The 55,487-nt window shown below is 67.7% G+C and carries 55 protein-coding genes and 1 riboswitch (1 of these 56 running past the window's edge); of the genes, 22 read left to right on the top strand and 33 right to left on the bottom strand.

Annotated elements, in window-relative coordinates:
- Together ACGFI6_RS22590 and ACGFI6_RS22585 are read left to right on the top strand one after the other, a co-directional pair.
- Positions 1 to 1,825, top strand: the 3' portion of a protein-coding gene (locus tag ACGFI6_RS22590; protein WP_393122516.1) for a heavy metal translocating P-type ATPase. Its footprint begins 356 nt before the window's first position; only the last 1,825 of its 2,181 coding nucleotides appear in the window; its start codon lies off the left edge, out of view; the stop codon is at positions 1,823 to 1,825.
- A 120-nt stretch (positions 1,826 to 1,945) separates the two neighbouring features.
- On the top strand, positions 1,946 to 3,103 hold the full coding sequence (locus tag ACGFI6_RS22585) for a heavy-metal-associated domain-containing protein (protein WP_393121548.1): 1,158 nt from the start codon (positions 1,946 to 1,948) through the stop codon (positions 3,101 to 3,103).
- A 274-nt stretch (positions 3,104 to 3,377) separates the two neighbouring features.
- Here ACGFI6_RS22585 and ACGFI6_RS22580 read toward each other — a convergent pair whose 3' ends face one another.
- The 6 genes from ACGFI6_RS22580 to ACGFI6_RS22555 all read right to left on the bottom strand — a co-directional run bounded on the left by ACGFI6_RS22580 (position 3,378) and on the right by ACGFI6_RS22555 (position 7,545).
- On the bottom strand, positions 3,378 to 4,259 hold the full coding sequence (locus ACGFI6_RS22580) for a metal ABC transporter permease (RefSeq protein ID WP_393121546.1): 882 nt from the start codon (positions 4,257 to 4,259) through the stop codon (positions 3,378 to 3,380).
- Complete coding sequence (locus tag ACGFI6_RS22575) at positions 4,256 to 5,059, bottom strand: metal ABC transporter ATP-binding protein (RefSeq protein WP_393121544.1); 804 nt, start codon at positions 5,057 to 5,059, stop codon at positions 4,256 to 4,258. Before ACGFI6_RS22575 ends, ACGFI6_RS22580 begins: the two co-directional genes overlap by 4 nt.
- Positions 5,056 to 5,985, bottom strand: a complete 930-nt coding sequence (locus ACGFI6_RS22570) for a metal ABC transporter solute-binding protein, Zn/Mn family (RefSeq protein WP_393121542.1) — start codon at positions 5,983 to 5,985, stop codon at positions 5,056 to 5,058. The genes ACGFI6_RS22575 and ACGFI6_RS22570 overlap by 4 nt, the downstream gene beginning before the upstream one ends.
- Positions 5,986 to 6,152: 167 nt before the next feature.
- Positions 6,153 to 6,554 (bottom strand): RNHCP domain-containing protein, encoded by a 402-nt coding sequence (locus ACGFI6_RS22565; RefSeq protein ID WP_393121541.1) that lies wholly within the window; start codon positions 6,552 to 6,554, stop codon positions 6,153 to 6,155.
- 230 nt (positions 6,555 to 6,784) lie between these two features.
- Positions 6,785 to 7,138: an arsenate reductase ArsC gene (locus tag ACGFI6_RS22560; protein WP_393121539.1), complete on the bottom strand. Its 354-nt coding sequence runs from the start codon at positions 7,136 to 7,138 to the stop codon at positions 6,785 to 6,787.
- Positions 7,139 to 7,188: 50 nt separating this feature from the next.
- A complete protein-coding gene (locus tag ACGFI6_RS22555; protein ID WP_393121537.1) occupies positions 7,189 to 7,545 on the bottom strand; it encodes a metalloregulator ArsR/SmtB family transcription factor in 357 nt (118 codons plus the stop codon).
- A 77-nt stretch (positions 7,546 to 7,622) separates the two neighbouring features.
- Here ACGFI6_RS22555 and ACGFI6_RS22550 point away from each other — a divergent pair, with 77 nt between their 5' ends.
- Positions 7,623 to 9,026 carry an FAD-dependent oxidoreductase gene (locus tag ACGFI6_RS22550; RefSeq protein ID WP_393121535.1) on the top strand — a complete coding sequence of 468 codons (1,404 nt, stop codon included), beginning with the start codon at positions 7,623 to 7,625 and terminating at the stop codon, positions 9,024 to 9,026.
- 37 nt (positions 9,027 to 9,063) lie between these two features.
- Positions 9,064 to 9,810 carry a Type 1 glutamine amidotransferase-like domain-containing protein gene (locus ACGFI6_RS22545; RefSeq protein ID WP_393121533.1) on the top strand — a complete coding sequence of 249 codons (747 nt, stop codon included), beginning with the start codon at positions 9,064 to 9,066 and terminating at the stop codon, positions 9,808 to 9,810.
- An 83-nt stretch (positions 9,811 to 9,893) separates the two neighbouring features.
- Here the strand turns inward: ACGFI6_RS22545 and ACGFI6_RS22540 are convergent, their stop codons facing one another.
- Both ACGFI6_RS22540 and ACGFI6_RS22535 read right to left on the bottom strand, forming a co-directional pair.
- Positions 9,894 to 10,574 (bottom strand): ABC transporter ATP-binding protein, encoded by a 681-nt coding sequence (locus ACGFI6_RS22540; protein WP_393121531.1) that lies wholly within the window; start codon positions 10,572 to 10,574, stop codon positions 9,894 to 9,896.
- Positions 10,571 to 11,617 carry an ABC transporter permease gene (locus tag ACGFI6_RS22535; protein WP_393121529.1) on the bottom strand — a complete coding sequence of 349 codons (1,047 nt, stop codon included), beginning with the start codon at positions 11,615 to 11,617 and terminating at the stop codon, positions 10,571 to 10,573. The genes ACGFI6_RS22540 and ACGFI6_RS22535 overlap by 4 nt, the downstream gene beginning before the upstream one ends.
- 134 nt (positions 11,618 to 11,751) lie before the next feature.
- Here ACGFI6_RS22535 and ACGFI6_RS22530 point away from each other — a divergent pair, with 134 nt between their 5' ends.
- Both ACGFI6_RS22530 and ACGFI6_RS22525 read left to right on the top strand, forming a co-directional pair.
- Complete coding sequence (locus tag ACGFI6_RS22530) at positions 11,752 to 12,930, top strand: sensor histidine kinase (protein WP_393121527.1); 1,179 nt, start codon at positions 11,752 to 11,754, stop codon at positions 12,928 to 12,930.
- Positions 12,927 to 13,556, top strand: a complete 630-nt coding sequence (locus ACGFI6_RS22525; RefSeq protein ID WP_393121525.1) for a response regulator — start codon at positions 12,927 to 12,929, stop codon at positions 13,554 to 13,556. Before ACGFI6_RS22530 ends, ACGFI6_RS22525 begins: the two co-directional genes overlap by 4 nt.
- A 19-nt stretch (positions 13,557 to 13,575) precedes the next feature.
- On the opposite strand, the gene ACGFI6_RS22520 is transcribed toward ACGFI6_RS22525, so the two are convergent.
- The gene (locus ACGFI6_RS22520) at positions 13,576 to 14,340 is read right to left on the bottom strand and encodes an SAM-dependent methyltransferase (RefSeq protein WP_393121523.1); all 765 of its coding nucleotides are present in this window, start codon (positions 14,338 to 14,340) and stop codon (positions 13,576 to 13,578) included.
- A 158-nt stretch (positions 14,341 to 14,498) separates the two neighbouring features.
- On the opposite strand from ACGFI6_RS22520, the gene ACGFI6_RS22515 reads away from it, so the two are divergent.
- Positions 14,499 to 14,726: a hypothetical protein gene (locus tag ACGFI6_RS22515; RefSeq protein ID WP_393121521.1), complete on the top strand. Its 228-nt coding sequence runs from the start codon at positions 14,499 to 14,501 to the stop codon at positions 14,724 to 14,726.
- Positions 14,727 to 14,881: 155 nt separating this feature from the next.
- Positions 14,882 to 17,317: a family 78 glycoside hydrolase catalytic domain gene (locus ACGFI6_RS22510; RefSeq protein WP_393121519.1), complete on the top strand. Its 2,436-nt coding sequence runs from the start codon at positions 14,882 to 14,884 to the stop codon at positions 17,315 to 17,317.
- An 11-nt stretch (positions 17,318 to 17,328) separates the two neighbouring features.
- On the opposite strand, the gene ACGFI6_RS22505 is transcribed toward ACGFI6_RS22510, so the two are convergent.
- Positions 17,329 to 18,342: a methyltransferase gene (locus ACGFI6_RS22505; protein WP_393121517.1), complete on the bottom strand. Its 1,014-nt coding sequence runs from the start codon at positions 18,340 to 18,342 to the stop codon at positions 17,329 to 17,331.
- Between the two features lie 120 nt (positions 18,343 to 18,462).
- Between ACGFI6_RS22505 and ACGFI6_RS22500 the strand changes: the two genes are divergently transcribed.
- Together ACGFI6_RS22500 and ACGFI6_RS22495 are read left to right on the top strand one after the other, a co-directional pair.
- Positions 18,463 to 19,323: a LysR family transcriptional regulator gene (locus tag ACGFI6_RS22500; RefSeq protein ID WP_393121515.1), complete on the top strand. Its 861-nt coding sequence runs from the start codon at positions 18,463 to 18,465 to the stop codon at positions 19,321 to 19,323.
- A 66-nt stretch (positions 19,324 to 19,389) separates the two neighbouring features.
- Positions 19,390 to 19,743: a hypothetical protein gene (locus ACGFI6_RS22495; protein ID WP_393121513.1), complete on the top strand. Its 354-nt coding sequence runs from the start codon at positions 19,390 to 19,392 to the stop codon at positions 19,741 to 19,743.
- Here ACGFI6_RS22495 and ACGFI6_RS22490 read toward each other — a convergent pair.
- Genes ACGFI6_RS22490 through ACGFI6_RS22480 form a run of 3 tightly spaced genes read right to left on the bottom strand, consistent with a single transcriptional unit; the run spans position 19,724 to position 21,769 of the window.
- The gene (locus tag ACGFI6_RS22490; protein WP_393121511.1) at positions 19,724 to 20,602 is read right to left on the bottom strand and encodes an alpha/beta fold hydrolase; all 879 of its coding nucleotides are present in this window, start codon (positions 20,600 to 20,602) and stop codon (positions 19,724 to 19,726) included. The genes ACGFI6_RS22495 and ACGFI6_RS22490 overlap by 20 nt on opposite strands.
- A 51-nt stretch (positions 20,603 to 20,653) precedes the next feature.
- Positions 20,654 to 21,172, bottom strand: a complete 519-nt coding sequence (locus tag ACGFI6_RS22485; protein ID WP_393121509.1) for a GNAT family N-acetyltransferase — start codon at positions 21,170 to 21,172, stop codon at positions 20,654 to 20,656.
- 42 nt (positions 21,173 to 21,214) lie between these two features.
- A complete protein-coding gene (locus tag ACGFI6_RS22480; RefSeq protein ID WP_393121507.1) occupies positions 21,215 to 21,769 on the bottom strand; it encodes a hypothetical protein in 555 nt (184 codons plus the stop codon).
- A gap of 120 nt (positions 21,770 to 21,889) precedes the next feature.
- Between ACGFI6_RS22480 and ACGFI6_RS22475 the strand changes: the two genes are divergently transcribed.
- Entirely contained in the window at positions 21,890 to 22,375 is a 486-nt protein-coding gene (locus ACGFI6_RS22475) for a pyridoxamine 5'-phosphate oxidase family protein (protein ID WP_393121505.1), read from the top strand.
- Between the two features lie 50 nt (positions 22,376 to 22,425).
- Here the strand turns inward: ACGFI6_RS22475 and ACGFI6_RS22470 are convergent, their stop codons facing one another.
- The 3 genes from ACGFI6_RS22470 to ACGFI6_RS22460 all read right to left on the bottom strand — a co-directional run bounded on the left by ACGFI6_RS22470 (position 22,426) and on the right by ACGFI6_RS22460 (position 24,160).
- A complete protein-coding gene (locus ACGFI6_RS22470; RefSeq protein WP_393121503.1) occupies positions 22,426 to 22,884 on the bottom strand; it encodes a 6,7-dimethyl-8-ribityllumazine synthase in 459 nt (152 codons plus the stop codon).
- A 62-nt stretch (positions 22,885 to 22,946) separates the two neighbouring features.
- Positions 22,947 to 23,122: riboswitch (FMN riboswitch) on the bottom strand.
- A 74-nt stretch (positions 23,123 to 23,196) separates the two neighbouring features.
- A complete protein-coding gene (locus ACGFI6_RS22465) occupies positions 23,197 to 23,778 on the bottom strand; it encodes a TetR/AcrR family transcriptional regulator (protein WP_393121501.1) in 582 nt (193 codons plus the stop codon).
- A gap of 70 nt (positions 23,779 to 23,848) precedes the next feature.
- Positions 23,849 to 24,160 carry an EthD family reductase gene (locus ACGFI6_RS22460; RefSeq protein WP_393121499.1) on the bottom strand — a complete coding sequence of 104 codons (312 nt, stop codon included), beginning with the start codon at positions 24,158 to 24,160 and terminating at the stop codon, positions 23,849 to 23,851.
- 121 nt (positions 24,161 to 24,281) lie between these two features.
- Between ACGFI6_RS22460 and ACGFI6_RS22455 the strand changes: the two genes are divergently transcribed.
- The gene (locus ACGFI6_RS22455; protein ID WP_393121497.1) at positions 24,282 to 24,635 is read left to right on the top strand and encodes a winged helix-turn-helix transcriptional regulator; all 354 of its coding nucleotides are present in this window, start codon (positions 24,282 to 24,284) and stop codon (positions 24,633 to 24,635) included.
- Between the two features lie 331 nt (positions 24,636 to 24,966).
- Here the strand turns inward: ACGFI6_RS22455 and ACGFI6_RS22450 are convergent, their stop codons facing one another.
- Positions 24,967 to 25,611: a hypothetical protein gene (locus ACGFI6_RS22450; protein ID WP_393121495.1), complete on the bottom strand. Its 645-nt coding sequence runs from the start codon at positions 25,609 to 25,611 to the stop codon at positions 24,967 to 24,969.
- A 221-nt stretch (positions 25,612 to 25,832) separates the two neighbouring features.
- Between ACGFI6_RS22450 and ACGFI6_RS22445 the strand changes: the two genes are divergently transcribed.
- A complete protein-coding gene (locus ACGFI6_RS22445; RefSeq protein WP_393121493.1) occupies positions 25,833 to 26,177 on the top strand; it encodes an Hsp20/alpha crystallin family protein in 345 nt (114 codons plus the stop codon).
- A gap of 364 nt (positions 26,178 to 26,541) precedes the next feature.
- On the opposite strand, the gene ACGFI6_RS22440 is transcribed toward ACGFI6_RS22445, so the two are convergent.
- A complete protein-coding gene (locus ACGFI6_RS22440) occupies positions 26,542 to 27,606 on the bottom strand; it encodes an alpha/beta fold hydrolase (RefSeq protein ID WP_393121491.1) in 1,065 nt (354 codons plus the stop codon).
- Between the two features lie 318 nt (positions 27,607 to 27,924).
- Here ACGFI6_RS22440 and ACGFI6_RS22435 point away from each other — a divergent pair, with 318 nt between their 5' ends.
- Complete coding sequence (locus ACGFI6_RS22435; RefSeq protein WP_393121489.1) at positions 27,925 to 28,779, top strand: AAA family ATPase; 855 nt, start codon at positions 27,925 to 27,927, stop codon at positions 28,777 to 28,779.
- A gap of 17 nt (positions 28,780 to 28,796) precedes the next feature.
- Here the strand turns inward: ACGFI6_RS22435 and ACGFI6_RS22430 are convergent, their stop codons facing one another.
- The 8 genes from ACGFI6_RS22430 to ACGFI6_RS22395 form a co-directional block, all read right to left on the bottom strand.
- Positions 28,797 to 29,567 carry a spermidine synthase gene (locus tag ACGFI6_RS22430; protein ID WP_393121487.1) on the bottom strand — a complete coding sequence of 257 codons (771 nt, stop codon included), beginning with the start codon at positions 29,565 to 29,567 and terminating at the stop codon, positions 28,797 to 28,799.
- Between the two features lie 150 nt (positions 29,568 to 29,717).
- On the bottom strand, positions 29,718 to 30,782 hold the full coding sequence (locus ACGFI6_RS22425; protein ID WP_393121485.1) for an alginate lyase family protein: 1,065 nt from the start codon (positions 30,780 to 30,782) through the stop codon (positions 29,718 to 29,720).
- Complete coding sequence (locus tag ACGFI6_RS22420) at positions 30,779 to 32,407, bottom strand: extracellular solute-binding protein (RefSeq protein ID WP_393121483.1); 1,629 nt, start codon at positions 32,405 to 32,407, stop codon at positions 30,779 to 30,781. The genes ACGFI6_RS22425 and ACGFI6_RS22420 overlap by 4 nt, the downstream gene beginning before the upstream one ends.
- A 37-nt stretch (positions 32,408 to 32,444) precedes the next feature.
- Positions 32,445 to 33,395, bottom strand: coding sequence for a carbohydrate ABC transporter permease (locus ACGFI6_RS22415; RefSeq protein ID WP_393121481.1), 951 nt, complete (start codon positions 33,393 to 33,395; stop codon positions 32,445 to 32,447).
- Complete coding sequence (locus tag ACGFI6_RS22410) at positions 33,392 to 34,378, bottom strand: ABC transporter permease (RefSeq protein WP_393121479.1); 987 nt, start codon at positions 34,376 to 34,378, stop codon at positions 33,392 to 33,394. Before ACGFI6_RS22410 ends, ACGFI6_RS22415 begins: the two co-directional genes overlap by 4 nt.
- A complete protein-coding gene (locus tag ACGFI6_RS22405) occupies positions 34,378 to 35,622 on the bottom strand; it encodes a polysaccharide pyruvyl transferase family protein (RefSeq protein ID WP_393121477.1) in 1,245 nt (414 codons plus the stop codon). The genes ACGFI6_RS22410 and ACGFI6_RS22405 overlap by 1 nt, the downstream gene beginning before the upstream one ends.
- A gap of 140 nt (positions 35,623 to 35,762) precedes the next feature.
- Positions 35,763 to 36,776 (bottom strand): LacI family DNA-binding transcriptional regulator, encoded by a 1,014-nt coding sequence (locus ACGFI6_RS22400; RefSeq protein WP_393121475.1) that lies wholly within the window; start codon positions 36,774 to 36,776, stop codon positions 35,763 to 35,765.
- A gap of 110 nt (positions 36,777 to 36,886) precedes the next feature.
- On the bottom strand, positions 36,887 to 40,306 hold the full coding sequence (locus tag ACGFI6_RS22395) for an alginate lyase family protein (RefSeq protein ID WP_393121473.1): 3,420 nt from the start codon (positions 40,304 to 40,306) through the stop codon (positions 36,887 to 36,889).
- Positions 40,307 to 40,504: 198 nt separating this feature from the next.
- On the opposite strand from ACGFI6_RS22395, the gene ACGFI6_RS22390 reads away from it, so the two are divergent.
- Positions 40,505 to 41,506: a LacI family DNA-binding transcriptional regulator gene (locus ACGFI6_RS22390; protein ID WP_393121471.1), complete on the top strand. Its 1,002-nt coding sequence runs from the start codon at positions 40,505 to 40,507 to the stop codon at positions 41,504 to 41,506.
- A gap of 126 nt (positions 41,507 to 41,632) precedes the next feature.
- Here ACGFI6_RS22390 and ACGFI6_RS22385 read toward each other — a convergent pair whose 3' ends face one another.
- Together ACGFI6_RS22385 and ACGFI6_RS22380 are read right to left on the bottom strand one after the other, a co-directional pair.
- Positions 41,633 to 41,767, bottom strand: a complete 135-nt coding sequence (locus tag ACGFI6_RS22385; RefSeq protein WP_393121469.1) for a hypothetical protein — start codon at positions 41,765 to 41,767, stop codon at positions 41,633 to 41,635.
- A gap of 374 nt (positions 41,768 to 42,141) precedes the next feature.
- Positions 42,142 to 42,906 carry a DeoR/GlpR family DNA-binding transcription regulator gene (locus ACGFI6_RS22380; protein WP_393121467.1) on the bottom strand — a complete coding sequence of 255 codons (765 nt, stop codon included), beginning with the start codon at positions 42,904 to 42,906 and terminating at the stop codon, positions 42,142 to 42,144.
- 162 nt (positions 42,907 to 43,068) lie between these two features.
- On the opposite strand from ACGFI6_RS22380, the gene ACGFI6_RS22375 reads away from it, so the two are divergent.
- From ACGFI6_RS22375 to ACGFI6_RS22350, 6 genes are all read left to right on the top strand, one after another.
- Positions 43,069 to 44,388, top strand: coding sequence for an ABC transporter substrate-binding protein (locus ACGFI6_RS22375; protein ID WP_393121465.1), 1,320 nt, complete (start codon positions 43,069 to 43,071; stop codon positions 44,386 to 44,388).
- Positions 44,385 to 45,320 (top strand): carbohydrate ABC transporter permease, encoded by a 936-nt coding sequence (locus tag ACGFI6_RS22370; protein WP_393121463.1) that lies wholly within the window; start codon positions 44,385 to 44,387, stop codon positions 45,318 to 45,320. Before ACGFI6_RS22375 ends, ACGFI6_RS22370 begins: the two co-directional genes overlap by 4 nt.
- Positions 45,317 to 46,153 carry a carbohydrate ABC transporter permease gene (locus ACGFI6_RS22365; protein ID WP_393121461.1) on the top strand — a complete coding sequence of 279 codons (837 nt, stop codon included), beginning with the start codon at positions 45,317 to 45,319 and terminating at the stop codon, positions 46,151 to 46,153. Before ACGFI6_RS22370 ends, ACGFI6_RS22365 begins: the two co-directional genes overlap by 4 nt.
- Positions 46,154 to 46,165: 12 nt before the next feature.
- Positions 46,166 to 47,530 (top strand): hypothetical protein, encoded by a 1,365-nt coding sequence (locus ACGFI6_RS22360; RefSeq protein ID WP_393121459.1) that lies wholly within the window; start codon positions 46,166 to 46,168, stop codon positions 47,528 to 47,530.
- Positions 47,527 to 48,627 (top strand): SIS domain-containing protein, encoded by a 1,101-nt coding sequence (locus tag ACGFI6_RS22355; RefSeq protein WP_393121456.1) that lies wholly within the window; start codon positions 47,527 to 47,529, stop codon positions 48,625 to 48,627. The genes ACGFI6_RS22360 and ACGFI6_RS22355 overlap by 4 nt, the downstream gene beginning before the upstream one ends.
- 83 nt (positions 48,628 to 48,710) lie before the next feature.
- Entirely contained in the window at positions 48,711 to 49,526 is an 816-nt protein-coding gene (locus ACGFI6_RS22350) for a DeoR/GlpR family DNA-binding transcription regulator (protein WP_393121454.1), read from the top strand.
- Here ACGFI6_RS22350 and ACGFI6_RS22345 read toward each other — a convergent pair whose 3' ends face one another.
- The 5 genes from ACGFI6_RS22345 to ACGFI6_RS22325 are packed head-to-tail and all read right to left on the bottom strand — an operon-like array spanning position 49,527 to position 54,785.
- Entirely contained in the window at positions 49,527 to 50,360 is an 834-nt protein-coding gene (locus ACGFI6_RS22345; protein ID WP_393121451.1) for a carbohydrate ABC transporter permease, read from the bottom strand.
- Entirely contained in the window at positions 50,353 to 51,306 is a 954-nt protein-coding gene (locus tag ACGFI6_RS22340; protein ID WP_393121448.1) for a carbohydrate ABC transporter permease, read from the bottom strand. The genes ACGFI6_RS22345 and ACGFI6_RS22340 overlap by 8 nt, the downstream gene beginning before the upstream one ends.
- Entirely contained in the window at positions 51,303 to 52,577 is a 1,275-nt protein-coding gene (locus ACGFI6_RS22335; RefSeq protein ID WP_393121445.1) for an ABC transporter substrate-binding protein, read from the bottom strand. The genes ACGFI6_RS22340 and ACGFI6_RS22335 overlap by 4 nt, the downstream gene beginning before the upstream one ends.
- A complete protein-coding gene (locus tag ACGFI6_RS22330) occupies positions 52,577 to 53,728 on the bottom strand; it encodes an NAD(P)/FAD-dependent oxidoreductase (protein WP_393121442.1) in 1,152 nt (383 codons plus the stop codon). The genes ACGFI6_RS22335 and ACGFI6_RS22330 overlap by 1 nt, the downstream gene beginning before the upstream one ends.
- A complete protein-coding gene (locus ACGFI6_RS22325; protein ID WP_393121439.1) occupies positions 53,721 to 54,785 on the bottom strand; it encodes an amidohydrolase family protein in 1,065 nt (354 codons plus the stop codon). The genes ACGFI6_RS22330 and ACGFI6_RS22325 overlap by 8 nt, the downstream gene beginning before the upstream one ends.
- A 325-nt stretch (positions 54,786 to 55,110) precedes the next feature.
- Between ACGFI6_RS22325 and ACGFI6_RS22320 the strand changes: the two genes are divergently transcribed.
- Positions 55,111 to 55,485: a hypothetical protein gene (locus tag ACGFI6_RS22320; RefSeq protein WP_393121436.1), complete on the top strand. Its 375-nt coding sequence runs from the start codon at positions 55,111 to 55,113 to the stop codon at positions 55,483 to 55,485.
- Positions 55,486 to 55,487 lie beyond the last annotated feature (2 nt).

Here is a 55,487-nt window from a genome sequence, read left to right as displayed (position 1 = left end):
GCCGATCGTCACCTGGGCGGCGTACCCGTTCCACCGGGCGACCGTCCGCAACCTGCGGCATCGCGCGGTCAGCATGGACACGCTCGTGTCGCTCGGCATCGCGGTCTCGTTCGGCTGGGCCGCGGTCGCGGTGGTGTGGCCCGGTAGCGCGAGTACGTCGGCCGGACTGGGTTCGATCCCGCTCGACACCGGCAGTCTGTACCTGGACGTCGCTGCCGGGATGACGGTCTTCCAGCTGGCCGGACGGTACTTCGAGACGCGGTCACGCCGGCGCGCCGCCGATGTCTTCGGCGCTCTGAGCCGGCTCGCCACGCCGATTGCCCGCGTCCTGCGGGACGGCGACGAGGTCGACGTACCGACCGGTGAAGTGGTCAAGGGCGACACGGTCGTCGTCCGCGCGGGCGAGATCATTCCGGTGGACGCGAAGGTGCTGGACGGGACGGCTGCCGTCGACACCAGTGTGGTCACGGGCGAGCCGATGCCACGGACGGTCGCCAAGGGCTCTCAGGTCGTGGGTGGCACCATCAGTACGGACGGACGGCTCGTCCTGACCGCGACCGCGGTCGGGGTCCACACCCAGCTCGCGCAGATGGCCGCGATCGCGGAGCAGGCGCAGGAACGCAAGGCCCGCATCCAGCACACGGTCGACCGGATCATCGTCTGGTTCGTACCGTCCGTGATCGCGCTGGCCCTCGCCGTCGCGGCCGGCTGGGCGCTCGCCGGCTCGTCCGTCACCCAGGCCGTCGGGACCGGGATCTCAGTACTGGTGATCGCGTGCCCGTGTGCTCTCGGACTCGCCACTCCGACCGCTCTGATGGTCGGGATCGGCCGGGGCGCGACGCTCGGCATCCTGATCAAGGGTCAGGACGCGCTCGAGGCGAGCGGGGTGATCGACACCATCGTGCTCGACAAGACCGGCACCCTGACCACCGGTGAGTTGGCGATCGACGACCTCCGGCTCACCGCGGAGCTCGACCGGGGCGCTGTCCTCACGTACGCGGTGTCCGTCGAGCACGGCTCCGAACACCCGATCGCCCGGGCGGTCGAGGGTCTCGCGACGGCAGAGGGCGTGGCTGGGCGGCCCGTCACCGACTTCGCCGTGCACCCGGGGCGCGGTGCCACCGGCCGGGTCGACGGGCATCACGTTGCTGTCGGCAACGGTGCTTTGCTGCTCGCCGAAGGAGTGCCCGATCTTGCCAGCAGCAATGACCGGCAGGCGTCGGTGGTTCACCTGGCGGTCGACGGGCGGCTGGTCGCGACGTTCGGGCTGACGGACAGTCTTCGTCCGACGGCGGCCGGGGCGATCGAGGCGCTGCACCGGGAAGGTCTGCGAACGATCCTGCTCACCGGTGACTCCGAGGCCGCCGCGCGGGTGGTCGCGCAGGAGCTCGGCATCGACGACGTACGGGCCGACGTACTGCCTGCGGACAAGGCCGCCGTCATCGCGCGGCTGCAGGCCGACGGCCATCGGGTTGCAATGGTCGGCGACGGCATCAACGACGCGGCCGCACTCGCGACTGCCGATCTCGGCCTCGCGGTGGTCACCGGCACCGACATCGCGCTGAAGTCCGCCGACATCGTGCTCGTCCGGGAGGACCTCGGTGCGGTTCCCGACGCGATCGGGCTCGCCCGGCGGACCCGCCGGACGATCCACCGGAACCTGATCTGGGCGTTCGCCTACAACCTCGCCGCCGTACCGGTCGCCGCCGCAGGGCTGCTCAACCCGCTGGTCGCTTCCGCGGCGATGTCGCTGTCGTCGTTGTTCGTCACGTACAACAGCCTCCGCCTGCGGAACTTCGGCCGCACGCCGGACCTGGAGCCCTGATCAACCATGATCAACCTGGACACGCGGCGCCGCCCACGCCGGACCGCGATTCCAGCGAGAATGGTTGGTGCCGGTGGAGCGCGGCCTCGGAGTGGTTCTCGTGTCAGCGGGAGGTACGGCGTGGGTGCACCGGACCTGGTTGCTCCGGACGTGCGACGGTACGACCGGGTTGCGGCGGCAGGCATCCTTGCGCGCGTCGCCGGGCAGTTCGACCAGGCGTCTGCCGTACGGCATTTCCCGCCCGCGTTCCACGTCGAGCCTGAACTGACACCGTTGACGCCTGCCCCCGGCAGCCACCTCACACCGGCGCAACTCAAGTACCTGACCTCGCGCCTGCAGCCGTGCGAACCGAACCAGGTCACCAGCGCGACTCACCGACTGCTATGGCAGGACACCGACGGCACCGCCAACGTCGCGCACTGCGGACCCGACGGCCCGCTCGTCGCGGTGGTCGCTCGCGAGACAGTCCTCGTACTGCGCCGCGCCCTCGCCGCCGACGCCCAAGTCCACCACCGAGCCGCCGCACTCTCCCCCGACGACCGGGCCGTGATGGCCGCGACAACGACCGACCAGGACCCCGTCGAGATCCTGAACGTCGGCTTCGAGACGACCGCCCGCGCCCTGATCCAGCACTCCTGGCTCGACACCCGTCGTACTCCCGCCGAACTCGCCCGTGAACTACGCGTCTCCGGGCTCTTCACGGTCGTCGCGAACACCTGGTTCTGGGGACTGCAGTCCGAGACGTACCGCCGAGGCATGATCCCCGTAGCCCTCGAGGACCGCCCCGACGGCAGGCTCGCCTACTCGGCCACCACCCGGATGACGCTGCGCGCTCTGAAGGACGCCGCCATCGCGCGTCCTGATCACGATGCCGGCGTCGCACACCAGTACGAACCATTGGCGTACGGCGAGATCCCGCGCTGCCTGGCCAACGTGCCCACCACCACAACCGGCGAGCGCTCCACACTGCTCGCCCCGCTCGTCGCCCTCTTCGTCGAGACGTACGTCCGCCTGCTCGACGTCGTCCGTGTCTCCGGCAATCCCGATCCTCAGGAGGAACCCAGCGTGTCCGAGGTGTTCGAAGTCCCCGACATGACCTGCTCACACTGCACGAACACGATCACCGGCGTCCTCGAGTCGCACGGCGCGACCGTCGCCGGCATCGACCTCGACTCCAAACAGGTCACCGCGGACTTCGCGTCCGCCGAGGCCCGCGAACAAGCCTTCGAAGCCATCCGCGACGAGGGCTACACAGTCGTCCCACCCGCCACCGCCTGACGCCCGCGGGGCTGCTATCTGCGACTCAGACGCAGTTGCAATTCAGTCGCAACAAGCGCAAAGTGTTGGCTGCATTTCGCGGCGACGGCGCCGCGATCGTCACCTTTCCGTCCGAGGAGAACCCGGTGACCGAGTCCACCAGCGCCACGTCGCGGCCCGCGGCGTTCCGGCGCCGGCGGCGCGGCCGCGTTCAACCTGCCGTTCTACTCGGTGCTCGTGCTCCCGATCCTCTTCGCGGCCGGCATGTGCCTGATGGACACCGTCGACGGCGTCTTCATGAACGCCGCGCACGGCTGGCCGTTCGCCAAACCGGTACGCGGCGTGTGGACAAGAGGCGGCAGGTCAGATAGATGACGAAGGAAATGCTGGTGATGTAGGGGCTGATGGGGACCGAGCTGCCGGCCGCGAGCAGGATGCCGCCGACCGCGGCGAGTACGGCGAAGACCGTACTCAGGAGCGGCACCACGATCGGCGACGACGAGACTCGGAGCGCCGCGGCGGCGGGTGTGACGAGGAGTGAGAGTACGAGGAGCGCTCCGACGATCTGGACCGAGACCGCGACCGCGAGGCCGAGCAGGATCATGAACACGATCGACAACAGCCCGACCGGAACGCCGCGGGCAGCAGCGACGTCGGCGTCCGTGCTCGCGAACAGCAAGGGCCGCCAGACCAGCACGAGCCCGACCGCGACGACGGCGGAGATGACGATCAGCGACTTGATCTGCGGATCGTCGATCGCCACGATCTGTCCGGTCAGCAGGCCGAACTTGTTCGCCGCGCGCCCGTGATACAGGCCCAGGCAGAGGATTCCGAGCCCGAGCCCGAACGGCATCAGAACCGCCGTCACCGAGTTGCGATCGCGCGCCCGGGCACCGAGTACGCCGATCAGCAGTGCTGCGATCAGCGAACCTGCGAGTGCTCCGGTGACGACGCTGACACCGAGCAGCAGCCCGGCCGCGGCGCCGGCGAAGGACAGTTCGCTGACGCCGTGCACCGCGAACGCCATGTCCCGCATCATCACGAACACACCGATCAGGCCGCCGACGATGCCGAGCACGACGCAGGCGATGATCGAGTTCTTCAGCAGCGGCAGGAGTTGCCCGTACCCGGAGAAGTTGAAGATCTCCGACCAGACGGGGCTGTCCAGGCCGATCATCGGGCGCCCGCCGTTTCTGGGTGGTGGTACGGGTCGTGGTCCGGGACGCCCGCGACCAGGATCCGGCCGTTGTGCCGGATGACCTCGACCGGCGCGTCGAAGAGCCCGCTGAGTACGTCGGTCGTCATCACCTCGTCCGGCGTGCCGATCCGGAACCGGTGGTTCGCGATGTAGAGCACCCGGTCGACCTTCTCGAGGATCGGGTTGATGTCGTGGGTGACGAACAGGACGCCGAGGTCGAGCCGCCGCCGCGCGTCGTCGACCAGGTCGCTGACCAGCCGTTGGTGCGGCAGGTCCAGCGACAGCAACGGCTCGTCACACAGCAGCAGTCGGGGCTCGGCCGCGAGCGCCTGCGCGATCCGCAGCCGCTGCTGCTCACCGCCCGACAACGACGACAGCGGGGTGGACGCGTACGCTTCCGCGCCGACCGACGACAGCAACTGGTTGACCCGCAGACGACGTCGCCGCGACGGGATCGGCACTCCCCACCGGTGCCCGTCCAGCCCCAGCGCGACCATGTCCCGCCCGCGGAGAGGTACGCCGTCGTCGGCCAGGCGTTGCTGCGGGATATACCCGATCCGCCGATCGCCGCGGCGTACGGGCGTACCGAGGAAGGTCGCAGTGCCGGACCACAACGGCGTCTGTCCGAGGATGACCTTGAGCAGGCTCGACTTGCCGGAGCCGTTGGCGCCCAGGACGGCGATCAGCTCACCGCTGCGTACCTCGAGATCGAGGCCCTCCCAGAGTGTGCGGGACCCGAAGCCGAGGGCCGCACGCTCCAGGGTCAGGACCGTGCTCATTGGCCGAGCGCGGCACCGACCGCGGCGAGGTTCGCCGACATCCAGCCGACGTAGTCCTTCCCGCTGGGGAGCGTCTCGGTCACCGGCACCACGGGGATGCCGTTCTGCTTGGCGGCGTTCAGAACCTTCTCGGTCTCCGGGCCGGCGGTCTGCGCGTTGTACGCGAGGAGCTTCACCTCGTGCTTGGTGTAGAGCTGCAGGGTCTCGTCCAGGACCTTGGCGGGTACGTCAGTGTCCTCCTCGATCGCCTCGCTGAACTCGTCCGGGGTCTTGTTCTGCAGGCCGGCCGCGTCGAGCAGGTAGAGCGGCACCGGTTCGGTGATCGCGACCGGCTGGCCGTCGTACTTCGCCTTGAGCGTCGCCTCCTGCTGCGTGAGCCCGTCGAGCTTCTGCTTCAGGTCGGTGGCGTTCCGCTGGAAGGTCGACGCGTCGGCCGGAGCAGCCTTCGCGTATGCCTGCTGGAGCTGGTCGACGACCTTCGCCACGGTCGGGAAGTCGTACCAGACGTGCTCGTTGAGCTCCGCGCCGGCAGCGGCCTTCTTACCCGAGATGGTGACCGCGTTCAGCACGGTGGCCGAGGTGTTCTTCGCGCTCTTCAGCATCCGGTCCATGAAGTCGTCGTACCCGCCGCCGTTCTCGATCACGATCGCCGCGTTCGACAGCGCCAGCTGGTTGCGCGTGTTGGCCTCGTACTCATGGGGATCGGCGTCCGGGCTGGTGATGATCGAGGTGACCTCGACCTTGTCGCCGCCGACGCTGCCGGCCAGGTCGCCCCAGACATCTGTCGACGCGACCACCTTGATCTTCGCGCCCCCTGAGGACGCCGACGACGAGGTGGGACTGGCGTCGTCGCCCGACGAGCACGCACTCACCCCCAGCACAGTGAGAGCGGCGGCAACGGGCACTGCGAACAGTCTGCGATTCACGACAGAACCAACCTTCGAGCGGAATGAAATGACAACCGTTATCATTATCGCATGAAGGCTCGAGCGCAAACCGCGAGGTCACGACAGCGCCAGGCATGGCGTCGCCGACCTCGGGACATGCGGTGGACGAGTCCGGAGCGCCGTTCTACGACGCTCCGGACTCGCTGTCATTCCGCTTTGACCTTGCGGGCGCGCGGCTTGCGCGGGCGCCCGTTCGGCTCGGCCTCAACTGCAGGCGGGGGCGCGAACGGGATGAAGGGCATCGACAGCGGAAGTGCTGCCAGCCGCATCAACTGCAGGGCGTTGTCGTCGCCGGCGGTCTTGTTGAGCCGCAGACGGCCGCAGTTGGTGCATCGGTGGATGAGGACCCAACGGCCCTCACCGCGGACCGTGACCGCGATCGGCTCCATGCCACCGGAGCAGTCCGCCTTACGATCACCGGGGACGTTGCGGTCGAGATGCCGCGACCACAGACAACTCGGGCAGTGGTTGCGATGGGTAGTGCCGGGGGCGTCGAGGGAGACCTCTACGCCGCAATGTTCACAACTGAACGAACGTGCGAAAGCCAAACCGAAGAACCTTTCAGAGCGAAACCGCAGGACAGGACAGACATAGGCACTCTCCTTTCGCTCCGCACCGGCTCCTCCGGCGCACCTCCGCCCAGCAGACCAGCACGCCCACGGCACCGTCAATCGAATAACCGGCTCCTGTGTCCGATGCGTGCGTGAGCCCGCGCGGCTTGGGGTCGGGTCATCCGCTCCTGTTGGGGGTTCTCTACTCGTATGCCAGCGGAGAACCCTCAACTGGAACGGAGATCCGCTCCAGCGACCAGCTTCTCGATCCGGGCGCGGATCTCGTCGCGTACCTGGCGGACCACCTCGATCGGCTGCCCTGCGGGATCGGTCAGCTCCCAGTCCTCGTACCGCTTACCCGGAAAGACCGGGCAGGTGTCACCGCACCCCATCGTGATCACGACATCGCTCGCGCGGACGTCCTCGGTCGCGAGCAGTTGGGGTACGGCGGCGGTGATGTCGATCCCGACCTCCCGCATCACCTCGATCGCGACCGGGTTGATCCGGTCTCCCGGCGCCGACCCCGCCGACCGTACGTCGACCCGCTCCCCCGCGATCTCCCGCAACCACCCAGCGGCCATCTGCGACCGCCCCGCATTGTGCACACAAACAAACAACACCACCGGCTTCTTCACGAGGCAGGCGTTTCGAGCAGACCGGCGATCCAGCGGAGCCGTTCGGGGACGGGCCAGTAGTAGACCCAGGTGCCGCGGCGCTCGCAGTCGACGAGGCCGGCTTCGCGGAGCACTTTCAGGTGGTGCGAAATGGTCGGGCCGCTGACCTCGAACTGGGGAGTCAGGTCGCAGACGCAGATCTCGGCGCCCGCCGACGTGATCATCGACAGCAGCCGCAGCCGGATCGGGTCCGCGAGCGCCTTGAACACGCTCGCCCCCTCGGTCGCCTGGTCGGCGTCGAGCGCGGCGGCGGAGATCGGCGCGCAGCACCCGGTCGCCGAAACCGGCGTCAGGAGCAGCTCCTGTTTAGACATGGCTCTATCTTGACCTTTGTCGAATCAGGAGGCAAGCTGGCAGCTGTTTCGATGATCTTCTAGACAGGAGTTGGATCGTGGGCGAGCACCCGGTGGTCGTGATCGGCGCAGGACCGGTCGGACTGGCAGCGGCGGCACATCTTGCGGAGCGCGGGCTGGACTTCGTTGTCCTGGAATCCGGGCCGGGGGTCGCCGCGGCGATCTCGGAGTGGCGGCATGTGAAGCTCTTCAGCCCGTGGCGGTACAACCTCGATGCTGCGGCCCGCCGACTTCTCGAGGCGAGCGGCTGGAGCGCTCCGGATCTCGACGCGCTGCCGACCGGCGGTGATTTGATCGACGCCTACCTGGAGCCGCTCACAAAGCTCCCGCAGCTCGACGGCAAGATCCAGTACGGCGCCGAGGTGGTCGCGATCACGCGTGCGGGCTTCGACCGCGTCCGTACGGCAGGCCGCGCCGACGCCCCGTTCCTGATCCGCCTCGCCGACTCCACCGAGCTCCTCGCCGCCGCGATCGTCGACGCCTCCGGCACCTGGCAAACCCCCAACGTCCTGGGCGCCTCCGGCCTCCCCGCCCACGGCGAGTCCCCCAGCGTCCCAGGCACGTCCGGCCTCCCCACCAACAATCACATCGCTCGTGCATTGCCTGACGTCCTCGGGGCGGACCGTGAGCGCTACGCGGGTCGCCGTACGGCGGTGGTCGGCGCCGGGCACTCCGCCGCGACCACGCTCCTCGACCTCGGCCGCCTCGCCGAGGAGGCGCCCGGCACCGAGATCCTCTGGGTCGTCCGCGGCACCGACCAGGCCCGTACGTACGGCGGCGGTGCAGCCGACGAGCTCCCGGCCCGCGGCGCCCTCGGCTCCCGCCTGCAGCGGCTGGTGCAGTCAGGCCGCATCGAGTTGATCAGCTCGTTCCGCATCGAGTCCGTCCGTACGACCAACGGCCGTACCGAACTCACCTCCGGCAACCGCACCGTCAGCGCCGACACCGTGGTCAACTCCACGGGTTTCCGCCCGAACCACGCGATCGCGTCCGAACTCCGCGTGGACCTCGACCCGATCCTCGGCTCCACCCGCGCCCTCGCCCCGCTCATCGACCCCAACCAGCACTCCTGCGGCACGGTCCCGCCGCACGGCGTCGACGAACTCGCCCATCCCGAGCCCGGCTACTACGCCATCGGCGCGAAGTCGTACGGCCGCGCACCGACGTTCCTGCTCGCCACCGGCTACGAACAGGCCCGTTCCGTGGTCGCCGCGCTCGCGGACGACTGGGCCGCCGCCCGCAACGTCGAGCTGAACCTGCCCCAAACCGGCGTCTGCTCCTCGAACCTGGATTCGGACCTGAGCTCGAGCAGCTGCTGCGGTCCCGCGCCGGAGCCGATCCAGCTCACCGCCGCGCCAGGCAGCCGCGACATACTCACTGTCCTTGGACAAATCCCGGCAGCCGGTGTCGAATCAGGGCAAGGACGTTCGTTGCAGAGTTGAGCGGGCGCGTGCTCGCCGGACACCAGGGAAAGGCACCATGAGACTGCTCCTCACATCCGCCGGCATCCAGAACGCAAGCGTCGAGAACGCGCTGGTCGAGCTGCTGGGCAAGCCGATCGCCGAGTCCACCGCGCTGTTCATCCCTACCGCGATCTACCCGTTCCCCGGCGGCGCCTTCGGGGCGTGGAGGGCGATGTCGGGCAAGGCGCCGTCGCGCCTGGCCGACCTCGGCTGGAAGTCGATGGGCCTGCTCGAGCTGTCGGTCCTGCCGAGCATCGAAGAGGACGCCTGGGTACCGACGGTCCGCGACGCCGACGCCCTGCTGTTCTGGGGCGGCGACCCGTTGTTCCTGTCCAACTGGATGCGCCAGTCGGGTCTGACCGAGCTGCTGCCGACACTGCGACCTGAGGCCGTCTACGTCGGCGTCAGCGCCGGCAGCATCGCGGCCGCGAGTACGTTCGTCGAGACGTACACCGAACCACCCCGCGGTACCGACGGCCCGCTCAAGACCGAGAACACCGTGTTCACCACGCCGGACGGAGACGTCGACAGGATCCTGGTCACCGGCCAGGGCGCAGGCCTCGTCGACTTCGCCGTCATCCCGCACTTCGAACACCCCGACCACCCCGACGCCTCCCTCGCCAACGCCGAGAAGTGGGCCTCCCGCATCCCAGCTCCCACCTACGCGATCGACGACCAATCCGCCATCAAAGCCGTCGACGGCACCGTAGAAGTAGTCTCCGAAGGCACCTGGAACCTCTTCCCCCCCAATGCCGAACGCTGAGCCGCCGACACCGCCCACTTGGGGAGGATTCTGTCCCGATCCGGGCGGTAAATCCTCCCCAACCTCGACTCAGCGGAGGAAATTCACACTGAGGCGGGGGTTGTTAGGCGGCCGTCCTGCATCTGTGCGGTGTGGTTGGTTAGGTGTAGGTGTTGGAGGTCGTGGGTGACCATGATGGTGGCTACGGCTTGTTCGCGGGTGATGTCGCGGAGGAGGCGTACGACGGACTCGCCGCGGTCGTGGTCGAGGGCTGAGGTTGGCTCGTCGACCAGGAGCAGGGCGGGTTGACCCATCAGCGCGCGGGCGACGCCGACGCGTTGACGTTCGCCGCCCGACAGTTCCGCTGGGCGCCTGCGTGCCTTGTCAGCCAGGCCCACGCGGTCGAGTAGCTCGTGAGCGCGAGCTTCTGCCGTACGGCGAGCTGAACCGGCGACGTGGGCGACGAGCAGGAGCTGATCGAGCGCGGTCAGCGACGCCAGCAGGTTGGCCTGCTGGAACACGAAACCGATCCGCTCGCGCCGCAAGCGATCGCGCCCGCGCTGGTCCAGCGCGGTGACATCGGTCGACTCGATCACGACCGAGCCCTGCTCCGGCATCGTCAGCGCGCCCGCTACCGCGAGCAGGCTCGACTTGCCCGAGCCGGACGGACCGGTCACGGCAACGAACTCCCCCGCCGCAACGTGCAGATCGACAGCGTCGAGCGCCACCAGCCGGCGATCACCATCCGGATAGGTCAGACGAACGTCGTTGAGCGTGAGCGTCATCGAGCTGCTCCCAAGGCAGTCAAGGGGTCGGCGGTGCTGACCCGGCGTACGGAGAAGACGGCGCCGAGCGCACCCGTCGCGATCACGGCCGCGAGCGGAACGCCGACCGTACGAACATCCAGTACGAACGGCACGCCGCGTGATGCCAACGCACCGAGACCGGCCGCGACCGCTGCCCCGACGGCAGCGCCGGCGAGCAGAACGATCCCCGCCTGCGCCAGAGCGTCGCGCAGCAGATAGCCGCGACTGGCGCCGATTGCCCGGACGACCGCGAGATCGGCACCACGCTGCATGGTCCACACCGTGAAGAAGGCGCCGACGACCAGCGCGGAGACCACCAGCAGCAGAACCCGCATCAACTGCAGCGACCCTTGCTCGGAGGAGTACCCGCCGACGCCCGCAAACGCAGCGTCACGCGCGACCGACGTTCGAACGTCAGTATCGGGCGGCCGACTGCCCGTCGACGCAACAGCCGTGATGCCGTCGGTCCGAGCGATGCGCTGCCAGGTACTCGTCGAGGTGTACACAACCGGCAGGTGGTTGAAGGAGGTCGTGGCAACGATCCCGGTCACGGTGACGCGCTGCCCACCAAGGACAACGGTGTCGCCGACGGAGTACGACTCGGACAGATCGTTGGTCAGCACGACCTCCCCCGCGGCCGGCGATCGCCCTCGTTGCAGCGTTGGATACAGCGCCGGATCCGTGCCCAGTACGGTCACCGCGGCCGAGCGATCGCCCGCCTCGAGACGTGTAGTCGCCGCACCGAGCGGGTAGGCGGCGCCGACACCGGGCGCGTCCGCCACCGCTCCGACCGTGTCGGCCGGAAGGTTGCTGGTGGCAAAGGAGATCTCCTGCCCGGACGCCGGCCGCTGGAAGGTCAGCGTGTCGACCGGCAACGCGGCAACCGCTGACACGCTCGCCGCCCCCAGCCCGGCCGTCAGCCCGGTCAGCAGCACGACCATGGCGGTCATCAACGCGATGATCGACCCCAGCAGGACGAATCGGCCACGGGCGAATCGGAGGTCACGAACTGCGATGAACATGCCTCCAGCCTCACGCACCACGCGCCCGCGCACATGGTTCGGGCGATGGGACTCCCGGCGCCGAACGACGGACCCGGAAACCCATCGAAAGTTGGGGGTCCGGCGGCCCCGCACGCGCTACCGTCGTAAGCGCCATGGATCGTCGTCCCCCGCAGCCTGCGGCCGCAACCCTCGCCTTCCTCCGCCAGGCCGAGCATGCCCTGTTCGCAGTTCTCCTGGTGATTGGTGCCGTTCGTACGCTGCGCACCGGCGCCTGGATCGCGGCCGCGCTGGTCGCAGCTTGGTACGTACTGGGCGTTGTCCTCGCCCGCCGCACTCCAGGACCACGGGTCGCCGCTGGGTGGTTCGCCGGCCTGGTCGCCGGGTGGATCGTCCTCGCCGTACTGTCCGTGGACTTCGTCTGGCTCTCGTTCGCCCTGTTCCTGCTCGCGATGCAGCTGCTTCCGCGAGCCATCGGGCCCGTGGTCGTCGCGGGGCTGACAGCGATCGCGGTCGCAACCATCGCCGTACATGACGGACGGCTGACCACCTCCGGCGTTCTCGGACCGGTGATCGGCGCCGCAGTCGCCGTGGTGATCATGTCCGTCTACCGGAACCTCAGGCAGCAGAACGAGGTCAGCACCCGTCTGCTCGCCGAACTCACCGCCGCCCAGGACCAACTCGCCACCGCGCAACGCGAGGCCGGTGTCCTCGCCGAACGGGAGCGCCTCGCCGGAGAGATCCACGACACCACCACGCAGAGCGTGTCGGCGATCATCCTGATCCTGAAGTCCGCCGTCGGCCGCTGGCCGGATGCGCCGCCCGCGGCCCGCGAGCAACTGGACGCGGCCATCGACTCCGCGCAGTCCGCGCTCGAGGACACCCGCCGGCTGATCCGTGCGCTGACTCCGGCTCCGCTTGCCGGACGGCCGCTCGCGGACGCGCTCGAGCAGCTCGTCGAGGACAGCGGCCGGTACGGTCTCGCTGCCCGCCTGACGGTGGACGGTACGCCGTACCCGATGGCGACGCCGGCCGAGGTCGCCCTGCTCCGCGCCGGGCAGGAGGCGATCGCGAACATCCGTGCGCACGCCGAAGCGGCCCAGACCGAGCTCACCCTCACGTTCCATCCCGGGGCGGTCAGCCTCGACATCGTCGACGACGGGCGCGGGTTCGACCCGGACCGGCCACGGACCGGCACCACTGGCACCGGACTCGGGCTGGCCGCGATGCGCCGCCGTCTCGAGGCGGTTGGTGGCAGCCTGGTGATCGAGACCGCACCCGGGCGCGGCACCGCGATCAGCGCCCGCATTCCGGCCGAGGAGGCGCTCGCGTGACCGGCCCGATCCGAGTACTGCTGGTCGACGACCACCCGATCGTGCGTCGTGGACTCCGCGCGGCGCTCGCAGCCGATCCGGACATCGAGGTCGTGGGAGAGGCAGCCACCGGAGCCGACGCGATCACCGAAGCCGCCGGCTCCACGCCGGACCTGGTCCTCATGGACCTGAATCTCGGACCGGGCATGAACGGCGCCGAAGCCACCCGCCGGCTGCTCGAGCTGCCCGACCCGCCGCGGGTTCTGGTCCTCACCACGTACGACAGCGACGCCGACATCCTGCCCGCGATCTCCGCGGGCGCGACCGGCTATCTCCTCAAGGACACCGACCCGGAGGAACTGCTGGCCGCTGTCCGGCTGGCGGCCGCCGGCGAGACCGTCCTCACGCCGGCGATCGCGAACCGGCTGGTGTCCCGCGTCCGCGCGCCCGAGCGCTCACTCACCGCCCGCGAGATCCAGATCCTGGAGATGGTTGCCGCCGGCCGCTCGAACCAGTCCATCGCCCGCGCGTCCTTCATCACCGAAGCAACGGTCAAGTCCCACCTGGTCCAGGTCTTCGCCAAGCTCGCTGTGGACAATCGCACCGCCGCGGTCAGCGAGGCCCGCCGCCGCGGCATCATCCCCTGACCTGCTCACAGCGTCCCGGTCAGACGGCGATCAGTTGCAGGTATCCGAGGCCGAGGACGTTGCGGTAGCCGGACAGGTACGCCGCCTGCTGGGCACGGGCACGGTCGCGTACCTCGGCGGCATCCTCGTGATCAGCTGGGTGCGCAGCCAGCCAACGTGCGTAACACGCGTTGTACCCGGACTCGAAGTCGTCCCACTCGTCTGTGGACGCTTCGTGCGCACCGACCACGGCGAACCCGGTGCGGGTCGCGACGTCGACCAGTTCGGCAAGGGTGATCATCTCGTCCTCACGCCCACCGAGCGCGGCAATCGCCGCCGGCGTTGGCGGTCGCGACCAGATCCCGTCGCCGTACACCAACCGCCCGCCACGCGTCAGCAACGCCCGCATCCGCTGTAGCGCGCGCTCGTAGTGCAGTGGTTCGTCGGGCTGATCCGGCGGCGCCCAGGCGTGCGTTGCGCCGACACAGATGATCGCGTCCGCGCGGTCCGGAAGCGCCTCCGCGGCGTCCACGTCGACCAGCGTCAACCTCGACGACAACCCCCGATCGTCCCCGCGCCGCCGGCCTTCCTTGATCGCGTCACCATCGAGGTCGATGCCGATCCCGGTACTCTCCGGAGCCGCCGTGACCACCCGTAACAACAGCTCGCTCCATCCACACCCGACATCGACAACAACGCCGTGAAGACCGTCCCCAAGGAACGCCACCAGCCGCTCCGCCCGGGCCTCCGACAACGGAGACATGAAGGTCAGATCGTCCCAGGGCGCACTCAACGCAATAGCCATCCCCTTACCCTGCCGTCCCCTGCGCCCCATCGCCATCGCGTTTCGCCGGACCGGCTTCGGTGGGTAAGCGAATCCGCACTGTCAGTTGCTTACGATTCGGATCGAATGCGGTACCTGCTGTCGCCGAGCCGCCCGATGCGGCGCATACTTGAGGTCTGATGCAGACCAATCGCGGGACGACGCGTCGTCATCTGTCCACCAGTCCCTTCGCCGCCAAGGCTTCTGACGCGATCAAGAGTTTCGAGGTCGGCGAGCGGGTGACGCACGACCGGGAAGGACTGGGCCGTGTGCATTCCGTCGAGAGTGACGGCGCGGTGATCATCGACTTCGGGGGCGGCAGACTGCTGCGGCACCTCGCACCGTTCGCCAAGCTGCACACGCTCTGACCGGCGGGCTTCGCGTCGGTCGACCGACCGTCGACAACGTTGCCGATCCCCTGGGCCTGGACGATCCCTGTCCGGTCTTCGGGTGGCAGCTGACAGCGGGCAAGAACGACGCCCGTCAGACCGCGTACCGGATCCTCGTTGCCTCCAGCGCGGACTTGCTCCGCGACGGACGTGCCGACGTCTGGGACAGTGGGCGCGTCAACACCGACGACTCCGCTGCGATCCCGTACGCCGGGCCGGCCCTGGAACCGCGCCGTAGGTACCACTGGACCGTGCAGGTCTGGGACGAGCTCGGCGTCCGCAGTGAACTGGTGCAGTCCGCCTGGTGGGAGATGGGTCTCCCGGCAACCGACACGTGGCACGGCGCGGAGTGGATCAGCCCGGATGGGCAGCTCGAGCATCCAGGGATCACCGCGCCGACGCTGCGGACCGAGTTCACCACGCCGGAGGCAGTTGTCTCGGCGCGTGCGTACGTCCACGGGCTCGGCTTCTATGAGCTTCGGCTCAACGGCAACAAGATCGACGGTCGGGTCCTGACGCCGGCGAGTACGCCGTACAACCGCCGGATTCTCTACGACACGTACGACGTCACACAGCTGATCCGCAGCGGTCACAATGCGGTGGGGCTGTGGCTGGGCAACGGTTACGGCTCGCGGTTCAGCCGGTACGGCTTTCGTTGGCTCGGACCGCTGCAGGCCGTCCTACTGCTGGAGCTCCAACTCGCGGACGGCACCGAACAGATTGTCCGGACGGACGACGCCTGGCGTTGGTACGGCGGACCGATCACCAGCAACGACCTGTACGACGGTGAGTCGTACGACGCACGCCTCGAGCAGACCGGCTGGGACACTCCCGGATTCGATGCCGACCACTGGCTCCCGGTGCGTACCGTTCCAGCACCGGACGCTGTTCCCTCCCCCGCGACCGCACCCGCGATCCGGGTCGCGCACACCATCTGCCCGATCGCACTGACCGAGCCCACGCCCGGAGTGTGGGTCTTCGATCTCGGCCAGAACATTGCCGGCTGGCCACGTCTACGGGTACGCGGCCCCGCGGGCACCACTGTCCGGATGCGTACCGCGGAAGAGCTGGACAGCGACGGCGCACTGGACGTCACGACGAACCGCGACGCGGCCGCGCTCGACAGCTACAAGCTCTCCGGCGATCCACGCGGCGAGACCTACGAGCCACGGTTCACCTACCACGGCTTCCGGTACGTCGAGGTCACCGGCCACCCCGGCCCGCCGACGCTGGATACCCTGACCGGGCGCGCGATCCACGCTGATGTCGCCGACACCGGTACGTTCACGTCGTCCGACGAGTTGCTCAACCGGATCTGGCGCAACAACCGGTGGAGCATTCTGAACAACTCCCTCAGCCTCCCCACCGACACGCCGGTCCGGGACGAGCGGACCCCGCCGGCGATGGACGTCCTGACGTACCACGAAGCGTCGATCATCGAGTTCGGGATGGACCGCTTCTACGTGAAGTACCTGCGCGATCTGCCACCCGGTACTGCGCTTCCCAGCGACGATGTCAAAGGACAGCAGCCCGACATGGCCGGCGGCCAGGTAGTACTCGCCTGGTCCCTGTACGAGCAGTACGGCAACCGGTCGATCCTGGACGAGCTGTATCCGGCGATGAAGGCGTTCGTGACCCGCAACGCGGCCGACGTACCGGGACACATCTGGCCGGAGGATCGAGCGTTCGGCGACTGGTGCCCGCCCGATCGTGGCCCGGAGTCGAACGGCGGTCTCGGAAGCGCCACCGCAGGCGAGTGCTTCAGTGAGGGCTCACTGGTGAACACGGCGCTCGCGTACCGCCAGGCTTGCGCAGTCGCACAGGCGGCCGGCGTGGTCGGGACGCCTGCTGACGTGAAGCATTACAGCGACCTCGCGGCCGCCATCCGGTCTGCGTTCAACGTCGAGTTCCTCCAGGCCGACGGCACGACGTACGGCAGCGGGCGGCAGGTGACGAGCATCCTGCCGATCGCGTTCGGGATGGTCCCGGCCGAGCGCTTGGGGGCTGTAGGCAACCAACTCGTCGAGCGCATTCTCGGCGCAGACGACGGGCATCTGGACACCGGCATCTTCGGCACCCGGTACCTGCTCGACGCCCTGGCCGTGATCGGGCGCGTCGACGTCGCGCTGACCGTGCTGGGTCAGACCACGTACCCGGGCTTCGGGTTCCAGATCGCCCACGACGCGACGACGACCTGGGAACAGTGGTCGTACCGGGCCGGCATGCAGACCCACGATCACGCCATGTTCGCCGGCATCAATGCCTCGTTCTACACGGTCCTCGCCGGGATCAAGCCGACGTCCGCCGGGTACCGCACTGTCACGATCGCTCCCCAGATCCCTGACGGTCTCAGCCACGTGGCCGCGTCGATCGACACCGTCCGCGGTCGCATCTCGTCCTCGTGGAGCCGGGCCGACGACGGTCTGATTCTCAGCGTCGACGTGCCGGTGAACGTCACGGCCACCATCGTCGTACCCGCGCCGCTGGAGACCACCGAGCCGGGCCTGCAGCCGACTGCTCCGAACACGTACACCGTCGGATCCGGCCACTGGACCTTCCGCAAGCCCTGACCCCCCGTGCGTCACGGTTTGCGGGCCAGAACCGCGCCGTTCGCGCCGGGAGCGTCGAACGAAACAGTCTGGATGTCGACGAACCCGGTGGCGAGCAGCCACTGCTCGTACTCCGCCGCGGTGTAGTTGCGACCAACTGTCTCCACGAGCATGTTCAGACTCATCAACGCTGCGGCGGGCGGACCGGTTTTCTCGTCGTTCACGAGCAACTCGCTGATCACGATCCGGCCACCGGAAGGCAGCGCGGCAAAGCACTTCCGCAAGATCGCCAGATCCTGCTCCGGCGTCCAGTCGTGCATGATCATGGACAGCAGTACGACGTCATGTCCTGGTGGCAGCTCGGAATCGGTCAGGAAATCGCCCGGCGTGACGGCGATGCGATCCTCGTGCCCTGCCGCGACGAGCTGTTTCGTGACGATGTCGCAGACCGGTGGCAGCTCGAAGACCGTCGCCCGCAGATTGGGGTAGCGGCGGCACAGCTCGATGTCGTACGCGCCGGAGCCACCGCCGACATCGAGGAGTGCCGTGGCGGCGGACAAGTCGACGTGTGCCGCCAACTCGCGCGCGGTGAGCGTCGAGAGGGAATGCATTGCCTCCCAGAACACCGCCAGGAGCTCAGGGTCCTCACTGTCGAACAGGTGCGCCTGCTCGTCAGGATTCCAGCTCGTCGGCCGATTCGTTCGTACTGCCTCGGTCAGGCGACCCCACGCCGGATAGAGCCTGCGATCGAGCATCTGCACCCAGCCGCCGAAGTGATTGTCCTTGCCAGGAACGAGGAATTCGTCGGTCAGCGCACTGTTCACGTAGCGCCCGTCCTTGCCCTCGAGCAGCCCGATGGACGCGCAGGCGGTCACCAGCAATTCAGCGGGGCGCCGGTCGACGCCGAGCAGCTCGGCCAGCCCGTCGACGGTGTGACCGTCGGTCCCGGACAGGTGGCTGAAGAGGTCCAGCTCGTACGCGGTTGCGAGCGCTTTGAACGACCAGAAGCCGATCGACAGTTGCATCAGCGGCGAGATGTTCTGCATGGGTTCTCCTGCCCCGTCATGGGAAGCTCGGACCCCTTCACCCTCTGGTGCGCAGCACTGTCGATCAACGCGAACCTGTGCAACGCTCGTGAAGTGTGAGTTAACGAAGGGATCCGCGCCATGCTCGAGCGCTACGAACTGGAGATGTTCCTGACGCTCGCCGAAGAACTGCACTTCGGCCGTACCGCCGAGCGCACCCACGTCTCCACGGCCCGCGTCAGCCAGACGATCCGCAAACTGGAACGCCGCGTCGGCGCCCCACTGTTCAACCGCACGAGCCGCCGCGTCGAGCTGACGCCTCTCGGCCGCGATCTGTACGAGGACCTGGGCCCTGCCCGCGACCAGATCGTCGCCGCCGTAGAACGAGCCATCACCTCGGCCCGCGGCATCACCGGGACTCTCCAAGCCGGCTATCTCACTGCGGCCGGAGCGCAACTCCTTCTCCAGGCCGCCGACGTCCTAAAGACCCGCCAACCCCCCGCGGGTCTCGACGTCATCGTCCGCGAAGTCCAACTCGCCGACGCCGTGCCGTGGCTCCTCGGCGGCGAGATACAAGTGCTCCTCACCTGCTTCGACACCGAACACGCCATCCTCGCCACCGGCCCCCCGCTCATCACCGAGGCCCGCATGCTCGCAGTCCCCTCCACCCATCCCCTGGCCAGCCGGCACTCCGTCTCAACAAACGACCTGACCAACCTCACCGTCCTGCACACCTCTGACCGATCTGGAGCAGGGCGATCCGTGGGCGAGTCCGGTCCGGAAGCTGCGTCGTTCCACGAGCTCCTGACCCTCGTCGGCGCCGGCCGCGGAGTCTTCCCGATCAGCGCCCACCTCAGGCGCTACTACATGCGCCCCGACGTCGCCTACATTCCGTTCCGAGACGCCCCGCCGGTCCACTGGCGCCTGATGTGGCGCACCGACAGACCCACCGCCCAAGTGGTCGCCTACGCAGCAGCCCTACAAGCCCTACTAACCACCTAGCCCCCACAATCACATCGCGCACTATGTCAGTCGCCACCTTCCTGCCTCGGCTGCTACGAATGCGCTATGGACGAAGTGCGCACGCACGTGCTCGAGACCGACCGCGGCGAAATCCTGGTCGAGGACGGCGGACGTGTCGAGGAACTGGAGCGGCACTTCACCGACCGAGCCACCGCCCGCGCGAACTGGCGACAGGACGCAGAGACGACGCTCGCGACCTGCTCAAGATCCGGCGGGTTGGCTGGAGCGCTGGGGCGACCTGGCGGAGCAGGAGACCGCAACATGCCGCCAGTGCACGGTCATCGGATCGCGCAGCTCGTGCCCGGAATCCAGGCGTACTTCCCCGACGAGGATCACACGACGATCGAGGACGACCACCGCACCGAGGCCTACAACTGGCTCATCGCCCGCCGGCGATGAGGTTGGCGAGTTGGTCGGGGAGGTTTGGGGAGTAGTAGGTGTGGCCCATGCCGGGGATGACGTGGAGGTGCGCGCCGGGGATAGCGGCCGCGAGGGCCTTGCCGTGGGCTGGGGTGAAGAGTGGGTCCTGGTCTCCATGGACGACCGTTGTCGGGGCGGTGATCGTCGACAAGGGCACGAGCAGGTCGGGGCCCATCTTCTGGCCGATCAGGCTGTGGTTGGCCGCGGCCGACGGGTCGGTTGCCCTCGCCCAGCAGCGCTCGAGTACAGCTCTGGCGGCCGGCTCGTCGAACGGGAGAACGTCGCCGTTCATCACCCTGAAAGTGACCACGTCAGCCTCCACGCCCGGCTCGGTGCCCGCGGAGTCGACGAGATGCTGCAGGAAACGCGCCGTCGGCGGCGGCAGCTCGTCCGGATCGGCGGGCTGTCCGGCCAAGGCGCGTTCCACAACCGGACCAGGATCGCGGCCCATCGGCGTGGTGGAGAGCAAGGTCAGCGAGCTCACGCGATCCGGCTGGTGGACGCCGAGCCACTGCGCGATCACACCACCCATCGACGCCCCGGCGACATGGGCGGACGGCAACTCGTACGCGTCCAGGATCGCCACAGCATCAACAGCCAGGTCGGTCAGACCGTACGGATGCTCATCGAAGTCGACGATGCTCGAACGCCCGGTGTCGCGATGGTCGAACCGAATCACTTGCAGGCCGCGATCGACCAGGCGGTCGACCATCGCATCCGGGAAGGTGTAGCCCTGGGCAGACGCGCCTGCGATCAGCAGCACCGCTGGATCATCGGGCCGTCCGGTCCGCTCGGTCCACAACCGCAGCGGACCGGAGGTCACGAACATCTCGCTCATGCCCGGCGACGCTACGCGGTCGCCCGGCACGCCGCCACGCAATAGTTCGGGTCAGCGGCTCGGGCGCTCGAAGATGAGCTCGAGGCCGTCCTCCTCGTCCCACTGTTCGCCGTTCTCGACGAAGCCGAAGCCCGCGATGGTGGCCAGCGAGGCCTGGTTGGTGGGGCTGATCGTGGCTCGCACGGTCCGTACGGAGGGCTCGGCGGCCGCGTGTTCCAGGAGCGCGGTCAGGATCGCCCTGGCGTGACCTTGCCGCCGGTACGGCGGGTCGACCGTGTAGCCGATCTCGACCATGCCGTCCGCGTCCGGCGGACCGTGGAACCCGGCGTACCCGACGACGACGTCACCGGCCACGGCGAGCTTGACGAGCCACCCGAAGGTGCTGGGATCGGCGGTCAGCTGATCGAGACGGTACTGCCAGAGCCACTTGGCCCTGTCGGAGAGGAACTCGTCGCCGAGGGCGAAGCCAAGCTCCGCCTCCGCCGCGGGACGGTCGCCGGCGAGCAACGCGCCGAGCGCCGTACCGGTCATCTCAACAAAGCGAACTGCCGAGGAGGTGCCAATTGCCATGGCACCCATCCTCAGGTCGGGCGCCTCCCCCGGACAAACGGATTAATCGCGCTGCTCGGCGTACTTCTTGAAGTTCAGCAACTGCTGACGGGCCATGACCAGATCGCCGACCGACAGCAGCGGCGCGAGAGGCCGCGGGTACTCGCCGACGACCTTCAGGACGAGGCGCGTCCCGGCGTCCCCGAGGTCGAGGAGCCGGTACGTCATGGTGGCGCCGATGATCTGTCCGGTGAGGTGCTCCTCGTGGACGAGCGCGACGATCCGACCGAGCGGCCGTCCGCCGGAGGAGCTGAACGGGTCCCCGATCTCCGGATCGTCGAGGTGCAAGAGCTCGCGCGGCGAACGGCGTCCGAGGTTGTCGATCAGGTCGTACGAGTAGGGAGCGAGCCGTACCTGGATCAACCAGGACCACACGACACTCGTCGGCGCCTCGATCGTGACAGCTCGCCAGGCCTGCACCGTGGGCTTCGGGGCGAATCGGTCGCACGCGTACGAGGCCTCGGTCTCCTCGTCGGTGACGCCCCACCGATCGCCGATCATCCGCCACCTCTTCTCGGCGCTGCACTCCTGCTCGGCGCTGCACTCCGCCACTGGCATCGTCGCACTGCCCACGCTCCGGCGCCGTGACACCCGACACACCGCGAGTATGCTTCAACCATTCTAGAGATAACACTCTAAAAAAGGAGGGCCGATGACCCCCGACCGCATCGGTAGCTCATGATCACCGAAGCCCAGTGGTCACAGGCCAGACGCGTCGTCCGCCGTACGATCCGCACCTCACTGCACTGCAGCATCGCGAGCACGAACCCGGACGGATCCCCACATGTCACACCGATCGGGTCGCTGTTGCTGACCGAGAAGGGATCCGCGCTCTACTTCGACGTACTCAACTCAAGACTCGCGGCCAACCTCGAGCGCGAACCGAGAGTCGCCATCATCGCCGTCGACAGCGGGAAACGCCTGTGGCTGCGAGCCGCACTGCGCGGCCGATTCACCGGCTCCCCTGGTATCAGGTTGATCGGCTCCGTGGGCCCGCCTCGCGAAAGCACCCCAGTGGAAACCGGCCGCTTCCAACGAGCCGTCGGACCACTCCTGCGGACCCCAGGAGGCAAAGCCCTCTGGGGCTCACTCCCCACGGTCCGCGACGTAACCGTCGAGCGCATCCAAAACCTCAACCTGGGCCCCCTGACACACGCGCTCTAACCCGAACTGCCCGGGCGGCAGCCGGGCAGGCGGCGGGCGGGCGTACTGGCTTAGGCGACCTTGGGGGCGGTGAGGGTTTCGATGATTGCTCGGGCGACTTCGCGGCCCTTGATCACGAAGTGGTCGCGGAAGAACGCGTGATGCTCGTCATGCTCGTGGAAGTGCAGCGGAGTCAGCACCGCGGAGAACGTCGGTACGCCCGTCTCCAACTGAACCCGCATGAGCGCATCCACCACCGTCGCCGCCACGAACTCATGACGATAGATCCCGCCGTCGACGACCAGCCCGCACGCCGCGATCGCGGCGTACTCCCCGGTCGAGGCGAGCTGCTTGACCTTCAACGGGATCTCGAAGGCTCCCGGGACCTTGTACACGTCGACCTGGCGGCCTTCGGTACGCAGGTCGTCGACGCAGGTTCGTACTGCCTGGTCGACGATGTCGGCATGCCAGCGCGACGCGATCACGGCGATGCGTGAGCTGTCGGTCGATGCCGTGGGGATGTGTGTCACTGTTCCTCCTGTTCACACACATGCCCAGGGGGTGCGGTGACCGGACGAGACGACCTCGCCTGTCACGTTCTCTTCATTCCGGACTGTGACCGTCGGCTCCGGAGTCGCACCGGATCTGCTGACCCTCCCCCGCCGGCTGAAACGCGTGACGAGGTCGGCGCTCGCGGGCTCGACCTGCCCGGATCGGCCGGGCCGCCATCACCGCCGGTGGGGACTTCCACCCCTCCCTGAGACGCAGCTCCGATATTAGAGGTATCTCTCCACAACTTCAACGATCATCAACAGCAGACGAGGACTTCGCGCACAGCCCGATCACGAGTCGCCGAGGATGATGGAGGTTGCCAGCCGCCGTACCAGCTCGGTCGCTGCCGCCGGTACCGATCCCGGAAGGTGCCGGCGAACGACCGCCAGCGGCAGGTCGACCATCGCGAACGCGATCTCGTCCCGCGGCCGATCCGCCGCAACGGCGATCCCGCGAACGACCTTGGCCAGCCGCCGGTCCCGGCTGCGCTCGTACGACGCCAGCGCCTCGATGTCGGCCGCCGCCCACTGATCGCGCGAGAACGCCCGATGGCCGGCATGCAGTACGGCAGCAGTCCCCGGCTGCTCGCGACACCAATCCACGATCCAAGCAGTCGACGTGACCGCGTGGGCGGGAGTGGGCGCGTCGCCGAGCTGCAGCCGGTACGCCTCGTCGAAGGTGTGCACCGCCCGCGCCCACAACGCGTGCAGCAGCGCAGGCCGATCCGGGAACCGGTGGTACACCGATCCACTCGGCGCACCCGCAGCACGCGCCACCGAGGCCATCGTCACCGCCCTCGCGCCACCCTCGGCGAAGAGCGCAACGCCCGCGTCAAGCAGTGCGTCCGCGGTATGCGTGGCCGGTCTCCCCATGCCCGCGACGATATCTCTTCGGCTTGTAGAGAGACACCTCTAGTATCTGGCCGAGCCACCTGCAGGAGCCTCAGATGGTGCCGTTCTGCATCGGACAGTCCATGACGACCACACCACCGGTGGCGTAGTTGGCGACATCGGCACTCACCTTCTGGCCGTGCGCGGACGCCCTCGACGCGGTCAGTGCGGCGGCGTCGGCGAACTCGGCCTCGAAGACCGCGAAGTACGGCGGCTCCCCCTGCGTCGCCGTCACCTCGAAGCTGTAGCGGTACGCGAGCAAGCCGGGCATCTTCGCGACCAGCGGGAGATGGGTGCTCACGTAGTACTCGCGGAAGTGGTCGGGATCGACGGGCTCGGGATACAGGACCAGCAGCTTGTGCACAACATCCTCCGTTGGTGGTGATCGACCCCCGAAGCCACCCCTGTGCGCTTCGGAAATCGAATCGATGTGGTGCACGATAGTGTGTCGGATATCGAAGCCGCAAGATGGGACGGAACGACGGATGGCGACACCCAGGCCAGGACGCGCGGTCCGAGGATCGAGCACCGGCCGGCCACTGATGGCCGCACTCGACCTATTCGGTCGTAGGTGGAACCTGCGAATCATCTGGGAGCTGCAACACGGCCCGGTCGGATTCCGCGCACTGCAGGAGCGCTGCGACAGCATGTCCTCCAGCGTCCTGCGGCAACGCCTGACCGAGCTGGTCGACGCAGGCGTCGTCGAGCAACACCCCGACACCACCTACGCCCTCACAGAGCTGGGCCACAGCGCCCGCCGCGCCCTCCGCCCCCTAATCCGCTGGTCCACCGACTGGGCCGCGACCCTCTCCACCCCCGATCCGGAAGACGCCCGCTAACACTTCTGATCTCGCACCGTCCGCACCTTCGCGGGCACGCGCGGGTCCGCAACTGGTGGTCGCTCAGCCTCCGCCTCCGGCGCACCTCGTACGACAGGACAGACGGGCACCTGTCGTACGGGGCCACCCCCGAGGCGCCGGAACATCCACTGCCGTTGGTCGTAGTCGTAATAGGTGTCAATGCCACCGACCGTCATAGCACCCCTCCCGGCTGGATCGTCGGCGATCGGTTCCCACACCCGATCGCCGTAAACAGCCTGCATGCCTGCCGACGTCAGTGGTCAGGCTTGCCGTACAGCGGTCTTGCGGGCGTGAGACGCCCTCGCCATGCTCAATGCGCCTCGGTCGCCGGGTCTGTTGCGTCGAGCGCGGGCGTGCGGCCGGCGAGGTCTGTCATGCGGATGGCATCGATGGTCCGAGTCAGATCGGTGACCTGACCGGCCAGGTCCGGGTGGGTGTCGCGGAGTTGCTCGCCGGCTGCGGTCAGCGGCTGGAGCAGGTCGGCGGCGTTGTTGCTGCCGAGCGCGTCGCGGAGGTGCGCGATAGCGGGTGCTGCTCCGGCTGTGGACGGGTTGGTGGTGTCGGTCGGCAATGCGGTGATCTGCCCGGCGAGCTGGCGCAGCGCCGCAGCGTTGTCGTGGGCCCATCCGGCGACGGCGCGGTCGCCAGATCGTCGGTCGCGGGCTGCCTGGACGCGGTCTTCGCGGGTGGTGGCGGCATCGTCGGTGGAGTGGGGCTTGAGTCGCAGGTAGCGGCGTTCGGCTGCCTGGCGGCTGGCCAGGCCGAGGCGAGGTGCGATCTCGGCCCAGGTGGCACCCCGGTCGCGTGCGGCGCCGACCAGGATCGGCTCCCACTCGTCGATGTACGAGCGGAGCCGGTGCAGGGCGGTGAGGGTAGCGAGCACTCGGCCCGCGTCGGCATCGTCCAAGGCGCCCGGGGTCCGCAGTAGCTCGAGTCCGTCGAGTCGTTCGTTCATGCGTGGAATCCGTCCGTCAGCACAATGCTGACATTGGTGCTTGTCATCGTTTCGATGACATGCTAGAACAGAAATGCGTGTTGACACCACTGGTTCACGAGACGATCAGGAGGTGCACGACGATGTTGATGCGCACAGACCCGTTCCGGGAGTTGGATCGCCTGACGCAGCAGTTCCTCGGCGCGTCTGGCGGGCAAGGGACCTGGTCAAGGCCGACCTCGATGCCAATCGATGCGTACCGCTCGGGTGACGAGTACGTGATCGCATTTGATCTCCCAGGTGTGGCGGCGGACGCAATCGAGCTCGACGTCGAGCGCAATGTACTCACGGTGAAGGCGGAGCGGCGTCCACCGGAGGTTCCTGAGGACGTCGAGATGCAGGTCGCCGAACGACCGCTCGGAGTCTTCTCACGGCAGCTGTTCCTCGGCGAGACGCTGGACACCGACAAGATCGAGGCGAGCTACAACGCCGGGGTTCTGACCTTGAAGATCCCGATCGCCGAGCAAGCCAAGCCACGACGGATCGCGGTCGCCGGCACGAACAGTCACCAGCAGATCAACGCCTGATCCGCGCACAGGATGGCGACGCGATGACGCCGTACAGCGACCACGGCGTGATCGGCTCCCGTCGAACCCGTCGCTGATACGGCGGGGCCAGCCCGGGAGCGCGGACCTCCGACAGCTCACGGCCACCTCGCGCACTGAGCGGAACACAGCTGAAAGGTGGTGGTTCACCTCATCGAATCGGCAAGCGTTGCGCACACTTCACTTCATTGACCGTAGACGCGACGTGGCGGCCCGCGACATCTCGCGGTAGCCAGCTCGCACAGCGGCGCCCGCGGGGCTGACGTCCCACCGGCGAGGCCGCCACGTCGTCCCGACCCACGTGACACCAGCCAGGACGCCGGTGAGGCCTTCGAGCAGGTTCTGCTCAGCTGACTTCCGTCATCGGGCCTGACCTGGAGCATTTCACATTCTCATCGTAGAAACTGTTGATACCGGCAACGATCTTGGTGAGGCAGTCCTCGAGCGCGAAATGCCCTGAATTCAGGCGCACGAGCTTCGCGTCGGGGAGATCGCGGAGGTACGCCTCACCGCCGGCAGCGGTGAAGAAGATGTCGCCTTGGCCCCAGAAGATCAGCGTCTTCGGTTGGTCGCGACGTAGCCGCGCCTGCCAGCTCATGTACCGCTCGGCGTTCGTGCGGTAGTCGTAGAAGAGGTCCAGTTGGACCCGACGGGCGTTCGGCCGGGCCAGGAAGTGCAGATCCACGTTCCAGTTGTCGGGGCTGATCCTGGCCGGGTCCGGGTGACCGGTCAAGTAGATCGCCTGCACCGCCTCCCGTTCGACGAAGTTGTCCAACAGCTTTTCGCTGTCGGCAGTGCGGTGCGACCAGAGGCCATGACGGATGCCGTCCCACGCATCTGTGAATCCTTGCTCGTACATATTGGCGTTCTGGATGATCTGCCACCGCAGCCAGTCCGGGTGCAGCGAGATCAGCCGATTGCCGATCGGGCCGCCGCAGCCCTGCAGGTACAGCCCCATCGGCCCGGTGAAGTCGATGGCCAGCAATGCCTCGTCGACGATCTCGGCGAGATGGTCGAAGGTGTAGTCCCACTCTCGCGGGTCCGGCATCTCGGTGTTCCCGAATCCCGGATAGTCGAACGCGACGAGGTGAAACCGGTCGGCGAGGGCCGGCATCAGGTTTCGGAACTGGTGCGACGACGACGGGAATCCACCCAGCAGCAGGAGCTTCGGCGCACCGGGCCCGCCCGCTTCGCGATAGAAGACCTCCAGCCCACCGGCGGACACCGTACGGAATCTGGTGCTGGACGCCCCATGCTCGCCTTCAAGGCGGTCCGGCGCGGGCGTCGGCGGGGCTACGACTTCCGCCGGGACGGGGACGGCCGCGCTCAGGACGGACAGTACGGCAGCACTGAGTGTGGCGACTCTCCGGCGATGGGGAGCGGCGGTCCCGGGGACGGGGCGAGTCTGCATGGCATCCTCCTGGTGCAGAGAGTTCGTCGGTGCGGGATGCCACCACTCTGCGTGTGCAGGCGGCGCCCGGGCCCCCGTGTAGCCCCGGGTCAATACCCGTGTAGTCCCGCATCAATGCCGGGTCGCCCGGCCGCCCCGCGCTCCTCCCATCGCGAAACCCCCCGACGTCCTCGGCACAGTCCGCGCTGCGGCGATGTGAGATAGCCCGGCGGTGTACGCGGCCCGATCGGGCGCATGTCGCCCGACACGACGGCGTGGGTCGTCGAGGCTGGTTGGGCAGATATCGGGAGGCTCGATGGACACGACGGGACGTGATTGGTGCCGTCGCCGGTCGGCGTCGTGACGTCACATCAGTTGCCCACCGAGCTCCGCGGCAGGCAGAGCGAGTGCGCGACGCTCGACTCCCTCGTGGACCGCGTTCGCGCCGGCACGAGCCAGGTGCTCGTGCTGCGGGGCGAGACGGGAGTCGGCAAGTCCACCCTGCTGGACTACCTGGCGAACGGGCTTGGGCAGGGTTGCCGCCTGGCGCGCGCGGCCGGTGTCGAGTCCGAGGTCGAGTTGCCCTTCTCCGGTTTGCACCAGTTGTGCGCACCGATGCTGGACCACCTCGATCGTCTGCCCGGACCGCAGCGTGATGCGCTGGCCACGCCGCACCCGATCTATCTGTACGGAGGCCGGAGCGCGCGGCGAGGGTATGGGACTCACCATCGTGGACTACTCATCGGCCGTACTCCACAACGGCTGGGGCGTTACCAGGAAGCGTTGAAAGCGGCCGAACAAGGAGCCGGCTACCCCGACCGTGCAGCAGCTGCACTCGATGCGCTGGTCCGGACCACGAGTGCCGGCGGCACCGACTGGGCGCTCGGAATCGAGGCACGATCCCGCGCGCCGGTGAGCCGGGGAGACGCGGCCGAAGCCTGCTACCTGGAGGCAGTGGAGCGGCTCGGCCGGACGCGCATGCGCGTCGAGCACGCCCGCGCTCAGCTGCTCTACGGAGAGTGGTTGCGGCGGGAGAACCGCCGTCGCGATGCGCGCCTCCACCTCAGGTCGGCGTACGACATGTTCACGCCCATTGGGGGCGGAGGCTTTCGCCCCCATGGCCTTCACAAGGTCTTCGCCAAGCTCGGCATCGGCTCTCGCCGAGAACTCTCCGGCACCCTCCTCAATGCGTGAAGCGAGCCCACCCGGTATCACACCGGGCCGCGGCGAGCCACGTAGACGGTGTTGGTTGCGTCGTGGTCCTGCAATGGGTTGGGGAACGTGACCACATGCGCGACCTGGCTGTCGAACACCTCGGACAGGACATCGCCGAACGCCGCATCGGGCGGATCGTTCGACCACAACGCGAAGACGCCACCGGGATACAGGTGCGCGGCGAGACGACGCAGTCCCTCCGGCGTGTAGAAGGCGGCATGGCTGGGATGCAGGACGTGGCGCGGTGAATGATCGATGTCGAGCAGTACGGCATGGAAGCGGCGGCCCGGTCGATCACGATCGAACCCGCCGTCACCATCGGCCAGAGCGAAGAAGTCACCGTGCACCAGTCGGCTGCGGGGATCCCCGACAATGTCATCGGCCAACGGCAGCAATGCCCGCCGATGCCAGCCGATGACCGCATCGAGGGCCTCCACAACAATCAGCGAGCCGACGCGCGCGTCCTGCAGCACCGCCCGGGTGGTGTACCCCAGCCCGAGGCCACCCACAACGACATCGAGCCCGGCTCCCGGTACATCACCGGGCACCTCACCGGGCACCTCACCGGGCACATCACCGGGCACAGCGGCAAGTCCCAGGCGCGCCAACTCCACCTCGGCAACGGTGAAGAAGCTCGACATCAAGAACTCGTCGCCGAGTTTGACCTCGTACACCTCTGCATCCAAAGCCGGATCATGGCGCCGCCGCAGGCTGATCTCGCCCAACTGCGTTTGCTGCCAGTCGAGTTCCTCGAACAGCGCGTTCACAGCCGGAGCCGTCCGTCGGGCGTCGTCAGTTCATCCATGAGCCACAGTGTGCTGGTCACACCGACGGGGCTTGTGCCCGGGTCCCCCGCGCGCGATCCACCCGGTGCACGGCGGTTGGCGTTCCCGCGCAACGCGACCGCCGGATCTGTGTCACTCCTTACCTAGGGCCATGGATGCGGTTGACGGGATTTCGGGGGCGGGTAGGTCTCGTCCTCGGAGGGTTTCTGCGAACGCTTTGAGGCCTGGGGTCTGGTAGACGGCGGCGGCTTCGTCGGCCAGCCACAGAGCAGTTCGGTCGAGATCTGAGGGCTGCCGTGGCCAGATCCATCGACGGTCGTCGTTCGCGTTGCCGGCCCAGAAGTGGAACGCGTCGCGGAGACTACCGAAGCCGGGTTCGGCGGGTGCGTTCCAGAGGTCGCGGCCTTCAGCGGCTGCGACTCGACAGCAGACGGCGAAGGCTCGTAGACAGTAGATGGTGTAGAGCAAGGAGTCGGGACGGGCCAGTTCCTTCGGGAGAGCGCCGCCGGGAGCGATGTGACGTAGCCGGATGTCGAACCGATCGAGGATCTCGGTGAGCGCGGTCCGATCATCGACGAACTGCAGATAGCGCAGTACTTGCGCGTCCCACCAAACTCCGTGGTTGTTGGTCATCAGTTCTTCCTGCCTTCCGAGTTCGCTCGACCGCATCCAGTGGGTCAACTCGGCGAACCAGTCCTTCAGGAGCGGCAGGCGTTCGGTGAATCGTCCGGCCTTCACCAGCAGGTCGACGTGATCGAGGAGATCGGTCAGGAGCGTCGCCTCGATCTGCCCGATCGCCGCACCGTCGTGCTGACCGGGCAGCGCGGCAGCGTGAGCGAAGTGGGGGCGCATCGCGGTCGCCGGGTCCAGGAACCAGCGTTCGAGACGCGCCACCGCGGCGTCGGCGTAGCGTGCCTCGCCGGTTCGGACGTGGGCTTGCACCAAGGTGTTGACGGCTGCGACCGTCTGCCGGAACCGCCGTTTGTCGTAGCGATCGCTCCACGCGTCCGGGTTCCGCCGGCCGTCGACCCTGATGTACGGCAGACCGTCGGCTGTCTTCGGATTCGGCCAGGAGTAGTTGCCGACCGAGTAGTAGTCGTGGGCAGCTCCGGCCCAGTCCGACGGCTCACGGTCGATGATGGAGTACGGCCGCCCGGCCAGGAATTCGTCGGCTCGGGCCACCAGTTGGCGGCTCACTTGGGTCCCGTCTCCGAGAAGGCCTGCTCATAATCGGCCCGGATCTTGTCGCCGCCACCGTTGCGCCACTTGGTCACGGCCGCCTTCCAGCTCGACACGGGTGCGCGTCCGGCCAGGATGCCGTTCCGCGCATCGGTCAGGTCCTTGCCCAACTGCTGCCCCTTGGCCGCATCGGTCTCGGAGTACAGGCCCTGGGTCGGATCGGGGGCGAGAATCGGCAGGGCGGCTTCCTGGTAGTCGAAGCGGGCCTGGGCGACATCACGCCGGCCCGGGTCATAGATGGCCAGGGTCGGTCCGCAGACGTATCCGAACGGCACCAGCCGCAGATTCTGGCCGCGCGAGTTCAGGATCGGATCGTTGCCCTCCAACGCGAACGTCTGCCCCTCGATTCCGAAGTTGCGCAGGAGGTACTCGGACGATCCGAACGGCGCGGCGAGCCAGTCGAGTACCCGGAGCACCTCGCGGACCCGATCCGGTTCGGCCTGGGTGACAGCGGTGAACGCCTGAGCCGCACTGCCCCGAGGATGCAGGGGCTTGCTCGCCGCGTCGTAGCCGAACATCGGAAGCGACCCGAGCTTGAAGCCCGGCACCTCGGCGCCCCACATCTCGTACTTGCTCCAGCCGGCGTACCCGCCGAAGACGATCGGGGTGGTTCCGTTGGTGAACCAGTCGTTGCGTTGATTGTTGGACGCAACCAGGCCGTCCGGATGGAAGACTCCGGCGTCGGCCAGCTCGCGGGTGTCGGCCAGCGCCTTCTCGTACTGCTCGAGTTCGATGTTGGAGGTGAACTTCCCGCCGTCCTCGATCCAGGTGCCCGGGATGCCGAGGGAAGCGGCGATCATGGTCAGGGTGCTGCCCGGATCGCCGCAGGCCCAGCGGGACTTGCGCTCGTTGGTCAGCCCCTTCAGCAGTGCCTTGAACTCTCCGATGTTCTTCGGCTGCGCGGGCAGCCCGGTACCGGCGACGAGGTCGGCGCGGATCCAGGCCACCGACGGGATCGGCACGCGGGCGATCGGCACTCCCCACAGCGCGTTGCCGTACACGGTCTTCCGCCACGAGTCGGTGGACAGACCCGCCAGGTTCGGATAGTCCTTGACGGCGTCGCCCGACAAGTATTCGGTCAAGTCGGCGAACTTCGCCTTCAGTAACGCGGGCAGCTGCTGCACCGAGCCGTAGATCGACACCACGTCGGGCAGATCTCCGCCGGCCACGGTCGTCGCGAACCGTTGAGCGTAGTCAGCCGCCGGCGCGTACGTGATGTCGAGCTTTCCGCCAAGTCGCTTGTCGACCTCCTGCCACAGCGGATTGTCGGACTTGCCGGGCGCCACCGGGTCGAAGGTGTAGGTGAGGGCGGAGATCTGGCCACCCGACAGCGGTGGCTTACCGACTGCCGCGACGGGATTCGGCGGGTACTCGAAGTACCCGCTCATGCCGAGCGGGCTTGCGCTCTTCAGCGCGGGTTCGGCGTTGCCTGCCGGGGCGAACCTCGGGAGAACATCCGCTCCGATCCGGCCAGAGGTTTCCGCCGTCGTCTTGGCGGAGCAGCCGAGAGCTGATCCGGCGGCACCGGCGACGGCTGCCGCTGACAGCCCTTTGAGCAACGTACGGCGCGAAAACGCATCCATGGTTACGGTTCCCTCCTCATGGCGGGCGTCCGGTCGATCAGCCTTTGACGGCGCCGATCAGAAGTCCCTTGCTGAAGTGCTTCTGGATGAACGGGTAGATGATCAGGATCGGGATGACGGACATGACCAGAATCGCCATCTGGATCGATGCCTGCGGAGGCAGCGACTCGGTCGACGCCGAGAGCTCGTCCGTCCCGAGCGGTGTCTGGTTCACGACGAACGTTCGCAGGACCAGCTGCAGCGGCCACTTCTCCGGCGACGGCAGGTAGAGCAGGGCTGAGAAGAACGCGTTCCAGTAGGCGACGGCGTAGAACAGGCCGACCACTGCGACGACGGCCTTCGAGAGCGGCAGGACGATGAAGGTGAGGATCCGGAGTTCGCCGGCCCCATCGATCTTCGCCGACTCCGTCAACTCGCTGGGAAGCTCGAGGAAGAAGGATCGCATCACGATCACGTTGAAAGCGTTGACCACCACCGGCAGGATCAGCGCCGCCAGGTTGTCGATCAGACCGAGCTGCTTGACGATCAGGTACATCGGGATCATGCCCGGGTTGAACAAGAGGGTGAACAGTGTCATCAGCAGGATGGGCTTGTGCAACAGCGACCCCGGCCGCGACAGGGCGTACGCGAGCATGATGGTGCAGGCCAGCGACAGGACAGTACCCACAGCGGTGACGACGACCGACACGCTGAGGGCCCGCGTCACCACTCCTCCCGACAGAACGGCCCGGTACGCCGCAAGCGACGGCTCGCTCGTGAAGAGCACAAGTCCACCGCGCGCGCTGATGTCGCGTTGCGGCGCCAGACTCGTCATCACGACGGCGACGAACGGGACGATCACCGCGAGGCAGGCGGCGGTCAGCAGTACGCCGCGCGCAGCGGTCGCCCAGCGCGGTTGCCGCCCCATCCAGGCAGGCCGCTCGTCCGGCGCCGGTCCACGGTTGCGCCGAGCCCGGCGTTCAGACGTGGTCTCCAGTAGTCCGGTCATTTCGAGTACACCCCCCGCTCCCCCATGGCGTGGGCGAGCCGGTTCGCCCCGAGGACGAGAACCACACCGACGAGGCCCTTCACCAAGCCGACAGCGGCCGAGACACCCCAGTTCCCGCCGATGATCCCGTTGTTGTAGACGTAGGTGTCGAGCACTTCGGAAGCCTGGGCGCCGACCGGACCCTGCTGCAGGAGGATCTGCTCGAAACCGACCGTGAGCGAATCACCCAGCCGCAGGATCAGCAGCAGGACGATCACGGGCCGGATCGCGGGCAGGGTGACGTGCCACAGCTGGCGCAACGGGCCGGCCCGGTCGATCGCCGCCGCCTCGTACAGATTCAGGTCGACCTTGGAGAGCGCGGCCAGGAAGATGATCGTCGACCATCCGGTGTCCTTCCAGATCACCTGCGACGTGATCAGCAGCTTGAACAGCTCCGGTACGCCGACGATGTGAAAGGATCCCAGGTCCGCAGAACGCAGCCACTCGTTCAGCATTCCACCGTTGCCGAACATCTGCTGGAACAACGCCACGACGATGACCCAGGACAGGAAGTGCGGCAGGTAGAGGATCGACTGCGTCAGCCGCTTGGCCCGTTCGTTCAGCATCGAGTTGAGGACCAGGGCCAGCGCGATCGGCACCGGGAACACGAACAGCACCTGGACCATCGTGATGATCAACGTGTTCACGAGCGCGTTCAGGAACTCCGGGTCACCGTCGAAGATGACCGAGAAGTTGCTCAGGCCAACGAAATCCGATCCACTGATGCCGAGGAACGGCTGATAGTCCTGGAAGGCGATCACGTTGCCCAGCAACGGCAGGTAGTGGAACAGAATCAGGACGATCACGCCCGGTACCGCGAGCACGAGCAGCACCCGGTCCCGGTGCCATCGGGCGGCGAGCTGCCCACGGACGCGAGACCCGCGCGCCGCAGGCGCACCGGGAGCTGTGCCGGCCCTCGGCCGTACCTCGGTCCCCGATGACATCAGCGGATCCTGCTTCCGACCGCTGCGACCGCGGTCTCGACCATCCCCCGCACGCGCTTCTGCGCGCCGTCCCGAGCCTGCCGGGCGACGTCGGCCGCCGCCGGGCGGTCGTCGGCGATCTTCTGCAGGAGCTGCCCGGCCGCAGCCTCGGCCCCCGGTCCCAGCTCGACGAACGGCAGGCCGAGATCGTTGTACATCTGGCCCTTGATCGTGTCGGTCGGCTGACGCAGGTAAACCGACGGAACGCCTTCCGCCAACGCGATCAGAGGTGAGTGGCACTCCATGCTCACGACCGCGCCGGCCCGTCGGTACACCGCAGCCGCCTCGGTGAGGTCCCAGAACCGCGGCAGGATGTGGACCAGGTCGGCAACGTCGGCGGGGAACGTCCCCGCGAACTCGGCCTCGGCGACTTCCATCGCGTAGCTCATCTCCGGCACGACGAGCGCCGCCTCGCCAGTGGCTCGCACCCACCCGATCACCGTCTGCCGCAGCACGTCCAGGTCGGACTTCAGATAGCCCGCGTTGTAGGCCGTCCGGCGAACATCCTCGGCCGCGGGTGGGTAGTTCCGGATCTGGTGGTACGGCGTGAAACGCAGCCGCGGTACGACGCAGAGGAAGCGTCCGGGCTGCAACCCGTACTCCGTGAGGACCGCCTGGCCGTCGCCGTCGTCGACCACGTCGAACATCACGGTGGCGTCCGGACCGAACGCGATCGCGGGCGCCCCGAGATCCTGGCCGGCCAGGAACCGCTCGGTCAGCGAGTCGCGGCAGTAGACGAACGCGGCCGTGTCGAGCACCTCACGCTGGACCTCGGTGAGCAGGTCACCGTCGATCGCGCTGATCATGCTCGCCGCTCGCGCCAGCGTCGAGCCGTACGGCCGGAGCGGGTCTACTGTCACCCCGAAAATGCCATGCGGTTTTCCGGTCCGCCGATGCCATTCGGCGACCTCCGCCTGGGCAACGAGCGACGGCCCCGACCCATGGACCAAAAGGTCGCCTTCGGCAAACAACCGTTCCAGCGCCGGACTGAGCGGCTCGCCGGGCACGACCCGGTCCTCGACGATCTCGACGTCCGGAAAGTAGCGGCCGAGCATCCGCCGCACGCTCTCGTCGATGCTGCGAGCCCACAGCGTCAGCTTCGTTCCCGGTGCGTAGCGCTCGAACGCTCGCAGCGCGCCCGGCGTATGGGCAACGTCGCCGATGTTGACGGTTTGCCAGCCGGAGACGAGAACGACGTGAACCATAAGGAATTCCCTGTCCAGCCCAACCCGAGCAGCGGTGGGCTTACGGTCGATTCGGGGCTACGGCGAGCATCATGCCGGTGATTCATCGGTTAATCAAGATCTGCGAAGCCGCCGACGGTGACTTGTCGGCAGGTGGGCGCTTAGCCCGCGTACGGTGCCGTCGATCCTCGATCGATCAGTTTCGGCGCCGGCCGCGTCACCAGTGCCGACTGGACGCGGCGGCCGTCGATCATCCGGCGCAGTGTCGTATAGGCGCGCATTCCGGCTTGCTGCACAGGCATCCGGACCGTACTCGGTGCCGGCCGAATGGCGTCGGCGATGGGCAGATCCTGGTACACGACGATCGACAGATCGGCGGGAATCCGCAGGCCGAGGTCGATGACCGCCGCAATCGCTCCCGGTGCCGCGACGATGTTGTCGACGATCAGCGCGGACGGTGGCCGGGCCGAGCCCAGGAGCTCGCGCGTCGCGGCGGCCAGGTCCGGTGGCTCGTAGCCGACCTGCTTGATCAGCGATCGGTCGAATCGCACACCCGCCGCCCGCAACGCCGAGCGGTAGCCGTCGACCCGTGCGCAACTGGCGATCGGGACGACGGGGCCGCCGACCAGCGCGATCCGGCGGTGCCCGAGACCGAGCAGGTGCGTCGTGGCCAGACCGATCCCGGCCGCGTCGTCGATCCACACCGACACGGAGTCGTCCGGTCGCGGGTTCTGCAGGATCACGTACGGGATCGACCGCTTGGTGAGTTCCTCAGCGGTCTCGGTCCCCCATTGGGTGGACCGCAACAACACCCCGTCGACCATGCCCGTGCCGACGATCCGGCTCATCAGGTGGCTGCCCGGCTCGATCCACAGCGCGTCGGCCAGCAACAGCACGTCACCGTGTTCCTCGGCGGCCGCATGCATGCCACGAATCGCCAACTCGAAGACGGGGTTCGCGATCTTCGGCACCACCGCTGCGATGACTCCCGATCTGGACAGGCTCAGCGACTTCGCGGCGTGGTTGACGCGATAGCCCGTGTCCAGGATCGCCTGCTCGACGCGCAGCCGGGTCGCCTCGCTCATCCGGACGTTGCCGCGAGCCCCGGAGATCACCGCGGAGACCACGGCCGTGGACACCCCGGCCCGCTTCGCAACGTCCTTGAGCGTGATCATGCCGCCAGCGTAACCGCATCCGCCTTTGAGGCCCCGGGGTGAACCAGATCTCTGCCGGAGATCAAGCTTCCTGCCCCGAGGCCTCACGTCATCACCTCGTCACGACGCGCTCAACCGGAGCAGGAGCGTGCGACGGTGACGTTCTCGAACGTGCTCTCCGTGGACGCGTAGAGCCCGACGCCGCCGTTGCGGACAACGGTGTCGCGACCCTCCAGGATCTGAACTCCGTTCAACGTCACGGTGATGCGGTCACCGTGGATCGCTGCACCGAGTTCGACGGGACCTGTCAACGGGTTGCTGAGCGATACCGTGCCCACCGTGACCGGACCCGACGCGTGAGCCTCGCGGACGATACTCGCGTACTGAGTTCTGTTGCTCGTCTTGCCGAGGTGGATCCGGTACCCGTACGAGTCCGAGGTGTCTCGCAGCGAGATGCCCGCGGTGCCTACGGATCCATCGATCGTGACCGTGGCTTTCGCGGCATAGTCACATGTCTCGGAGAAGCGTGACGGCAGCGTCGAGTCGGCCAGCACGTGCGCCCGACCATCGCTGGGCGTGAGCTTCAACCGACCCGAGTCGACGGACACCTTGCCTGCGACACCCCGCCAATTGGCCTGGTCGAGCCCTTCCTTGATGGTGATGTTGTCGAAGGCCGCGGCCCGGCCGTTCGTGGAGGCGGCGGCACCACCCGTCGGCAGTTGCGTGTCGTCAGCGGAGATCGACGTGTTTCCCACCGTGGCGATCAGATGCTTCCCGATCGCTGAGACGGTCAGTGTGTGCGCGCCGTCTGCGTTGATGGGCAGCTCCGTCTCCGCGAGAAGCGTGGACACCGCGTTGTAGACCTTCACGAGCTGCAGCTTCGCGCTGCTCGATGTACTGACGACATCGGCTCGGTAGTAGTTGCGGGAATCGTGGTAGCGGAACGCGAGACCGGTCGTTGCCGTCGTCTGGCTTCGTGTCCCTGGAACGATGTCGGCAGCTATGACCACGTCGTCCGGAACGTCCTGCTGCACCGCCAACGACTCGGTGTCCGTACCCGAGGTCTGCACCAGCTGTGTGTCAGGCTGCGTGCCGCCGAGCGTCCAGGTGCCCTGCACCGGCTTCCAGCCGTCAAGGGAGCTGTTGAAGTCATAGACAGTGCTGTCCAGGCTCGCGTCGGTGAACTTTTCGTCGAGCAACGGCTTCGGTGCGAAGGCTGCGTTGGCCAAGACTGTGACGAGGTTGCCGGTGCGGGTGAACGCGGTCGGGGTGCCGTTGATCTTCACCGCGCGTGCCTTCGGCGCGTTGATCGTAAGAGTGCCCGTAAACGGGTCCCCCAGCGAGATCTGGGCGGTAGCGCCCTTCAGTTCCACACTGAGGTCGGACACAACTCCGGAGGCTTTGACGACGGTGTCCCCGCGGTCGACCAGCGACGAGCCCCGGGTCACCGCGTACCGCGTCAACCCGCCGCGCTTGGCACGCTCGAGGTAGGCGGTCTCGGCGTTGGTCGCGGCATCCCCGAACTGCCTCGCCGAGGGAATGGCCTCGCGCGACAGGTAGAAGCGGCCGGTCGCTTTCGGCAGGTCGATCTTCATCGCGCTTGCCACGGAGTGATCCACCTGGGGCAGTTGGATGCGCGACGCCTTGACCGACGGCGCGGCGCCGGCCTTGCCGGGAACGACGACTGTGTCCACGCCGGTGGCGCCGGTGGCGGACCAGTCGTACGACAGGTAGTCGACGTCGGTGAGAACCTGTTCGCCCACGCGCACGGCGCCGTTCTTGTGGACGCTCGACGTGAGATCGGCACCGGGCGAGGCCACGGGGACGAGGCGCACGCCGGCAACCGGTGCGGCGCCGGGCACCGTGTCGAACCCAACCGTGGCGACGTTCGTGTTCGGGTCGACGGTGACCGGATCGCCAGGGAAGTGCCAGAGCTGCCGGTAGTCGTGCGCGCCGGTATCACCCGTGAGGTCGTCGGAGACGACCCAGAAGCCGGGCTTGACGAAGTAGACGACGCGATCGTGCGCGATCGGCCGGTAGGCCTGCGTCTTACCACGGTAGATGTCGAGGCCCGCGTTCGAGCGCCACAGCGACGTCGAGCGAGGCAGGCCGGCGGGCTGCGGCTGTCCGTCGACCTCAACGGTGTTGTGCGCCTCGGTCGTACGGCGCATCCAGTCGTTGGTCGGGGTGGCGCTGTAGTCGCCCGCTCCGGGGTCGACGATCAGCGGGCGCCCGTACGCCGCCATCACCAGGCTGAGGTCGTCAGGGTGCCGATGGGAGGCCGTGTAGCTGGAGTTCTGGTTGTTGATCAGCATGTATCGGGCATCGGCGTCCCACCCGGACCGCTGGACCGCGTAGCTGATCGGGAAGACCGTGGACGACAGCGTCGGGACGGTCCCCTCGGTGCGGCCGGAGGCGACCCAGGTGAAGTCGGACCACGAGTTGCGCTCACCGGTCTTCCGAATCGCGCTCTCGCCTGCGTCCGTGTTCGGAGAATCACCGACGAGCGCGGTCTCGAGGTTCGGCTGACGGGTGGCGAACAGCGCATCCGCGATCCAGTCCGCTGACTGCACAACGCCGTCGGGCAGAGTTCGCCCGTTGGCATCGGCTACTTCGATCATCGTGTTGATCAGATCGGCCACGTAGGCCTGATAGTTGAACGTCGGCTCGCGGTACACGCCGTCGCCCTTCACCCAGGCGCGCAAGAACCGCTCGACAGAGCGCACCGCGAACGGCTCCCAGACGAACGACGCCGCGAACTCGGGCAGATAGACCGCCGTGACGTAGATCGCCCGGGCCATCGAGACATACCAGTTGTTTCCGACATGGATCTGCAGCACGTTCGCGAGGAGATTCGTCGTCGCTTGCACGCCGGACAGGTACGCCACGAGGTCATTCGCGTCGATGCTCGGCTCCGTCCGGAACACGGAGAACGCACTGACGAGCTGGGTCAGCCGCTTGGCGCCCGACAGGTTACGGTTCTGCGGCCAGGTCGGATTGTCGGCGAAGAAGTCCAGTGAGATGTGCATCCACGCCGATGCGTACGCCGCACGCTTCTGCGGATCGCTCTCCTTCAGATAGGCGCTCGTCAGCGTCGACATGAACGTGAAGTCGCTCATCAGAACCTGTGCACTCCCTGGGATGGTCTCCGTCCCGCCCCAGAGGTCCGCCCAGTCCACGTCGATCCGCTGCGCGGCGTCGTCGTAGAAGTCACGGGTCACGGTGCCGAACCGGAAGGTCCCAGCAGCGAGTTCGTCGGCGGTCGCGTCACCGCCTCCTCCCCCGCCCACACCTGGGTACTCGATGCCCGAACGTCCCGCGTAGTAGGCCTTGAGTTCGGCCGCGGCGCCGGCCTCGTCGCCGGCGGCAAGCTCCGCCGCCACGTGGGCGAGCCCTGGACGCGTCAGGTCGAGCAGTTCACCGAGATCCGACATGTCGGTCGTGGCGGCCCGGGCCGGCGACAGGCCCGCCACCATCAGGGCCAGCGCGACTGTCGTCGCAACCCACACACCGGCGCGGCGAGTGCTCCGCCGAAGAAGTCTTCGTTGCATCCCATCTCCTCATGACACGTGAGAGTTCTTGCTGAGTCCTTCGGCTGCGCCCATCCCCAACGGTTCGCACGGACGGTCCAGGGGTGCGCGCGGAAGACCGGCCCGTTTGGATTTGGGGCCGGGTTAGGTGACGTATCGTTAATTCACCGTAGGCTTGGTTGAATCGTTACGTCAACGGTTCGAGGGAGACGTGCAAGCGTGACAACGCAACGGGACATCGCCCGCACAGCGGGGGTATCGGTCGCGGTGGTGTCGGCCGTGCTCAACGGCACGACCCACACCCGGATGAGCGAGGCGACCCGTGCGCGGGTCATCCAGGCCATGGAGACCCTCGACTACCAGCCCAACCAAGCGGCCCGGTCTCTGCGGCTCAACCGCACCGGCATGATCGCGCTGATCCTCCACAAGCTCGACAATCCCGTCTACACCCACCTGCTGCGCGGCGTCTACGCGGCCGCGGCCGAGCGTGGCGGGACAGTCCTGCTCGGCGACGCCGAGACGATGCGCTCAGGCAGCCAGTTCGTCACCCGGCTGCTCAGCCAGGGCACCGTCGACGGCATCCTGATCCGGGACGACCGGCTGTTCGACGACGACGTGATGGCCGAGCTTCGCTCCCACCCCAAGCCGATCCTCAGCCTGGACCACACCCAGGACCACCCTTGGGTCGGCATCGACGACTGCCGCGCCGGCGAGATCGCGACCCGATTCCTGCTCAACCTGCGCCATCGCCGGATCGCCTTCATCGGTGGGGCGCCCGGGCACGCATTCCGGCAGCGATACCTTGGCTATCAGCAGCAGATGCAGCAGGCTGGGCTGGAACCGGCGCCGCACCTGGCCACCGGGTTCGGTGAGCAGGCCGGTGCCGACGGCCTGCGACAAGCCCTGCAACTTCCGGCCGCGCCGACCGCGGTCGTGGTGAACAACATCATGAGCGCCGTCGGGGTACTGGCCGCCGCCCGGGATCTCGGCATCGCCGTACCCGACCAACTATCTGTCATCGGGATCCACGACGTAAGCCTGATGGAACACCTGCGCCCAGCCGTAACCGCGGTCCGGATGCCCATGTACGACCTCGGCCGGGCCGGCGTCCACGGACTGTACGAACTGATGGCAGGCCGCCCCTGCCCCGGCGGCATCATCACTGACCCCGAGCCCGAACTCGTGGTCCGCGACTCGGCAACGGCCCTGACCGACGCCTGACGAGGCGCTGCGACTCAACAAGCTCGAACAGTGACATCAGACAGACGCGCATCAACGAACGACACGTCATTGACGTTACGTTATGTCATTTCATCGCCTGCGCGACGCCTCGATCTCCTCCCGCTCTCAGCGTTTACAGGTCAACGTCCTCGCAGCGCGACCGGCCGAACCATGACCGATCGCGGAGGTCTCCGGCATGTCCTCGTCTCCGCGCGCCGGCGTCACCACGACCGTCCAGCGGTACGGCACACTCGTTGCCATCGGCATCGCCTCACGCGAGTGGACATCTGCTGGTGTTGAGGGTTCTCCCCTGGCGTACGGCCGGAGAACCCTCCCCGGGAGGCTCTTCTGCCCGATGTGTGGGTACCGACAACCGCTCCGATTCCGAGGCGTGGATGCCGGCTGCGTGTGGTCTGGGGTGGCAGGGCGGACAGCTCGACAGGACATGTCGGTTGAGGTCTGGCCGGTGAGTAGTGCACCTGAGCGTGGAAGTGCGGTGCGCGTACGGTGTCTCGGGGTGCACTAACTGTCCAAATGTCCGCCGCCCACGCCCCTCCGCCATCGGTCCACCCACACACACAACAGAAGAGCCGGATATCCATCGGTCGTGAAAAGGGCGGCGGTTTCCGGGCCGATCAGAATGGGCCGACTGTTGTCACGCGGACGCCTGCGTGGCGGATGGCCTCGAGCTGGGCAGGATCTGCGCCGCTGTCGGTGACGATGTCGGAGACACCCGAGAGCAGGCTGATCCGGGCGAACGTGACCCGGCCGATCTTGGAGCTGTCCGCGATCACCACGCTGCGCGCCGACCTGCGCAGGAAGGCCAGATCGGTCTGTGCCTCCATCTCGTCGTACGTCGTGCAGCCCTCCTCCGGCGTCAAGCCGTCGACGCCGATGAACGCGATGTCGAGGTGGTAGTTGGCGAGCATCGCCTCCGCGGCCGGACCGACCAGCTCGTACGTCGAACGCGCGATGCCCCCGACCATGACGAGCCGGATCCCGGCATGGCCGACGAGTTCGGCGGCGATGTTGATCGCGTTCGTCACGACCGTGATGCCGCGCCGCTGCGCCAGTGCGCGAGACAGTTCGAGGGCCGTCGTACCGCCGGTCATACCGACCACCGCGCCGTCCGGGACCAGCGCCGCCCCAGCCCGGCCGATGCTGCGCTTCTCCGGCTGCCGCATCGCCGCCTTGACCCGAGTGGGCTTCTCGTCACCCGCTTCGTTCGCCAACGCACCGCCGTGGGTGCGAACGAGCAACTGGTTGCGGCTCAGCGCCTGGAGGTCGCGGCGGATGGTTGCCCCCGAGACGCCGAACGCCACAGCCAGTGCGGCGACGTCGACAGTGCCGTGCCGACCGACCCTGTCGAGGATCTCACTCAGCCGCTCCGACTTCCGCACAGCGGCACTGTACACAATGCGCACGAAGTGCGCGTTTGCTCAAATTCCTGCGTGTGTATACGAAATCCTTGACCGTTAGTTTTCTTTCGAACTACCTTCGCTCCACATTCGCGCATGATGCAGTGCGCAACTGCGCACCGCGCAACAGCCTTTGGAGTAGCCATGCTCAGGAGCAAAGGACTACTGGCAGCAGTCGCGAGCCTGACCCTCGTCGTCGCCGGCTGCGGCGCCTCGGGAAACGAGCAGAGCAGCGGCGGGTCAACCGAGACCTCAGGAGTCACGATCACCGTCGCACTCGCTTCGGACGCCCCGCCGAAGGCGGCGATGGACGCGTTCACGAAGCAGACCGGGATCACCGTGAACTGGGTGGACCTCGACTGGGACAGCCTGCAGAACAAGATCTCGGCGGCGGCCACCGCGAAGACGTACTTCGCCGACGCCACCAACGTCGACTGGTCCCGGGTCGGGCAGCTCGGCAAGCTCGGCTGGTTCTACCCGGTGGATTCCTACCTCGACACCAAGTCGATGCAGGCCGACGTCCCACAGCTGGCGTCGTTCACCGTCGACGGGCACGTGATCGGCATCCCGTACGACGCGTCGTTCATGGTCACCACAGTCAACACCGAGCTGTTCGCGAAGGCCGGTGCGAATCCGGCGCCGCAGACCATCGACGAGTACACGGCCGCGCTGAAGGCGCTCAAGACCAAGGGCGTGGCCAACTACCCGCTGAACATCCCGTTCGCGGCGGCGGAAGGGCTGTCGACGTACTGGTACGAAACGACCGCCGCCTTCGGCGGGACGGTGCTGGACAAGTCCGGCAGACCGCAGTTCACCAGCCCGGACTCGGCCGGCTACAAGGCCGCGGACTGGATGATCAACGCGCTGAAGACGGGTCTGGTGCCGCCGGGCAACATCAACGTCACCGATTCACAGGGCATGCAGAACCTGATGGCCAGGGGCCAGGTCGCGAGCACGTTCTCCGACTACTCCGGCAACGTCGGCACGGTGTACAACATCAAGAAGGCGTCCTCGGTGGTCGGCAAGGTGAAGTACATCCCCACGCCGGGCGCCTCGGGTCCGGCCGCGAACCTCAGCAACCCCGACGGCATCGGCATCCCGAAGCAGGCCAAGCACCCGAACGCCGCCGCGAAGTTCATCGAGTGGTTCACCGCCACCCAGCAGCAGGCGGACTTCGCGGGCGTGAACGGCCCGGACAAGACGTTCGCGACGTACCCGATCCCGTCGCACCTGTCGGCGGTCAAGCAGATGACTGCCAAGGGCAACCTGATCGGCGGCGCCGAGTTGGTGCCGATGCTGCAGGGCTCCAAGCCGGTCTTCGAAGGCGGCGCACCGTCCTGGTACCCGAAGTTCTCCAACGCGGTCTACACCAACCTGCACGCCGCAGCCACCGGCTCGATGTCGGTCGAGCAGGCGATGAAGACCATCGGTGACACCGCCGACCAGCTGGCGTCCGGGTCATGACGGTGACCACCACGGCCGAGGTCAGCAGCACGGGACCGGCACCGGGCCTCAAGCCGGTACGCCGGTCCCGCGTCGACCTCCTGCCGTACCTGCTGATCGCGCCGGTGATGATCTTCATCGCCTGCCTGGCGCTGGTCCCGGCGGTCTTCACGATCGTGCAGTCGTTCTACAAAGTCGATCCGCTGGACCCGCCGGCCAGGTTCGACGGGCTGGGCAACTTCGTGCGGCTCGCCAAGGACCATGCCGTCGTAGGCAGCCTCGGCAACACCGCCCTGTACGTCGTGATCGGCGTGACGCTGTCGACGCTGATCGGAATCGGCGCCGCGGTTGTACTGCAGCGGCCGTTCCGCGGCCGGAGCCTGGTGATTGCGATCCTGATCCTGCCCTGGGCGATGCCCGGCGTGGTCGAGGGCATCCTCTGGAGCGGCATCTTCGACCCCAACGTCGGCCTGATCAACAGCGTGCTCTCGGCGCTGCACCTCAGCGACGGCAACGCCGTCCTGCTCGGCCAGAACCGGTTCCTCACGATCGCGTTGATCGAGCTCGTCCAGGTCTGGCAGATCGCCCCGCTGTCGGTGCTCCTGATCCTGGCCGTCCTGCAACTGATCCCGAGCGACCTGTACGAGGCCGCCCAGATCGACGGTTGTACGTCGTGGGGCGCGTTCCGGCGGATCACGCTGCCGCTGGCACGGCCCGGGATTGCGGTGACCATGGTGCAGGCGGTGATCGCCACACTCAACGTCTTCGACCAGCCGTACGTGCTGAACGGCGCCGCGACCACCGGCGCATCGGTCACCATGCAGACGTACTTCATCAGCTTCCAGGATCTCGACTTCGGCAAGGGCTACGCGCTGTCGCTGCTGATCACGATCGTCACCCTGCTCGTCTCGCTGGTGGTCGTCCGCCTCGTCTACCGAAGGGTCGAACTGTGACCAAGCGACGCAACGGACTACGCGGCATCGGGGTTGCGCTGCTGCTGATCTGGTCCCTCGGGCCGGTGTACTGGGCCTTGAAGACGAGCCTGCAGACCGAGGCCGACGCCCGCGCGCGGCCCGTGCACTACGTGCCGGCCAACGCCACCCTGCAGAACTACTCCACCCTGCTGTCCGGGGACATCGACATCCCGGGCCAGATCCGGCGGTCGGCGGTGAACATCGTCGTCGAGTGCGGCGCGGCGACGATCGTGACGGTCGTACTGGCCACGCTCGCGGCGTACGCCTTCGCACGGATGCGGTTCCGCGGCCGGAACGTGCTCTTCTACGCGGTCCTGGCGACGATGGCGTTCCCGGCGTACACGACGCTGATCCCGCTGTACCGGATCATGAGCGATTTCGCGCTGGTGAATACGTATACCGGGATCGTGCTCGTCTACGTGTCCGGATTCTTGCCCTTGGCAACATGGATCCTGCACAACTACTTCGCCGGCCTGCCCGCCGGGATCGAGGAGGCGGGGCTGGTCGACGGAGCCCGCCGGCTGCAGGTGCTCTGGCACCTGTTGCTGCCACTGGCCCGGCCCGGGATCATCTCGACCGCGCTGATCACGTTCCTGTTCGCGTGGGGACAGTTCCTGTTCCCACTGGTGCTGTCGAGCGACCTGTCCACCCAGCCGCTGACCGTCGTCATCGCCGCGCTGCAAGGCCGGCACGTGGTCCCGTCCACGCTGCTCAACGCGGCCGGCATCCTGGCGATCATCGTGCCCGCGGCACTGGCGCTGGCCTTCAACCGCTACATCGTCAACGGCCTGCTGGCCGGCAGTACCAAGTGAAAGGGAGACTTCGTGAGTGACAACTCCATCGTCCTGATCGGTGCCGGCAGCACCGTCTTCACGCCGGGCCTGATGACCGACCTCGCGGCCTCGCGGACGTTCGACGGCTGGACGGTTCACCTGGTCGACCTGAACGGCGAGGCCGCCGAGACCATGGCCAGGGTCGGCGGCCGGATCGCGGCCGAGCGGGGCGCCGAGCTCGAGTTCGTTCCGCACGTCGACCGGCGGGAAGCGTTGCCGCACGCGCGGTTCGTGACGACCACGATCGCGGTCGGGGCCGCCGCCGGCTGGCGCGCCGATGTCGAGGTACCGGCGAAGTACGGCATCGCCCAGACCGTCGGCGACAGCGTCGGCCCGGGCGGCGTCCTCCGGGCCCTCCGGCACGTGCCGGAGTTGGTGGCCATCGCCCGCGACGTTGCCGACCTCGCGCCCGAAGCTCAGCTGATCAACTACTCCAACCCACTCACCGCGAACGTCCGCGCGATCACCGCCGAGACCGGACTAAGGGCGGTCGGTCTCTGCCACGGCACCATGCACACGCTCGCCAAGCTGACCACCGACCTCGGCTACGGCCGCGGCGAGCTCAGCGCGGTCTTCGCCGGCCTCAACCATCTCTGCTGGCTGCTCGATCTCCGCCACGGCACCGAGGACGTGTACCCGGCCCTGCGACGGCTCGTCGCCGAACGCGCCGGGGACATCGATGCCCCGTCGACCGGCGAGGAAGGTGTGCACCTGCCGGTGTCCGCAGATCTGATGCGGACCTTCGGCCGGTACCCGGCGCCGGGCGACCGGCACGTCGCCGAGTTCTTCGGCGGCTACCTGCGAGCAGCGGACGGCAGCCCGGCCGACGAGACCAACCTGCCCTGGGGTCTGCAGGGCGGCCGCGACGCCACCCTGCGGTACATCGGCCAGAAGGACGACCTCTGGGAGCAGTTGCACGCCCAGGCCGCGGGCAAGGCACCGCTCCCCCGGACCGACAACCAGGAAGCCGAGCGCCTGGTCGGGATCGCCGAGGCGATCGTGACCGGCAAGGACCACATCGAGCTCGCGGTCAATCTGCCGAACGAAGGCAAGATCCCGAACCTCCCGGCGACCGCTGTGGTCGAGGTACCGGCGGTGGTCGGCGCCGCTGGCGTCATCGGCCTCGGCGTCGGACCGTTGCCCGACGGCATCGCCGCGGTCCTCACCGCGCGCGCCCAGCAGCAGGAGATCACCGTCCACGCGGCGCTGACCGGCGACCGCTCGCTCGCGCTGCAGGCGCTGGCACTCGACCCCCTCGTCAGCGGCCTGACTGTTGCCACCGGCATCCTCGACGACGCGATCGAGGCGCACGGGCCACTGCTCGACCGGTTCGCCGCGGCAGAGGTGCCGGCATGACCGACACGTACCAGGAGGTTCACCAGCAGCCGGCGGTCTGGCGCGAGACGGCGGCGATGCTGGCGTCCCGGTCGACCCGGATCGGTGAGTTCCTCGAGCCCATCCTCGCCCAGCCCGATCTGCGGATCGTGCTGACCGGCGCCGGCACCTCGGCGTTCGCGGGCCAGATCCTGGCTCCGGCCCTGTCAAGAGCACTGCGCCGGCGGGTCGAGGCGATCGCCACCACGGACATCGTCTCGAATCCGCAGGAGATGTTTGCCGAGAACGTACCGACCTTGCTGGTCTCGTTCGCACGATCGGGCGACAGTCCGGAGAGCGTCGCGGCCGCCGAGCTGGCGGTGGCCTGTCTGCGTTCGGTGCACCAGCTGGTCATCACCTGCAACGCGGACGGGCAGCTCGCGCGAAAGCACGCCGCCGACCCGTCGGCGCTCGTCTTGTTGATGCCGCCGGCAACCAATGACCGGGGCTTCGCGATGACGTCCAGCTTCACCTCGATGCTGCTCACTGCGTGGTTGATCCTCGCACCGCAGCAGGACCTGCAGCTCGCCGATCAGCTCGCCACCGCGACCGAGCGGCTCCTGGCCCGAGCGGACGAGCTGACGCAATACGCGACCCGCCGCTACGAGCGCATCGTCTACCTTGGCAGTGGTCCCCTGGGCGGTCTGGCCCGGGAGTCGGCGCTCAAGCTCCTCGAGCTCACCGCCGGACAGGTTGTCAGCTACCACGACACGCCCCTCGGCTTTCGGCATGGACCGAAGGCTGTGCTGGACGAGCGCACGCTCGCGGTCGTCTACCTGTCCAACGATCCCTACACGCGGCAGTACGACCAGGACATCGCGACCGAGCTGCGCGCGGCGATCGGCGCCGATAACGTACTCGTCGTCGATGCCCAATCGGGCGACGGTGACAGCGCCCTGCAGATCGAGGGCGCGTACGGCGTCAACGACACGCTCCTCGCGCTGCCGTACGTCGTGATCGCGCAACTGCTGGCGCTCGGCTTCTCGGTGGCACTCGGCCGGACTCCCGACAACCCGTTCCCCGACGGCGAGGTCAACCGCGTCGTCCAGGGCGTGACCATCCACCCGCTGCGCTCATGAGCACCCACGACCTCGACACCGCCGAGGCCCGCACGAAGCGCTGAGCCAAGGCGCCGGCAGACGACTCGAGTGAGGTGATCGTCATGAGTACGACAGCTCCGCCCGCGGTACGTTCGTGGCAGCCGACGCCCCGCCGCTCGCAGCGGCTGGTCAAGATCCTGGACCTGCTGGGTGAGCGCGGCCCGATGTCGGTCGACTGCCTGCGCCGCGAGCTACGCGTGTCGCCGGCGACGCTGCGACGCGACATGGGCCACCTCGAGGAGCAAGGCCTGATCCGCAGGACCCACGGCGGCGCGCGGCCCGCGACCGGGCCTGAGCTGCCGGTCCGGCTCCGGGACACCAAGCGCCCGCAGGCCAAGCACGCCATCGGTGTCACGGCCGCGGCCCTGCTACCGTCCGGCAGGCCCTTGGCGGTGGCGATCGGTGGCGGCTCGACCGCCGCCGAGGTCGCGCGGGAGCTCGGCGGGCGCCGCCGGCTGACCATCGTGACCAACGCGCTGACGACCGCGGCCGCTGTCGCCGCGCGGCCGAACCTGCAGGTGATCATGACCGGGGGCGTGCTCCGCGCGAGCTCGTTCGAGCTCGTCGGCAGCCTGGCCGAGAGTGCGTTCAACGGGATCAGCGTCCATCTGGCGATCCTCGGTGCGGACGGCGTGAGTGTCGCGGACGGCGTCACCACTCACGACCCGACCGAGGCGCGGACCAACCACGCGATGGTCTCGCATGCGCACCGGCTGATGGTGGTCGCCGACGGGTCCAAGATCGGCCGGACGACAGTGGCCAAGGCCGCCGACGCCTCGGCCATCGACGTACTGGTGACCGATGCGTCCGCGGACCCGGACGAGCTGGCCGGACTCCGGGAGCTCGGAGTCACGGTGCGGCTCGCCCGGGTACCCTGATCAGCCCTTGACGCCGGAGAAGGCGATCCCGCTCATCAGCTGGCGCTGGAAGACGATGAACACCACGATCACCGGCAGGCTCGCGACCAACGAGCCGGCCATCAGAACCGGGAAGTTCGTCGTGTACTGACCTTGCAGGCTGGCCAGTCCGGCCGAGACCGGCATCTGTCGCGGGTCCGAGTTCACGACGAGCGGCCAGAGCAGGTCGTTCCAGGACCAGATGACGACGAGCACGCCGAGCGCGATCATGCCGGGCGCGGCCATCGGCAGCATGATCCGCCAGAAGATCTGTACGATGCCGGCGCCGTCGATCCGGGCCGCCTCCTCGATCTCGGCCGGCAACTGGCGGAAGAACTGCCGCATCAGAAAGGTGCCGAAGGCACTGAACATCCCCGGCAGGAAGAGCGCCACCAGCGTGTTCAGCAGACCGAGCTTCTGCATGATCTGGAACTGCGGCAGCAGGAACACCTGGTACGGCACCATCGTCACGGACAGGAAGACCGCGAAGAGCACGCCGCGACCGCGGAACTGCATCCGCGCGAACGCGAACCCGGCCAGCGCGCTGAAGAACACCTGCCCAACGGTCCGCGCGATCGTCATGACCGTGGTGTTCAGCAGCTCACGGCCGAACGGCAGCGCGTTGAAGACGGTCGAGAGGTTCGACCACTGCGGTGAGTCCGGCACGAATGTCGGCGGTACGCCGACCGACTCGCCGAACGTCTGCAGCGAGGTCGAGACCTGCCACAGGAACGGTCCCACCATGAAGACCGCGCCGATGCACAGCACCAGGTGTGCGACTGGGTGCTTGAAGCGCTTCCTGGTCGACTCAGCCATAGTGGACCCACCTCCGCTGCAGCCGGAACTGAGCAGCCGTCAGGATCAGCGTCGCGAGCAAGAGCAGGACCCCGATGGCGGCCGCGTAACCACCGTTGTGCTCGGCGAAACCACGCTGATAGAAGAGGAACACCAGCGTCTCGGTCCGGCTGATCGCCGGACTCGTCGCGCCGACCATCAGGTACACGAGGTCGAAGGCCTGCAGCGAGTTGATCACCGTGATCACGGTGACGAAGAAGATCGACGGTGTCAGCAGCGGAACCGTGATGTTGAAGAACTGCGACACCCGCCCGGCGCCGTCGAGCTCCGCCGCCTCGTAGTAGTCGGCCGGGATGCCGCGGATCCCGGACAGGAAGATCACCATGTTGTAGCCGATCGAGCCCCAGACGCCGACGATGCTGATCGCGAAGATCGCGGTACGCGGATCGGACAGCCAGTGCGGACCGTCGACGCCGACCTTCGAGAGCAACCAGTTGATCAGCCCGTAGTCGCCGTTGAACAGGTACTTCCAGGTCAGCGCGACAGCTGCCGGGAGCGTGACCACGGGCAGGAAGTACAGCGTCCGGTAGATCGTCACGCCGCGCAGGCCGGGCAGGCTGAGCAGCGCCGCGACGACGGCCGAGAGCGGAACGGCGAGCAGCGAGATCGCGCTGATGATCGCCGTGTTCACGATCGCGTGGAAGACGTCGGAGTCGGCGATCAGGGTCCGGTAGTTCTCCAGCCCGGACCACACGTGTCCACCGAACGCTCCCCAGCTGGTGAAGGAGTAGTAGATCGTCTGGAACGTCGGCCAGATCTCGAAGATCGCGAGGCCGGCGCCGGCGGGGAGCAGCAGCAGTGCCGCCCACCAACCGCTGTCGTGGGTCGGCGGCCGCGGTCGCCGTCGGCTCGCTGTCCCGGTCCGGCTGCTGCCGACCGGGACAGTCGCGGTCTTTGAGGTGCTCACTTCTTTTCCTTCGCCAGCGCCTGGTTCATCGTCTCTGCCACCCGCTTGGAGACGTCGGCAACCGGGGCCTTGCCGGTCCAGGCGTCGGCGAACTGCTTCGTCGCCGCGTCCCGCCAGGCCGCGGTGTCGGTGGACGCCGGGAAGGGCTGCGCGTACTTGAGATGGTCGACGAACACCTGCAGATCGAACTCCGGCATCGCCTTGGCGTAGGCGTCGGCGTGGCCCTGGTACGCCGGGATCACGGTGCCCGTCTTCGCCTGGATCTCCGCGGCCCGATCCGACCCGAGGAACTGCAGGAACTCCCACACCTGGTCCGGGTGCTTGGTCTTCGCGGACATGCTGTTCGCGAGGCCGTTGCTGTAGTAGTTCCGGTTGCCACCGGGGCCGGCCGGGAGCGGTGCGACGTCGATGTTGGCCTTGCCGTACGGGACGGCGGCGATCTCCTCGGGCTCCCACGAGCCGCAGTACCGCATCGCGACCTTGCCGGACGTGAGCATCGCGAGCGGGTCGGTGTCGGTCGTCTGCTGCAGCGTCGGCGAGACGTGGTACTTCGTGATCATGTCGGTCCAGAACTGGATGCCCTTGACCGTCGCGTCCTGGTTGTACCCGGAGGTCGTGCTGTCGGGCGAGATGATCTGGCCACCGGCCTGCGGGACGGTCAGGTACCAGCTCAGCTCGTCGGCCTCGGGCGCGACGAAGCCGTAGACGCCCTTCTTCGGGTCGGTCAACTTCTGGGCGGCGGTGACAACGTCGTCCCAGGTCCAGGAGTCGTCCGGGTGCTTCACCTTCGCGGCATCGAAGAGCAACTTGTTGTAACAGAGCCCGAAGCCGTTGACGTCCTTCGGTATTCCGTACACCTTGCCGCCGAAGGTGTACGCCTTCGTGACCGCGGGAACGTACGCGTTCATGTCGAGCTTCGACTTCTTGATCTGGTCGTCGAGCGGAGCAGTCCCGCCACCGGTGGCGTAGTACTTCGCGTACACCATCGTCATCCAGAACACGTCGGGGCCGGTGCCCGAGGTGATGCTGGTCTGCAGTTTCGTCCAGTAGCTCTCCCAGGGCGTCACCTGGACCTGGACGTCGATCTTCGGGTGCTGGGCGTGGAACTCGTGGACGATCTGCTTCATCGCGGCCGCCTGGGCCTGGTCCCAGATCGCGTAGGTGAGCGTGACCGGCTCGTCGTCGCCTGCCTTCGAGTCTCCGGAGCAGGCGGCGGTCGCGATCAAAGGGGCTGCGAGCAACAAACTGAGGATGCGCCGTGCGGTGTTCATCAGGACTCCTTCGAGAGGGGACGACCTGGGTCGAGGAAGGCGAGGCGCTCGGGCAGTCGGTCGCCGAGCGCATGCTGTGCCGCCAGCTCGCCGAGTAGCGGGCCGAGGGTCAGCCCCCAGGCTCCGAGCCCGGTCGCCACATGGATGGTGGGCGCCACCTCGCCGACCAGCGGCAGTCCGTCGCTGGTCGCGGGCCGGAGGCCGACCCTGGTCTCCAGCACGGTGGCCGCCGACAGACCGGGCGCCAGGTCGAGAGCGGCCTGGAGTACGGCGTGCTGCCCGCCCGCGGTGACTCGTGCGTCGAACCCGACGTCCTCGTGCGTCGCCCCGGCGACGATGCGGTCGTCGAACCCGAGCAGGTAGCCGCCGCCCGGGGTGTTCACCACCGGCCGCATCCCAGTCTGCTGGCCGTCCAGCCGCAGGTGCACGAGCTGCCCGCGGATCGGCCGGACCGCGACCTCGACGCCGTACGCGGCGAGGTCCGCCGCCGCCCAGGCGCCGGTCGCGAACAGGACTGCTCGACAGGTGAGCGTACGGTGACCGACGCGGACTCCCGTGGAAGTCAGGATGCCCGCGCCGGGGATGACCTCCAGGGTGGCGGCCGTGTCGGTCTGTGCTCGACGGCGGGCTGCAGTCAGCAGGCGGTTGTGCAGCCGGGACCCGACGACCCGGCCGACCTCAGTGATGAACAGGCCTCTGAGGTCACCGCGTAGTTCGGGCCAGTAGCTGCGGACGTCGTCGACGATCTCCACTGGTTTGGTGACGCCGTGAGCGCGGCGCCCGGCCGGCGTCGAGAGCCGCTCCGCGACGGCGTCGAGCGCTGCTTGCTCGTGTGGATCGTCGCCGGCGACGACAAGCTCACCTACCTGCTCGTAGGTCGCCGAACCGGCACCGGTCGGGTCAACCGCGTCCAGCTCGGCCAGCAAGCTCTGGTAGTAGCCGACGCATTCGGTGATGAGCGCGGTCCACTCCGGCCGCTGTTCGCCCCGGTCGAGCGCGACCGGTGACACGATGCCGGCTCCGGCGTCGGTCGCCCGGCCGGCGAGTCCGGCGTCGACCAGCGCGACCCGAGCTCCTCTCCGGACGCCGGCCAGCGCGGCACTCGCGCCGACGATCCCGCCGCCGATAATGATCAGGTCGAAGTCAGCCATCGCTCGAACCCGCGGCCAGGGCCGGGATGAACGCGCGGGCGTTGTCGCCCTCCACCCGGGCGGCAAGGTCGTCCGGCAGCCCGAGACCGGAGATCGTCCAGCGTCCGGTCGGCGGCGGCTCCTCGGACGAGTACGGGAAGGCCTCGTCGGAGCTCTGCAGGAAACGCAGGTAGAGCTCGTAGTCAGCGGCCTCGGGCGGGGCGCAGTCCGTGCCGAGCAGGACCCGGTCCGGATGGCGCTCGATCAGCGCCCGGGTGCGTCGTGGCTGCCGGCCGAGCTCGGCGACCCGCGCGGCGAGGTCGACGCAATAGTTGGGGTAGCGGTCGAGCATCTGCTCCACCCAGTCGAGGTTCTCGGCGAGGCAGCCGACATGCGCGCCGATGAACCGCACCCGCGGGTGATTGGCGACGACCGCGTCCAACGCGTCCATCAGTCGTTGCAGCGGCGGGAACTCCGGGCCGTAGAAATGCCAGTCGGGATGCCGGAGGAGCTCCTCGACTCGCTCGTTGCGGCTGTCCAGTGGCTGGAAGAACGCGACCGGGTCCGCGGTGTGGATGAGCGCCGGGACGCCGGTCTCGGCCAGGGCATCCCACAGCGGCTCGAGACGTTCGTCGTCGAGAAAGATCAGCTCGTCCCGCTCATCGCGTACCCGAAGCCCGATGTCCTTCCAGAGCTTGAGCCCGCCCGCACCCCGCCGTACCGAGTCGGTCAGCGACGCACCCATCCGCTCTCCCCAGCCGGGCGTCTTGGTGTCACTCCAGTCCAGCCGGGCAAACGTCACGAACCGGCCCGGAAAGCGGCGGTCGTAGCGATCGAGGTTGGCCTCGAGCTCCTCGGTCCACTCCCCGTCGAGATTGACGATCGTGGCAACCTGCGCAGCATCCATCAGTGCGACCAGCGCATCCGGGTCAGGCGCCCGCCAAACCCCGTTCAGCCGCCGCCCAAGATGGTTGTGCACATCCACGATCGGCGCGGCCGGCCTGGTCACCCGTGTCGCCCGCCCCGTCATCATCGAAACCGGCGCGAAGTCCCGCAGCCGAAGATCAGCAAGAGTCATCGTCCCTCGATCCACCACTCGGCAAGTAGTCGAGGAGACGCTAGGCGCACCCATTCACCACCAACACAAAACGCTCAATCCAACTGAGCGCTCCCCCAAACCGTCGCCGAGGTATTCGCCGGACTGGAGGTCGTACAGGTACCTGTAACAGCCATCAACCTCAGACAAGACCTTCGGCGGACGAGCTCCTGCGGCGGCCTCGGCGCCGGCGACGCGTAGTACGGGTGCGGTACGGGCAGAGGCGCGTCGGCGACAGCTCGTAGCGTCGCGACGAATTCAGCGGGCAGGCACAGGCCAGCTCGGGACAATCTCTCTCGGAGGACTGATGAAGGCACGTGCACTGGGGGCACTGGTAGGTGGCGCGGTGATGCTGAGCGGGGTGATGGTGGCAAGCCCAGCGCATGCCGCCACGACATTCGTGACCTCGCCGGACGGCGGGGCGTCAGGGCAGGTGTCCGTCGCGGCAAGCGAGGCCGTCACCCTGATCGTCAACGACAAAAGCTGTGACGCACGAGGGGCGACGCTGCACTACTACATCACTGGCGTCTGGCACACGCTGTCGGACGGCAGCTGCCACGGAGGCGCAGTCGCCCTTGGGCCCTTCATGGGTGCCGGCTCCCAGATCAAGGTCTACGTGTGCAACACGAACACGCGCACCGGATACAAGAGCTGCTCATCGACGAAAACCATCTACATCTGAGC

Origin of the sequence: Kribbella sp. NPDC048928 (assembly GCF_043197975.1) — a bacterium.
Classification (GTDB): Bacteria; Actinomycetota; Actinomycetes; order Propionibacteriales; family Kribbellaceae; genus Kribbella.
Note: the sequence above shows the minus strand (reverse complement) of the source record. Positions and strands in the feature narration are given on the sequence as shown.

Excerpts from the sequence above, each read along its gene's own strand:
- ACGFI6_RS22445 (WP_393121493.1), top strand. The coding sequence starts at position 25,833 with ATGCCAATCGATGCGTACCGCTCGGGTGACGAGTACGTGATCGCATTT.
- ACGFI6_RS22495 (WP_393121513.1), top strand. The coding sequence starts at position 19,390 with ATGGACGAAGTGCGCACGCACGTGCTCGAGACCGACCGCGGCGAAATC.
- ACGFI6_RS22455 (WP_393121497.1), top strand. The coding sequence starts at position 24,282 with ATGGCGACACCCAGGCCAGGACGCGCGGTCCGAGGATCGAGCACCGGC.
- ACGFI6_RS22540 (WP_393121531.1), bottom strand. The coding sequence starts at position 10,574 with ATGACGCTCACGCTCAACGACGTTCGTCTGACCTATCCGGATGGTGAT.
- ACGFI6_RS22400 (WP_393121475.1), bottom strand. The coding sequence starts at position 36,776 with ATGATCACGCTCAAGGACGTTGCGAAGCGGGCCGGGGTGTCCACGGCC.
- ACGFI6_RS22500 (WP_393121515.1), top strand. The coding sequence starts at position 18,463 with ATGCTCGAGCGCTACGAACTGGAGATGTTCCTGACGCTCGCCGAAGAA.
- ACGFI6_RS22480 (WP_393121507.1), bottom strand. The coding sequence starts at position 21,769 with ATGCCAGTGGCGGAGTGCAGCGCCGAGCAGGAGTGCAGCGCCGAGAAG.
- ACGFI6_RS22530 (WP_393121527.1), top strand. The coding sequence starts at position 11,752 with ATGGATCGTCGTCCCCCGCAGCCTGCGGCCGCAACCCTCGCCTTCCTC.
- ACGFI6_RS22485 (WP_393121509.1), bottom strand. The coding sequence starts at position 21,172 with ATGGCAATTGGCACCTCCTCGGCAGTTCGCTTTGTTGAGATGACCGGT.
- ACGFI6_RS22515 (WP_393121521.1), top strand. The coding sequence starts at position 14,499 with ATGCAGACCAATCGCGGGACGACGCGTCGTCATCTGTCCACCAGTCCC.
- ACGFI6_RS22520 (WP_393121523.1), bottom strand. The coding sequence starts at position 14,340 with ATGGCTATTGCGTTGAGTGCGCCCTGGGACGATCTGACCTTCATGTCT.
- ACGFI6_RS22575 (WP_393121544.1), bottom strand. The coding sequence starts at position 5,059 with ATGAGCACGGTCCTGACCCTGGAGCGTGCGGCCCTCGGCTTCGGGTCC.
- ACGFI6_RS22330 (WP_393121442.1), bottom strand. The coding sequence starts at position 53,728 with ATGGCTGACTTCGACCTGATCATTATCGGCGGCGGGATCGTCGGCGCG.
- ACGFI6_RS22545 (WP_393121533.1), top strand. The coding sequence starts at position 9,064 with ATGAGACTGCTCCTCACATCCGCCGGCATCCAGAACGCAAGCGTCGAG.
- ACGFI6_RS22335 (WP_393121445.1), bottom strand. The coding sequence starts at position 52,577 with ATGAACACCGCACGGCGCATCCTCAGTTTGTTGCTCGCAGCCCCTTTG.
- ACGFI6_RS22385 (WP_393121469.1), bottom strand. The coding sequence starts at position 41,767 with ATGGCAACGAGTGTGCCGTACCGCTGGACGGTCGTGGTGACGCCGGCG.
- ACGFI6_RS22375 (WP_393121465.1), top strand. The coding sequence starts at position 43,069 with ATGCTCAGGAGCAAAGGACTACTGGCAGCAGTCGCGAGCCTGACCCTC.
- ACGFI6_RS22405 (WP_393121477.1), bottom strand. The coding sequence starts at position 35,622 with ATGGTTCACGTCGTTCTCGTCTCCGGCTGGCAAACCGTCAACATCGGC.
- ACGFI6_RS22355 (WP_393121456.1), top strand. The coding sequence starts at position 47,527 with ATGACCGACACGTACCAGGAGGTTCACCAGCAGCCGGCGGTCTGGCGC.
- ACGFI6_RS22345 (WP_393121451.1), bottom strand. The coding sequence starts at position 50,360 with ATGGCTGAGTCGACCAGGAAGCGCTTCAAGCACCCAGTCGCACACCTG.
- ACGFI6_RS22505 (WP_393121517.1), bottom strand. The coding sequence starts at position 18,342 with ATGCAGAACATCTCGCCGCTGATGCAACTGTCGATCGGCTTCTGGTCG.
- ACGFI6_RS22415 (WP_393121481.1), bottom strand. The coding sequence starts at position 33,395 with ATGACCGGACTACTGGAGACCACGTCTGAACGCCGGGCTCGGCGCAAC.
- ACGFI6_RS22490 (WP_393121511.1), bottom strand. The coding sequence starts at position 20,602 with ATGAGCGAGATGTTCGTGACCTCCGGTCCGCTGCGGTTGTGGACCGAG.
- ACGFI6_RS22450 (WP_393121495.1), bottom strand. The coding sequence starts at position 25,611 with ATGAACGAACGACTCGACGGACTCGAGCTACTGCGGACCCCGGGCGCC.
- ACGFI6_RS22325 (WP_393121439.1), bottom strand. The coding sequence starts at position 54,785 with ATGACTCTTGCTGATCTTCGGCTGCGGGACTTCGCGCCGGTTTCGATG.
- ACGFI6_RS22395 (WP_393121473.1), bottom strand. The coding sequence starts at position 40,306 with ATGCAACGAAGACTTCTTCGGCGGAGCACTCGCCGCGCCGGTGTGTGG.
- ACGFI6_RS22370 (WP_393121463.1), top strand. The coding sequence starts at position 44,385 with ATGACGGTGACCACCACGGCCGAGGTCAGCAGCACGGGACCGGCACCG.
- ACGFI6_RS22320 (WP_393121436.1), top strand. The coding sequence starts at position 55,111 with ATGAAGGCACGTGCACTGGGGGCACTGGTAGGTGGCGCGGTGATGCTG.
- ACGFI6_RS22420 (WP_393121483.1), bottom strand. The coding sequence starts at position 32,407 with ATGGATGCGTTTTCGCGCCGTACGTTGCTCAAAGGGCTGTCAGCGGCA.
- ACGFI6_RS22465 (WP_393121501.1), bottom strand. The coding sequence starts at position 23,778 with ATGGGGAGACCGGCCACGCATACCGCGGACGCACTGCTTGACGCGGGC.
- ACGFI6_RS22475 (WP_393121505.1), top strand. The coding sequence starts at position 21,890 with ATGATCACCGAAGCCCAGTGGTCACAGGCCAGACGCGTCGTCCGCCGT.
- ACGFI6_RS22555 (WP_393121537.1), bottom strand. The coding sequence starts at position 7,545 with ATGTCTAAACAGGAGCTGCTCCTGACGCCGGTTTCGGCGACCGGGTGC.
- ACGFI6_RS22410 (WP_393121479.1), bottom strand. The coding sequence starts at position 34,378 with ATGTCATCGGGGACCGAGGTACGGCCGAGGGCCGGCACAGCTCCCGGT.
- ACGFI6_RS22535 (WP_393121529.1), bottom strand. The coding sequence starts at position 11,617 with ATGTTCATCGCAGTTCGTGACCTCCGATTCGCCCGTGGCCGATTCGTC.
- ACGFI6_RS22580 (WP_393121546.1), bottom strand. The coding sequence starts at position 4,259 with ATGATCGGCCTGGACAGCCCCGTCTGGTCGGAGATCTTCAACTTCTCC.
- ACGFI6_RS22440 (WP_393121491.1), bottom strand. The coding sequence starts at position 27,606 with ATGCAGACTCGCCCCGTCCCCGGGACCGCCGCTCCCCATCGCCGGAGA.
- ACGFI6_RS22350 (WP_393121454.1), top strand. The coding sequence starts at position 48,711 with ATGAGTACGACAGCTCCGCCCGCGGTACGTTCGTGGCAGCCGACGCCC.
- ACGFI6_RS22560 (WP_393121539.1), bottom strand. The coding sequence starts at position 7,138 with ATGGCCGCTGGGTGGTTGCGGGAGATCGCGGGGGAGCGGGTCGACGTA.